Origin of the sequence: Klenkia marina (assembly GCF_900101025.1) — a bacterium.
Lineage (GTDB): Bacteria > Actinomycetota > Actinomycetes > Mycobacteriales > Geodermatophilaceae > Klenkia > Klenkia marina.
The window spans coordinates 456230-513900 of record NZ_FMUH01000002.1 but is presented as its reverse complement, the minus strand read 5'-3'; the positions used below and the strand labels follow the sequence as shown (position 1 = coordinate 513900).

Annotated in this window: 52 protein-coding genes (2 of these 52 running past the window's edge); 24 read left to right on the top strand and 28 right to left on the bottom strand. The window is 74.4% G+C overall.

Features of this window, described 5'->3' with window-relative positions:
• Positions 1–632 carry the beginning of an adenylosuccinate lyase gene (purB, locus tag BLP29_RS07615; protein WP_092802039.1) on the bottom strand. It extends 676 nt beyond the left edge of the window, so 632 of the gene's 1308 nt are visible here — the first part of the coding sequence; its start codon is at positions 630–632; the stop codon falls past the left edge of the window.
• Positions 629–1231 carry a mismatch-specific DNA-glycosylase gene (locus BLP29_RS07610; RefSeq protein WP_092802036.1) on the bottom strand — a complete coding sequence of 201 codons (603 nt, stop codon included), beginning with the start codon at positions 1229–1231 and terminating at the stop codon, positions 629–631. Before BLP29_RS07610 ends, purB begins: the two co-directional genes overlap by 4 nt.
• 119 nt (positions 1232–1350) lie before the next feature.
• Between BLP29_RS07610 and BLP29_RS07605 the strand changes: the two genes are divergently transcribed.
• Positions 1351–2841, top strand: coding sequence for an AI-2E family transporter (locus tag BLP29_RS07605; protein ID WP_243469775.1), 1491 nt, complete (start codon positions 1351–1353; stop codon positions 2839–2841).
• Here the strand turns inward: BLP29_RS07605 and purD are convergent, their stop codons facing one another.
• The gene (gene purD, locus BLP29_RS07600) at positions 2842–4116 is read right to left on the bottom strand and encodes a phosphoribosylamine--glycine ligase (RefSeq protein ID WP_092802033.1); all 1275 of its coding nucleotides are present in this window, start codon (positions 4114–4116) and stop codon (positions 2842–2844) included. It abuts the gene before it with no gap.
• A gap of 11 nt (positions 4117–4127) precedes the next feature.
• Positions 4128–5162, bottom strand: a complete 1035-nt coding sequence (gene rsgA, locus BLP29_RS07595; protein ID WP_092802030.1) for a ribosome small subunit-dependent GTPase A — start codon at positions 5160–5162, stop codon at positions 4128–4130.
• A gap of 179 nt (positions 5163–5341) precedes the next feature.
• On the opposite strand from rsgA, the gene BLP29_RS07590 reads away from it, so the two are divergent.
• Both BLP29_RS07590 and BLP29_RS07585 read left to right on the top strand, forming a co-directional pair.
• Positions 5342–6355 carry a glycerophosphodiester phosphodiesterase family protein gene (locus tag BLP29_RS07590; protein WP_092803101.1) on the top strand — a complete coding sequence of 338 codons (1014 nt, stop codon included), beginning with the start codon at positions 5342–5344 and terminating at the stop codon, positions 6353–6355.
• A gap of 226 nt (positions 6356–6581) precedes the next feature.
• Positions 6582–7373: a DUF559 domain-containing protein gene (locus tag BLP29_RS07585; protein WP_243469774.1), complete on the top strand. Its 792-nt coding sequence runs from the start codon at positions 6582–6584 to the stop codon at positions 7371–7373.
• A 310-nt stretch (positions 7374–7683) separates the two neighbouring features.
• On the opposite strand, the gene BLP29_RS07580 is transcribed toward BLP29_RS07585, so the two are convergent.
• A complete protein-coding gene (locus tag BLP29_RS07580; RefSeq protein WP_092802024.1) occupies positions 7684–8973 on the bottom strand; it encodes an adenylosuccinate synthase in 1290 nt (429 codons plus the stop codon).
• Between the two features lie 65 nt (positions 8974–9038).
• Between BLP29_RS07580 and BLP29_RS07575 the strand changes: the two genes are divergently transcribed.
• Both BLP29_RS07575 and BLP29_RS07570 read left to right on the top strand, forming a co-directional pair.
• Positions 9039–9659: a hypothetical protein gene (locus BLP29_RS07575; protein ID WP_092802020.1), complete on the top strand. Its 621-nt coding sequence runs from the start codon at positions 9039–9041 to the stop codon at positions 9657–9659.
• A gap of 91 nt (positions 9660–9750) precedes the next feature.
• Positions 9751–11853, top strand: coding sequence for a GGDEF domain-containing protein (locus tag BLP29_RS07570; RefSeq protein WP_165839318.1), 2103 nt, complete (start codon positions 9751–9753; stop codon positions 11851–11853).
• Here BLP29_RS07570 and BLP29_RS07565 read toward each other — a convergent pair.
• Positions 11850–13097, bottom strand: coding sequence for an MFS transporter (locus BLP29_RS07565; protein ID WP_165839317.1), 1248 nt, complete (start codon positions 13095–13097; stop codon positions 11850–11852). The two genes, BLP29_RS07570 and BLP29_RS07565, sit on opposite strands and share 4 nt — an antisense overlap.
• Before the next feature lie 104 nt (positions 13098–13201).
• On the opposite strand from BLP29_RS07565, the gene BLP29_RS07560 reads away from it, so the two are divergent.
• The gene (locus BLP29_RS07560; protein ID WP_243469773.1) at positions 13202–14221 is read left to right on the top strand and encodes an ABC transporter permease; all 1020 of its coding nucleotides are present in this window, start codon (positions 13202–13204) and stop codon (positions 14219–14221) included.
• Positions 14218–15060: an ATP-binding cassette domain-containing protein gene (locus BLP29_RS07555; RefSeq protein ID WP_243469772.1), complete on the top strand. Its 843-nt coding sequence runs from the start codon at positions 14218–14220 to the stop codon at positions 15058–15060. The genes BLP29_RS07560 and BLP29_RS07555 overlap by 4 nt, the downstream gene beginning before the upstream one ends.
• Here the strand turns inward: BLP29_RS07555 and ppsA are convergent.
• The 5 genes from ppsA to fbaA form a co-directional block, all read right to left on the bottom strand.
• Positions 15057–17423 carry a phosphoenolpyruvate synthase gene (ppsA, locus tag BLP29_RS07550; RefSeq protein WP_092802011.1) on the bottom strand — a complete coding sequence of 789 codons (2367 nt, stop codon included), beginning with the start codon at positions 17421–17423 and terminating at the stop codon, positions 15057–15059. The genes BLP29_RS07555 and ppsA overlap by 4 nt on opposite strands.
• Positions 17420–18292, bottom strand: a complete 873-nt coding sequence (locus BLP29_RS07545) for a pyruvate, water dikinase regulatory protein (protein WP_092802008.1) — start codon at positions 18290–18292, stop codon at positions 17420–17422. Before BLP29_RS07545 ends, ppsA begins: the two co-directional genes overlap by 4 nt.
• 223 nt (positions 18293–18515) lie before the next feature.
• The gene (locus tag BLP29_RS07540; protein WP_092802005.1) at positions 18516–19517 is read right to left on the bottom strand and encodes a type IV toxin-antitoxin system AbiEi family antitoxin domain-containing protein; all 1002 of its coding nucleotides are present in this window, start codon (positions 19515–19517) and stop codon (positions 18516–18518) included.
• Positions 19518–19685: 168 nt separating this feature from the next.
• A complete protein-coding gene (locus BLP29_RS07535) occupies positions 19686–20105 on the bottom strand; it encodes a DUF3151 domain-containing protein (RefSeq protein ID WP_092802002.1) in 420 nt (139 codons plus the stop codon).
• The gene (gene fbaA / locus BLP29_RS07530) at positions 20102–21133 is read right to left on the bottom strand and encodes a class II fructose-bisphosphate aldolase (RefSeq protein ID WP_092801999.1); all 1032 of its coding nucleotides are present in this window, start codon (positions 21131–21133) and stop codon (positions 20102–20104) included. Before fbaA ends, BLP29_RS07535 begins: the two co-directional genes overlap by 4 nt.
• Before the next feature lie 142 nt (positions 21134–21275).
• Between fbaA and BLP29_RS07525 the strand changes: the two genes are divergently transcribed.
• Positions 21276–21869, top strand: coding sequence for a hypothetical protein (locus tag BLP29_RS07525; protein WP_092801996.1), 594 nt, complete (start codon positions 21276–21278; stop codon positions 21867–21869).
• Here BLP29_RS07525 and BLP29_RS07520 read toward each other — a convergent pair.
• Complete coding sequence (locus BLP29_RS07520) at positions 21847–23205, bottom strand: FAD-dependent oxidoreductase (RefSeq protein ID WP_092801993.1); 1359 nt, start codon at positions 23203–23205, stop codon at positions 21847–21849. The genes BLP29_RS07525 and BLP29_RS07520 overlap by 23 nt on opposite strands.
• 19 nt (positions 23206–23224) lie before the next feature.
• Complete coding sequence (locus BLP29_RS07515; RefSeq protein ID WP_243469771.1) at positions 23225–24646, bottom strand: FAD-binding oxidoreductase; 1422 nt, start codon at positions 24644–24646, stop codon at positions 23225–23227.
• 92 nt (positions 24647–24738) lie between these two features.
• On the opposite strand from BLP29_RS07515, the gene BLP29_RS07510 reads away from it, so the two are divergent.
• Complete coding sequence (locus BLP29_RS07510) at positions 24739–25347, top strand: VTT domain-containing protein (protein ID WP_092801987.1); 609 nt, start codon at positions 24739–24741, stop codon at positions 25345–25347.
• A 52-nt stretch (positions 25348–25399) separates the two neighbouring features.
• Here the strand turns inward: BLP29_RS07510 and pyrE are convergent, their stop codons facing one another.
• Entirely contained in the window at positions 25400–25963 is a 564-nt protein-coding gene (pyrE, locus tag BLP29_RS07505; RefSeq protein ID WP_092803092.1) for an orotate phosphoribosyltransferase, read from the bottom strand.
• Positions 25964–25996: 33 nt separating this feature from the next.
• Between pyrE and BLP29_RS07500 the strand changes: the two genes are divergently transcribed.
• On the top strand, positions 25997–26461 hold the full coding sequence (locus tag BLP29_RS07500; RefSeq protein ID WP_092801984.1) for a TspO/MBR family protein: 465 nt from the start codon (positions 25997–25999) through the stop codon (positions 26459–26461).
• Between the two features lie 9 nt (positions 26462–26470).
• Here the strand turns inward: BLP29_RS07500 and BLP29_RS07495 are convergent, their stop codons facing one another.
• Positions 26471–27136, bottom strand: coding sequence for a fasciclin domain-containing protein (locus BLP29_RS07495; RefSeq protein ID WP_092801981.1), 666 nt, complete (start codon positions 27134–27136; stop codon positions 26471–26473).
• A gap of 104 nt (positions 27137–27240) precedes the next feature.
• Here BLP29_RS07495 and BLP29_RS07490 point away from each other — a divergent pair, with 104 nt between their 5' ends.
• Positions 27241–27678: a hypothetical protein gene (locus tag BLP29_RS07490; protein WP_092801977.1), complete on the top strand. Its 438-nt coding sequence runs from the start codon at positions 27241–27243 to the stop codon at positions 27676–27678.
• A 3-nt stretch (positions 27679–27681) separates the two neighbouring features.
• Here BLP29_RS07490 and BLP29_RS07485 read toward each other — a convergent pair whose 3' ends face one another.
• From BLP29_RS07485 to clpB, 3 genes are all read right to left on the bottom strand, one after another.
• The gene (locus tag BLP29_RS07485) at positions 27682–28332 is read right to left on the bottom strand and encodes a hypothetical protein (RefSeq protein ID WP_092801974.1); all 651 of its coding nucleotides are present in this window, start codon (positions 28330–28332) and stop codon (positions 27682–27684) included.
• Positions 28333–28420: 88 nt separating this feature from the next.
• A complete protein-coding gene (locus tag BLP29_RS21230; RefSeq protein WP_207798365.1) occupies positions 28421–29107 on the bottom strand; it encodes a hypothetical protein in 687 nt (228 codons plus the stop codon).
• Positions 29108–29212: 105 nt separating this feature from the next.
• Positions 29213–31864, bottom strand: a complete 2652-nt coding sequence (gene clpB / locus BLP29_RS07475; RefSeq protein WP_092801971.1) for an ATP-dependent chaperone ClpB — start codon at positions 31862–31864, stop codon at positions 29213–29215.
• A gap of 137 nt (positions 31865–32001) precedes the next feature.
• Between clpB and BLP29_RS07470 the strand changes: the two genes are divergently transcribed.
• Positions 32002–32463: a MarR family winged helix-turn-helix transcriptional regulator gene (locus BLP29_RS07470; protein WP_092801968.1), complete on the top strand. Its 462-nt coding sequence runs from the start codon at positions 32002–32004 to the stop codon at positions 32461–32463.
• Between the two features lie 65 nt (positions 32464–32528).
• On the top strand, positions 32529–32972 hold the full coding sequence (locus BLP29_RS07465) for an OsmC family protein (protein ID WP_092801965.1): 444 nt from the start codon (positions 32529–32531) through the stop codon (positions 32970–32972).
• 73 nt (positions 32973–33045) lie between these two features.
• On the opposite strand, the gene BLP29_RS07460 is transcribed toward BLP29_RS07465, so the two are convergent.
• The 10 genes from BLP29_RS07460 to BLP29_RS07415 form a co-directional block, all read right to left on the bottom strand.
• Entirely contained in the window at positions 33046–34233 is a 1188-nt protein-coding gene (locus BLP29_RS07460) for a glycerate kinase family protein (protein ID WP_092801962.1), read from the bottom strand.
• 15 nt (positions 34234–34248) lie between these two features.
• Complete coding sequence (locus BLP29_RS07455; RefSeq protein WP_207798364.1) at positions 34249–35763, bottom strand: SLC13 family permease; 1515 nt, start codon at positions 35761–35763, stop codon at positions 34249–34251.
• Positions 35764–35908: 145 nt separating this feature from the next.
• On the bottom strand, positions 35909–37651 hold the full coding sequence (locus BLP29_RS07450; RefSeq protein WP_243469770.1) for an MDR family MFS transporter: 1743 nt from the start codon (positions 37649–37651) through the stop codon (positions 35909–35911).
• The gene (locus BLP29_RS07445) at positions 37648–38127 is read right to left on the bottom strand and encodes a MarR family winged helix-turn-helix transcriptional regulator (RefSeq protein ID WP_092801958.1); all 480 of its coding nucleotides are present in this window, start codon (positions 38125–38127) and stop codon (positions 37648–37650) included. Before BLP29_RS07445 ends, BLP29_RS07450 begins: the two co-directional genes overlap by 4 nt.
• Before the next feature lie 143 nt (positions 38128–38270).
• On the bottom strand, positions 38271–38792 hold the full coding sequence (locus tag BLP29_RS07440; RefSeq protein WP_243469769.1) for a MarR family winged helix-turn-helix transcriptional regulator: 522 nt from the start codon (positions 38790–38792) through the stop codon (positions 38271–38273).
• 41 nt (positions 38793–38833) lie between these two features.
• Positions 38834–39262 carry a heat shock protein transcriptional repressor HspR gene (locus BLP29_RS07435; RefSeq protein WP_092801955.1) on the bottom strand — a complete coding sequence of 143 codons (429 nt, stop codon included), beginning with the start codon at positions 39260–39262 and terminating at the stop codon, positions 38834–38836.
• A 1-nt stretch (position 39263) separates the two neighbouring features.
• Positions 39264–40487: a molecular chaperone DnaJ gene (gene dnaJ, locus BLP29_RS07430; RefSeq protein WP_092801952.1), complete on the bottom strand. Its 1224-nt coding sequence runs from the start codon at positions 40485–40487 to the stop codon at positions 39264–39266.
• A 94-nt stretch (positions 40488–40581) separates the two neighbouring features.
• Positions 40582–41307, bottom strand: coding sequence for a nucleotide exchange factor GrpE (gene grpE / locus BLP29_RS07425; protein ID WP_092801949.1), 726 nt, complete (start codon positions 41305–41307; stop codon positions 40582–40584).
• Positions 41304–43178 carry a molecular chaperone DnaK gene (gene dnaK / locus BLP29_RS07420; protein ID WP_092801946.1) on the bottom strand — a complete coding sequence of 625 codons (1875 nt, stop codon included), beginning with the start codon at positions 43176–43178 and terminating at the stop codon, positions 41304–41306. Before dnaK ends, grpE begins: the two co-directional genes overlap by 4 nt.
• A gap of 157 nt (positions 43179–43335) precedes the next feature.
• Entirely contained in the window at positions 43336–44382 is a 1047-nt protein-coding gene (locus tag BLP29_RS07415) for a GGDEF domain-containing protein (RefSeq protein ID WP_092801943.1), read from the bottom strand.
• A 232-nt stretch (positions 44383–44614) separates the two neighbouring features.
• Here BLP29_RS07415 and BLP29_RS07410 point away from each other — a divergent pair, with 232 nt between their 5' ends.
• The 11 genes from BLP29_RS07410 to BLP29_RS07360 all read left to right on the top strand — a co-directional run.
• Positions 44615–46969, top strand: coding sequence for a (Fe-S)-binding protein (locus tag BLP29_RS07410; protein WP_092801941.1), 2355 nt, complete (start codon positions 44615–44617; stop codon positions 46967–46969).
• 157 nt (positions 46970–47126) lie between these two features.
• Positions 47127–47681 (top strand): hypothetical protein, encoded by a 555-nt coding sequence (locus tag BLP29_RS07405; protein ID WP_092801938.1) that lies wholly within the window; start codon positions 47127–47129, stop codon positions 47679–47681.
• Between the two features lie 143 nt (positions 47682–47824).
• A complete protein-coding gene (locus tag BLP29_RS07400) occupies positions 47825–48784 on the top strand; it encodes a DUF389 domain-containing protein (RefSeq protein ID WP_207798363.1) in 960 nt (319 codons plus the stop codon).
• Positions 48785–48822: 38 nt separating this feature from the next.
• Complete coding sequence (locus BLP29_RS07395) at positions 48823–49989, top strand: ROK family protein (protein ID WP_243469768.1); 1167 nt, start codon at positions 48823–48825, stop codon at positions 49987–49989.
• 122 nt (positions 49990–50111) lie between these two features.
• On the top strand, positions 50112–51644 hold the full coding sequence (locus tag BLP29_RS07390) for a sugar ABC transporter ATP-binding protein (RefSeq protein ID WP_243469767.1): 1533 nt from the start codon (positions 50112–50114) through the stop codon (positions 51642–51644).
• Positions 51641–52741, top strand: coding sequence for an ABC transporter permease (locus BLP29_RS07385; RefSeq protein WP_092801933.1), 1101 nt, complete (start codon positions 51641–51643; stop codon positions 52739–52741). Before BLP29_RS07390 ends, BLP29_RS07385 begins: the two co-directional genes overlap by 4 nt.
• Before the next feature lie 70 nt (positions 52742–52811).
• Positions 52812–53828 carry a substrate-binding domain-containing protein gene (locus tag BLP29_RS07380; RefSeq protein WP_243469766.1) on the top strand — a complete coding sequence of 339 codons (1017 nt, stop codon included), beginning with the start codon at positions 52812–52814 and terminating at the stop codon, positions 53826–53828.
• A 65-nt stretch (positions 53829–53893) separates the two neighbouring features.
• Positions 53894–55063 carry a Gfo/Idh/MocA family protein gene (locus tag BLP29_RS07375; RefSeq protein ID WP_092801927.1) on the top strand — a complete coding sequence of 390 codons (1170 nt, stop codon included), beginning with the start codon at positions 53894–53896 and terminating at the stop codon, positions 55061–55063.
• Between the two features lie 13 nt (positions 55064–55076).
• A complete protein-coding gene (locus BLP29_RS07370) occupies positions 55077–56081 on the top strand; it encodes a sugar phosphate isomerase/epimerase family protein (protein WP_092801925.1) in 1005 nt (334 codons plus the stop codon).
• A gap of 44 nt (positions 56082–56125) precedes the next feature.
• Entirely contained in the window at positions 56126–57424 is a 1299-nt protein-coding gene (locus tag BLP29_RS07365) for a CynX/NimT family MFS transporter (RefSeq protein ID WP_092801922.1), read from the top strand.
• Between the two features lie 85 nt (positions 57425–57509).
• Positions 57510–57671, top strand: the 5' portion of a protein-coding gene (locus BLP29_RS07360) for a PAS domain-containing protein (protein WP_092801919.1). Its footprint extends 405 nt past the window's final position; only the first 162 of its 567 coding nucleotides appear in the window; it begins with the start codon at positions 57510–57512; the stop codon falls past the right edge of the window.

Below are 57671 nucleotides of genomic sequence, written 5' to 3'. Positions count from 1 at the left end.
GCGTCGGCAGCGCGCAGGTCGAGGGCCTCGGCGACGATGCGCTCGACCGAGGGGTCGATGAGCGAGTAGGTGCCCACGGCCCCGGAGATGGCGACGACGCCGACGGCGGTGCGCGCGGCGCGCAGCCGGTCGCGCGAGCGGGCCGCGGCGAAGGCGAGGTCGGCGACCCGGTGCCCCCACACGTCGGGCTCGGCGTGCACGCCGTGGGTGCGGCCGACCTTCAGCGTGTGCCGGTGGGCCATGCCGTGGTCGCGCAGCGCGGCCACCAGCCGGTCGGCCTTGGCCAGCAGCACGTCGGTGGCGTCGGTGAGCTGCACCGCGAGCGCGGTGTCCAGCAGGTCGGAGCTGGTCATGCCGTGGTGCACGTAGGCCGCCGCGCTGCGCGGCTCGGTGTTGTCCGCCCACGCCGACAGGAAGGCGATGACGTCGTGCTGGGTGGTGGCCTCGATCTCGGCCACCGCCTCGGGGGTCGGCGGCGGCGCCTGCCGCACCGGCTCGACGACGTCGGCGGGCACGCGCCCGGCCGCGGCGTGGGCTTCCAGCACCAAGGTCTCGACCCGGCACCACAGCTCGTACTTGTGGGCCTCGCTCCAGACCCGGCCCATCTCGGGGAGGGTGTACCGCTCGATCACGCCGGTGATCCTCCCGCACGCCCGGGCAGCCCTGCCGCCCGGGCCGCTTCCCCGTAGGCCGCGGCCAGCGTGTCGACCGTGTCGTGGGCGTTCAGGCCGCTCGGGTTGGGCACCACCCACAGCTGCACGTCCGCCGGCCACCCGGCCGGGACGTCGTCCTGCCGGCCGGTGCGGGCCCGGGGGACGCCGAACGCCTGCCGGTAGGCGGTCACGCCGGCCACCGCGACCACGGCCGGACGCCGCCGGGCCACCAGCTCCACCAGCCGGACGCCGCCCTCGCGCAGCTCCGCCGGGCTCAGCTCGTCGGCGCGGGCGGTGGCGCGGCGGGCCAGGTTGGTGATGCCGATGCCCGCCGCGGTGAACCGGGCGCGGTCGGCGTCGGTCATGCCGGCGGCGGCGTCGACCGGTTCGTCGATGACCCCGGCCCGCAGCAGGGCGGGGTAGAACCGGTTGCCGGGTCGGGCGAAGTGGGTCTGCACGGCCGCCGTCCAGAGGCCGGGGTTGATGCCGACGAACAGCAGCCGGACCGGTCCGCTCGGCAGCAGGTCGGGCACCTCGGTGCCGGCGAACGCCTCCAGCTCCGACCGGGTGAACCGCATCTCAGACCGCCGTCCAGGTGTACCGGGCAACCACGTCGGGCATCCTGCCCTCTGCGCCTCGCGGCGCGGTGCGGGTCCATGCTGGGCGCGCACCCGCCGTCCCGCCCCTGGAGGTCCTCGTGCTCGACCGCACCACCGCACGGGCGACGTCCCTCGTCCGCCGGGCCCGCGAGCGCATCCGGGCCGCCGCCGAGCACGACCCCCACGCCTGGCCCGACGGCACCGTGCTGGTCATGGAGGACGGCTCCCGCGCCGTCGTCGACCACGTCGAGGACGGCGCCGCACCCCGCACCGACCCGGGCCCGCAGGACGCCGACCCCCGCCCCGGGGCCCCCCGACCCACCGACTCGCACCCGGCCGGGTCCCCCGACCCCACCGCCCCGGACGACGAGGTCGCCGAGGGCGTCAGCGGCCCACCCCGCCAGGGCGGCGCACCGCCGGTCCCCCAGCACCGCGACCGCAGCACGGGCAGCCTGCTGGCCAGCGAGCACCCGCTGCCGGCCGCCGACGCCGTGCCCAACGGGCTGCGCATCGCCGCCGCCTGGTCGTGGCGGGTCATCGCCCTCGGTGCGGCGCTGTACCTGGTGCTGCTCGGCCTGGCCTACGTCGCCGTCGTCGCCGTCCCGGTGGTGGTGGCCCTGCTGCTGGCCGCCCTGCTGCAGCCCGGCGCCGCCTTCCTGGTGCGGCACCGCTGGCCGACCTCGCTCGCGGCGCTGGTCATGCTGCTGGTCGGGCTGGGCGTCGTCGCCGGCATCGTGACCCTGGTCATCGAGCAGTTCGCCGCCGGCTACGACGACCTGGCCAGCCAGATCGGCCAGGGCCTGACCCAGATCCAGGACTTCGTCGTCGAGACCTTCCCGGTCACGCAGGGCGACATCAACGACGTGCTGGCCAACGCCAGCAGCAGCATCCAGCAGGCGCTCACCGACAACCGCGAGACCCTCACGGCCGGCGCGCTGACCACCGCCGCGACCCTCGGCGAGGTGCTCACCGGCATCGTGCTGGCGCTGTTCACGCTCTTCTTCTTCCTGATGGACGGTCGCCAGATCTGGCTGTGGATCGTCGGGCTCACCCCGCCGAACTCCCAGGCGTACGTCGACGAGGCCGCCCGCCGGTCGTGGCGCACGCTGATCTCCTACGTGCGGGCCACCGCCGTCGTCGCCGCGTTCGACGCCGTGTTCATCGGCATCGGGCTGACCGTGCTCGGCACCCCGCTGGTGGTGCCGCTGGCCGCCCTGGTGTTCCTCGGCGCGTTCATCCCGATCATCGGGTCGTTCCTGGCCGGTTCGGTGGCCGTGCTGGTCACCCTCGTGGCGGTCGGCCCGATCAAGGCGCTCATCGCGCTGGGCATCATCGTGCTGATCATGCAGCTCGAGGGCCACGTGCTGCAGCCGCTGCTGCTGGGCCGGGCCGTATCGGTGCACCCGCTCGCGGTCGTGCTGGCCATCGCCGCCGGCCTGCTGATCGCCGGCATCTTCGGGGCGCTCATCGCCGTCCCCGTGATCGCGTGCGCGAACGTGGCGGGCACCTACCTGTCGCGCCGCCACCAGGGCCCGCGCCCGCCCACGCCGGACACCCGCCGCGCCCGGGCCGCCGTCCGGGCGCAGTGATCAGGGGAGGGCGATCCTCCCCTCCAGGGCGGCCAGGCCGATGTCGGTGCGCCAGTGGGCGTCGGCCAGCCGCACGCCGGCCACGCGCTCGTAGGCGACCTGGCGGGCGTCGGCCAGGTCGTCGCCCACCGCGGTCACGGCCAGCACCCGGCCGCCGGCGCTGAGCACCCGGCCGTCGTCGGCCAGCCGGGTGCCGGCGTGCAGCACGCCCTCGCCCTCGGCGCCGGTGATCGGTGACCCGGTGCGCGGGGCCTCGGGGTAGCCCGGCGCGGCCACGACGACCGTCACCGCCGCGCCGTCGTGCCACTCCAGCGGCGGGTGGTCGGCCAGCGTGCCTGTCGCCGCGGCGAGCAGCAGACCGGCCAGGGGGGTGCGCATCAGCGGCAGCACGACCTGGGTCTCGGGGTCGCCGAAGCGGGCGTTGAACTCCACCACCCGCACGCCGCGCGAGGTCAGCGCGAGCCCGGCGTAGAGCAGGCCGCTGAACGGCTCGCCGCGGCGGGCCATCTCGTCGACGGTCGGCTGCAGCACGGTGGCCAGCACCTCGTCGACCAACCCGGCCGGCGCCCACGGCAGCGGGGCGTAGGCGCCCATGCCACCGGTGTTGGGCCCGCCGTCGCCGTCGTCGCGACGCTTGTGGTCCTGGGCCGGCACCAGCGGGCGCACCGTCGTCCCGTCGGTGACCGCGAACAACGACACCTCGGGGCCGTCCAGGAACTCCTCGACCAGCACCGCGTGGCCGTCGGCGAGGACGGCCCGCCCGTGGGCCAGCGCCGTGTCGCGGTCGGGGGTGACGACGACGCCCTTGCCGGCGGCCAGGCCGTCGTCCTTGACGACGTAGGGGCTCCCGGGGGCGTTCAGCGCGGCGACCTCGTCGAGCGCGGTGTGCAGCTCGGCCTCGGTGCCGATCGGCCACGACCGGGCCGTGGGGACGCCGGCGGCGGTCATCACGTGCTTGGCGAAGGCCTTGGAGCCCTCGATCTGCGCGGCCTGGGCGCTCGGCCCGAAGCAGGCGACGCCGGCCTCGCGGACGGCGTCGGCGACCCCGGCGACCAGCGGCACCTCGGGCCCCACGACGACGAGGTCGGCGCCCCACCCGGTGGCCAGCGCGGCGACCGCGACGGGGTCGGTGGCGTCGACCGGGTGGGCCTCGGCGACGGCCACCGTCCCGGCGTTGCCGGGGGCACAGGCCAGCGCCTGCACCGCCGGGTCGGCGTGGAGGGCCACGCACAGGGCGTGCTCCCGGGCTCCGGATCCGATCACCAGCACGCGCATGGCAGCGAAGGCTACCGGGGGCGGGGCCGGCTCCCCTGCGCGCGCTGGGCCGTCCGCACGGCGCGGCCCCAGGCCTTCTCCTGCTGCCTGCGCAGGGCCACCCGGTCGGTGCGGCGCAGCGCGGTGCGGGCGGCCTCGGCGCGCAGCGCGAGCCACGCCCGGTGGCGGGCAGGGTCCAGCCGCCCGTCGGCCAGGGCGGCGCCCAGCGCGCAGCCGGGCTCCCCGTCGTGCCCGCAGTCGCGGAACCGGCAGCCCACGAGCAGCTCGACGACGTCGGCGAAGGCGTCGTCCAGCCCCCCGGCGTCGGCCAGCTCCAGCTCGCGCAGGCCCGGGGTGTCGACCAGGAGGGCGCCGCCGGGCAGCACGTGCAGCTGGGCCGCGGTGGTGGTGTGCCGCCCCCGGCCGTCGGCGCGGACCTCGTGGGTGGTCGCCCGGTCACCGCCGGCCAGGGCGTTGAGAAGGGTGGACTTGCCCGCCCCCGAGGGGCCGACGACCGCGCACGTGCTGCCCGGGGTCAGCCGCGCCGAGACGTCGGCCAGCCCCGCCCCGGTGACCGCGCTGACCACCACCACCTCGACGCCCACTGCGTCCGCGGCCACGCGGGCGGCCGCGGCCGGGGCGTCGGCGCACAGGTCGGCCTTGGTCAGCACCAGCAGCGGCGTCGCTCCGCTGCCCCAGGCCATCGCCAGGAACCGCTCCACCCGGCGCACGCGGACGTCGCCGGCCAGGGCGTCGACGACCAGCACGAGGTCCAGGTTCGCCGCCAGCACCTGCACCGCCGAGGTGCGACCGGCCACCGTGCGGGTCAGCGCCGTCCGGCGGGGCAGCACCTCGACGACCCTCCCGTCGACCACCACCACCCAGTCCCCCACCGCCACGACGGCGTCGCCCCCGCGCAGCCGGGCGTCCAGGGCGAGCCGGGCCGAGCCGTCGGCCGTCGCGGCGGTCACCCGTCCCCGGTCGACGCGGACCACGCGGCCCAACCGGGCCGCCGCCGGCGACGGCGGGACGTGGGCGCCCCAGGCGGGCACGTGCGGGACGGTCACGGGGGCATGCTCCCGCCGCCGCCCCTCCTCGTCACCCGGGTTTCCCCCGTCGGCCACCTGGTGAGGCGCGACACATCGCGGTTGAGAACCTGCTGCTGAGGCCGATGTACCTGACCATGACAGGAGATTGTCAGCCGGTGTTCGCCGTCCTGACACCCGACGGGGGTGTGGTGGGTCCCATGCGCGAGACCGGTCTGCAGACCGTCCCCGGCTCCGGTCGGCGGGTCCCCCGCCGCCACCCCGTCGTCATCGGCCACCGCGGCGCCGCCGCGCACCGCCTCGAGCACACCCGCGCCGGCTACGAGCTGGCCGCCGACCTCGGCGCCGACCGCATCGAGCCCGACGTCGTCGTCAGCCGCGACGGCGCCCTGGTGGTGCGCCACGAGGTCGAGCTGTCGCTGTCCACCGACGTCGCCGACCACCCGGAGTTCACCGACCGCCGGCGCACGCAGGAGGTCGCCGGCGCCTGGTGCACCGGCTGGTTCGTGCAGGACTTCACCCTCGCCGAGCTGCGCACGCTGCGCGCCGTCGAGCGCTGGCCGCACCTGCGGCCGGGGAACACCCTGCACACCGGCGAGCTGATGACCCTCGGCGAGGTCGTCGAGCTGGCCCGGGCCCGCGGCGTCGGCGTGCAGGTCGAGCTGAAGGACCCCACCTGGTCGGCCTCGATCGGCCTGCCGCTGGCCGAACTGGTCGCCGCGGAGCTGGGTGCCGCCCCCGACGTCGTGCTGCAGAGCTTCGACGCCGCCGGCGTGCGCGAGCTGCGCGACCGGCTCGGTGCCGCCGCCGGCCTGGTGCAGCTGATCGGCGACGAGGCGGCGTTCGACGGCATGGTCACCCCGGCCGGGCTCCGCGAGATCAGCACCTACGCCGACGGCATCGGGCCCTCCAAGCACCGCATCCTGCTGCGCGACGGGGCCGGCACGCTGGTCGGCGTCTCGGACCTGGTCGCCCAGGCCCACCGCGCCGGGCTGACCGTCGCGCCGTTCACCGTGCGCGCCGAGAACGCCTTCCTGCCCGTGCACCTGCGCCGCGGCACCGACCCGGCCGGGCTGGGGGACGCCGGCACCGAGGCCCGCCTGCTGCTGGCCCTGGGCGTCGACGGCCTCATCACCGACAACCCGGAGATCGCCGTGCGCGAGCGCGCCGCCCTGGCCGCCCCCGCCCTCGCCCCGGTCCGCCCCCGCCCCTGACGCCCCGGGCCGACCCCGGTGCTGCAGGCGGGTTGCGGGGTTCTCGCGCTCTCGGAGCCCGTCGAGGGAGCGAGAACCCCGCACACCGCGTACACCCGGCACTCTGTGGACAAGATCCACACGCCGGCGCCGATCCCGGCACGCTGACCGGGTGATCGCGCCACTCCGTCCACCCCAGCTCGTGGGCCGGGTGTTCCGGGGTTCCGACGCCGTAGCCCGGGGGCTGTTGACGCCCGCACAGCTGCGCTCCTCGGCGTGGCAGCGCCCGCTGCGCGGCGTCTACGCCGACGCCGACCTGCCTGCTGGCACCCTCCTCCAGGTCCGTGCCGCCGCGCTGGTGCTCCCGGCCGGCGCGGCGTTCAGCGGGCGCACGGCGGCCTGGGTGCACGGGGTGGCCACCGCTGTCGACGTCGGCGACCCCGTCGAGGTGTCGGTGCCCGCTCCGGCGCGGTGGGGCCCCGTCGCCGGGCTGGTGGTCCGCCGGGTCTCGCTCGCGCCGCACGAGGTGGTGCTGGTCCGTGGGGTCCGCTGCACCTCGCCGCTGCGCACCGCAGTCGACGTCGCCCGGTCGGGCCCGGCCGAGGTGACCGTGCCGGTGCTGGACCCGCTGCTGGCCCGCACCGGGGTGCTGGTCGGCGACGTGCTCGCCGCCGCGGTGCCGGGGTCGGCCCCCGAGGCGCTCGAGGCGGTCTGCTGGGCCGATCCACGTGCCGAGTCGCCCCCGGAGTCGCTGGTGCGGGTGCAGCTGCGCCGGCGCGGCCTCGTGCCGGTTCCGCAGTTCGTGGTGCGCGATGCCCGGGGCGCATTCGTGGCGCGGGTGGACCTGGCGTTCCCGGCGCACCGGGTCGCGGTCGAGTACGACGGTGCCTGGCACGCCGAGCGCGGACAGTTCGCGAAGGACCGCCGGCGGCTGAACGCCCTGCTGGCGGCCGGATGGCGCGTCGTCCACGTGACGGCGGCCGACCTCCGCTCCCCCGACGCCGTCGCGGCCGGCATCACCGCCGCCCTCGCAGCCTGACGCCTCCGCTGCCCCCGGGCCCGCGCTCCCGGCCCCGGGCTCGGCCCCCGCACTCCCGGCCCCGGGCCCCGAACCCCGGACCCCGGACCCCGGACCCCGGACGATGCCGGTGAAGTGCGGGGTTCTCGCCCCCTCGACACCCATCGAGAGGACGGGAACCCTGCACTCCACGCGCAGAACTCGCCCCGGACCGCGACGCCCGGCCCCGGGAGCCCTCCATTAAAGGTCCCGGCCTCGCGGGGACCGGAGACGGGGGCTCAGCGGCCGTCGGCCACGACGCCGAGCGGCGGTGCGGCCCGGCGGAGCGCGCTCAGTCCAGGAGGTCGTGGATCAGGACGTTCTCGTCGCGGCCGGGGCCGACGCCGATGACGCTGATCCGGGCGCCCGAGAGCTCCTCGAGGCGCTTGACGTAGGCCTGCGCGGCGGCGGGCAGCTCGTCGAAGGTGCGGCAGCCGGTGATGTCCTCGGACCAGCCCGGCATCTCCTCGTACACCGGGGTGGCGTGGTGGAAGTCGGTCTGGGTCATGGGCATCTCGTCGTGCCGCTCGCCGTCGACCTCGTAGGCCACGCAGATCGGCACCGTCTCCAGGCCGCTCAGCACGTCGAGCTTGGTGAGGAAGTAGTCGGTGGTGCCGTTGACCCGCGAGGCGTAGCGGGCGATGACGGCGTCGAACCAGCCGCAGCGGCGGTCGCGGCCGGTGGTCACGCCCACCTCGCCGCCCTTCGTGCGCAGGTAGTCGCCGCTGGCGTCGAACAGCTCGGTCGGGAAGGGGCCCGAGCCCACGCGGGTCGTGTAGGCCTTGAGGATGCCGACCACCCGGGTGATGCGGGTGGGCCCGATGCCCGAGCCGGCCGAGGCGCCGCCCGCGGTCGGGTTGCTCGAGGTGACGAACGGATAGGTGCCGTGGTCGACGTCCAGGAGCGTGCCCTGCGAGCCCTCCAGCAGCACCCACTCGTCGCGGTCGAGGGCGTTGCCCAGCAGCAGGCGGGTGTCGGCGATGCGGTGCTTGAGCACCTCGGCGTACCCGGCGTACTCCTCGACGACCTCGTCGACGTCGATGGCCTTGCGGTTGTAGACCTTCACCAGGATCTGGTTCTTCTCGCGCAGCACCGCCTCGAGCTTCTGCCGGAGGATGCCGAGGTCGAGGAGGTCCTGCGCGCGGATGCCGACGCGGGCCACCTTGTCGCCGTAGCAGGGGCCGATGCCGCGCCCCGTCGTCCCGATCTTGCTCTTGCCGAGGAAGCGCTCGGTGACCCGGTCGAGGGCCCGGTGGTGCGGCATGATCAGGTGCGCGTCGCTGGAGATGACCAGGCGCGAGGTGTCGACCCCGCGCTCCTCGAGACCGGCGAGCTCGCCGATGAGCACCTGCGGGTCGACCACGACGCCGTTGCCGATGACCGGCGTGCAGCCCGGGGTGAGGATGCCCGACGGGATGAGGTGCAGGGCGTACTTCTCGCCGTCCGGGGTGATCACGGTGTGCCCGGCGTTGTTGCCGCCCTGGTAGCGCACGACGTAGGGGACCCGGCCGCCGAGGATGTCGGTGGCCTTCCCCTTGCCCTCGTCGCCCCACTGGGCACCGATCAGCACGACTGCGGGCATCGGGTGGTTCTCCTCATCGCAGCGGTCACCGGGGCCTCCCGGCTGGCAGGTGGCAGGGTATCGCTGTGGACGTCGCCCGGTTCGACCTGCGGGGGCTGGCCCCCGGTCAGGGCCCCTCACGCCGGCACGTGGCCTCGGTGGTCGACGCGGCCGAGGGCACGCTCGTGGTGCAGGGCCCGGTGCAGGCCCTGGCCGCCGTCCTCGCGCGGTTGTGGAAGAGCGACCGGCTGCCCGCGGTGACCGTCGGCTGGGAGCCGGTCGACGGGGACGCCGACTGCCGCGGCCTGGCCCGCGACCTCGGCCTGGGCACCGGCACCCCCCGCGAGCTGTGCCTGGTGCGCGACGACCACGGCGGCGTCCTGCTGCACCACGGGCGCATCGAGTCCGCGGCGCCGGGGCGGGCGCTGGCGGCGCGGTTCGGCGCGCAGGCCCACCACGACGACGCCCGGGTCGCCGACGGCCGCATCACCCGCATCGAGGCGCGACCGCGCTGGGACGTCGCCGACCAGCTGACCGTCGCCGTCGTCACGGTGCCGCTGCGCCGACCCGGCCGGACGACGGGGCGCGCGCTGCAGGTGGCCTGCGACCCCGCCCGCGTCGTGCGCGACGGGGTGCCGCTGGACCGCGAGGTGCAGCGCTGGACCTGGTACGCCGACGACCGGGTGCGCTGGCGCCTGCAGCCCTGAGGCCCCCCGGGAGGGTGAGCACCGCTGGTGCCGGACGTCGGCGGTGCCGAAGCAGTCGGTGCTCCCCTCCCGCACCACCGGAAGGTCCTCCGTGTCCCGCTGCGCCGGCTGCCTCTGCACCACCCCGACCACGCCCTGCTCGACCCGGCGGGTGCTGCTGTCCTCGCGGGTGGCGCACAGCCTGGCGACCGTCCGGTCGATCGCACGCCGGCGCGGCACCCCCCTGACCGCACTGGCCCCCGGCCTGCTCGAGGCCCGGGGCGACGACCTCGAGGCGCTCGTCACCGAGGCCGCCGCGGCGCTGTCGTCGGTGGAGGCCGCCGAGGTCCGCTGCCTGCTCACCGGGGTCGAGGGCACCGGGCCCGACCTGCTGGCCCAGGCGCTCACCGCGCCCAGCCTCGGCTCGGCGGCGGCCCGCCTGCGGCACGCCGACCTGGTGCCGCTGTTCGCCGACGAGCCCGGGCGCTTCCACGCCGAGTACCAGCGCATCGTGCGCCTGGGCGACGGCGGCACCCTGGGCCACGAGGCGCTGCTGCGGGCCACCGCCGTCGACGGGTCGCGGATCATGCCCGACCAGCTGTTCCCCGCCGCCGACGAGGCCGGCTGGACGCACGTGCTGGACCGGGTGGGCCGCACGACCGCGATCCGGGACGCCGGGCCCTGGCTGGCCGACGACCTGCTGTTCATCAACTTCGTGCCCACCTCGATCTACCGCCCCGAGGTGTGCCTGCAGACCACCGAGCGCGCCGCCGCCGAGGCCGGGCTGCGCATGGACCAGCTGGTCTTCGAGGTCACCGAGGGCCACGTCATCGAGGACGTCGACCACCTCGACCGCGTCTTCGCCCACTACCGCGAGCGCGGCTGCCGGGTGGCCCTGGACGACCTGGGGTCGGGGTGGTCGTCGCTGGCCCTGCTGGTGCGGCTGCAGCCCGACATCGTCAAGCTCGAGCGGGCGATCGTGCAGGCCCTGCCCGGTCCGGCCGCGCGCGCCGTCGTGCAGGCGGTCGTGGACATCACCCACTCCTACGGCGGTCTGGTGCTCGCCGAGGGCGTCGAGACCGAGCAGCAGGCCGCGATCGCCCGCGAGCTGGGCTGCGACCTGGGCCAGGGCTGGCTCTGGGGTCGTCCGGTGCGCCCCGAGCTGCCCGCGCCGGCCGGCACCGCCCTGCCGGCGGGCGGGCCCGACCCGTCGTGGCCCGACGCCGCCGTCGCCGTGGATCCGCACGCCGCACCCGAGGCCCCCGAGCCGCCGCCGGTCCCCGAGCCCGGCAGCGGCGCGGCCGAGCTGCTGGTGCGGGCCGTCGGGCTGACCGGCAGCTCGGTGGTCGTGGTCGACGCGACCGCCCCGGACATGCCGATCGTCTACGTCAACGCCGCGTTCACCGAGCAGACCGGCTACTCCGCGGCCGAGTCGCTGGGCCGCAACTGCCGCTTCCTGCAGGGCCCGGGCACCGACCGCGACACCCTCGACGACGTCGCCGACGCGCTGGCGGCCGGGCGGCCGTTCCGGGCGACCCTGCTCAACGCCCGCAAGGACGGCTCCACCTGGTGGAACGAGCTGCACCTGTCGCCCCTGCACGACGCCGCGGGCCGGCTCACCCACTACGTCGGGTTCCAGCACGACGTCAGCGACCGCGTGGTCGCCGAGGAGGCGCTGCGCGAGCGCGCCGGCACCGACCCGCTGACCGGAACGGCGAACCGCACCGCTCTGCTGACCGAGCTCGACCGCCAGGTCCACGTGCCCGGGGTGGGCCCGGTGGTGCTCTTCGTGGACCTCGACGGGTTCAAGGGGGTCAACGACCGGTTCGGGCACGCCGCCGGCGACTCCGTGCTGCGGATCGTGGCCGACCGGCTGCGCCAGGTGGTGCGCAGCCGCGACCTGCTCGCGCGGCTGGGCGGTGACGAGTTCGTCGTCGTCCTGGCCGACGTCGACCAGCCCGCTGACGACGGACCCGCGTCGGCGCTGGCCGCCGGGCTGGCCGCCGCGCACCGGGTGGCCGCCGACGTGCAGCGCGTGCTGGCCGACCCCGTCGAGCTGCTGCCGCACGGCTCGGTGGTGGTCGGCGCCTCGGTGGGCGTGGCCATCCACCCCGCCGACGGGGAGACCGCGCTCGAGCTGCTGCGGGCCGCCGACCTGCAGATGTACCGGGCCAAGGCCCGCCGGGCGCAGGGCCTGTCGGCCACCCCGGGCTAGAGCTCCGGGGCGGCCTCCACCACGCGGGGCGGCACCGGCGGGACGGCGGTCGTCGCCCCGGCGGCGCGCAGCGCGGCCCGTCCTGGGCCGGCGAGCACGAGGCCCAGCAGCAGGCCGCCCGCGCCCAGCACGAGGATGGGGACCCCGCCGCGCAGCGCATCCCCGCTGACCAGCGCCAGCACCGTCGGCACGACGAACCCGGCGTAGACCGGCAGGTAGAACGCGCTGAGCAGGGCTCCGCGCCGGTCCGGCGGGGCCACGCGGTCGCAGACGGCCACGCCCGAGGTCATGCCCAGCCCCTCCCCCAGCCCGATGAGCAGGCAGGCCGGCAGCACCCACGGCCACCCACCGGGCTGCACGGCCAGGTAGCCCAGCCCGCACCCGCAGGCCGCGAGCACCGCGGCCAGCGGGCCCGAGACGGCCGGCCCCAGCTTCGCGGCCAGCGGCGTGACCAGGGCGGCGCTGCCCTGCACCAGCAGCGCCGAGGCGCCCACCAGCGCGAACACCGCGTCGAACCCGGCACCGGCGACCAGCAGGGGGAAGACGGTGAGCGACAGCACCGCGTAGGTGTAGACGGTCAGCCCGACCGGGAGCAGGTACGCCCAGAAGGCCCGCCGGGCCACCGGCGGGACGCCGAGGGCCAACCGGCCCGGACGGCGGTCGGTCATCGTCTCCGGCACGCCCCGCAGCCCGAGCAGCCCGACCAGCAGCAGGACCGCCGAGGGCAGCAGCGAGACCAGCTCCGGTGCCGGGCCCCACTGCACGAGCAGGCCGGCGACCAGCGGACCCACCGCGAACCCGGCGGCCATCGCCGCGCTGGCGACCGCGGCGGCCCGGCGCACCCGGCCCGGGGCACCGTCGTCGTCCCCGCCGGAGAGCTCGCGCAGCCAGACGGTGCCCACGGTGAACACCGCCCCGCTGGCCAGGCCCTGGGCGACCCGCCCGGCGACGAGGAAGGCCACGCCGCCGGCGTCGGCGGCGATCAGCACCAGGGTGCAGGCCAGGGCCGCGACCACCCCGCCCACGACCACCCGGCGTCGTCCGTCCCGGTCCGACAGCGGCCCCGCCAGCAGCAACGAGGGCACCAACCCGACCGCGTAGGCGGCGAAGAACAGGGTGAGCACCAGGGCACCGAGGTCGAGGGCGTCGGTGTAGCGCAGCAGGAGCGGGGACGGCGACTGCGTGCTGACCGCGGTGGCGAACAGCGCGACCAGCAGCCGGCGACGCTGCCGGATCGGGTCCACGGGGGAACCGTAGGCCCCGGCCGGCATTGCGTGGGGGACACTGGGGGCCCCGCTCCCCCAGGAGGCTCCCCCTGCCGAGCACCGCCGCCCCCACGGCCTTCGGCGTGCCCGCGCGCCGGGTGCCCTCGCGGGGCCGACGGCTGCTGACCCGGCCGAGCACCCCCGCGTTCGTCGGCGTGCTCGTCGCGCTCGCGGTGTTCGGGGCCCAGGCACCGCAGCTGCTGGGCACCGGCGGGTGGGCCTCGGTGCTGGACTCGGCGGCCCTGGTGGGCATCGGCGCCGTGGCGGTCACCCTGCTGCTGGTCGCCGGCCAGTTCGACGTCTCCATCGGCGTGCTCGCCGTGGCCAGCAGCGTCGCCGCCGGGCTGCTGGTCACCGAGGCCGGCTGGGGCATCTGGCCCGCGCTGGGCGCCTCGCTGGTCGGCGCGCTCGCGGTGGGCGCGGTCAACGGCGTCCTGGTGGTGCTCACCGGGCTGCCCAGCTTCCTGGTCACGCTGGGCACGTTCCTGGTGCTGCAGGGCGGCACGCTGGTGGTCACCCAGTCGGTGGCCGGCCGCTCGCTGGTCCACGACGTCGACGTCGCCCCGGGGTGGTCGTCGGCGCAGGCCGTGTTCGGGTCGGGCGTGATGGTGGGCGACGGCCGGTTCAAGGTGTCGATCCTGTGGTGGCTGGCCGCCGTCCTGCTCGCCGGGTGGCTGCTGCGGCGCACCCGCTTCGGCAACGCGGTGTACGCCCTGGGCGGGTCGCGCCGGGCGGCGCGCGAGCTCGGCGTCCCCACCGCCGGGACGACGGTCGCGCTGTACCTGGTCACCGCCACCGCGGCCTGGCTGGTGGGCACGCTCGTGCTGGTGCGGCAGGCCGGGGTCCCGGTGGCGCCGGAGTTCGGCGCCGAGATCGAGTACCTGGTGGTCGCGGTCATCGGCGGGTGCCTGCTCAGCGGGGGGTACGGGTCGGCGGTGGGGGCGGCGGCCGGGGCGCTGCTCTACGGCACGGTGCGCACCGGCATCGGCATCGCGGGCTGGTCGCCGTCCACGTTCCAGGTGGTGCTCGGCGTGCTGCTCCTCGTCGCGCTGCTGGCCAACGGCGTCGCCCGCCGCCGACTGATCGCGGTGCCCCGGTCGTGAGCGAGCAGCCGGCCCTGCCGTTCCCGGAGCCCGAGGGCGGTCCGGTGCTGCCCCCGGTGGCGGCCGAGCCGGTGCTCGAGCTGCGCGGGGTCACCGTCCGCTACGGCAGCGTGCCGGCGCTGGACCGGGTCTCGCTGCGGCTGCGCCCGGGCACGGTGACCTGCGTGCTCGGCGAGAACGGCGCGGGCAAGTCGACGCTGGTGCAGGTGGTCTCCGGCGTCCGTCGGCACGACGACGGCGAGCTGCTCGTCGACGGCAAGGCCGTGCGGTTCCGGCGTCCGCGGCAGGCCCGCTCGCGGGGCATCGCCACCATCTGGCAGGACCTCGCCGTCATCCCGCTCATGACGGTGTGGCGCAACTTCTGGCTCGGCGACGAGCCCACCCGCGGGGTGTGGCCCCTCCGGCGCATCGACCTCGACGTCGCCCGCGAGGGCGCGGCGCGGGCGCTGGCCCGGGTCGGGCTGCCCGACGTCAACGTGAACCAGCCCGCCGCCGCCCTGCAGCCGGGGCAGCGGCACAGCCTCGCCGTGGCGCGGGCGATGCACTTCGGCGCCCGCGTGCTCGTGGTCGACGAGCCTGCCGCCCCGCTGACGGTCGCCCAGCACGCGCTGGTGCTGCGCACCGTGGTCGCCGCGCGCGACGCCGGGCTCGGGGTGCTCTACGTGACCTCGATGCCCGGCTACGCGCACCTCGTCGGCGACCGGTTCGTGCTGCTGGCCGGCGGCCGGGTGGCCGCCGACCTGACCCGCGAGGACGTCGACGTCGACGGCCTTACCCGGCTGATGAGCGGTGGCGAGGCCCTCGCCACCCTCACCGCCGAGCTGCGCCGCGCGACCTAGCTCCCCTTCTTGGCGATGGCCAGCCAGGTGTCCACGACGGTGTCGGGGTTCAGCGACATCGACTCGATGCCCTGCTCCACCAGCCACTGGGCCAGGTCGGGGTGGTCCGAGGGCCCCTGACCGCAGATGCCCACGTACTTGCCGCGGGCCAGGCAGGCGCTGATCGCCATCTCGAGCATCTTCAGGACGGCGGGGTTGCGCTCGTCGAACGTGGCCGCCACCAGCGAGCTGTCGCGGTCCAGGCCCAGGGTCAGCTGGGTCATGTCGTTGGAGCCGATGGAGAACCCGTCGACGTGGTCGAGGAACTCATCGGCCAGCAGCGCGTTGGAGGGCAGCTCGCACATCATCACGACCGAGAGGCCGTTCTCCCCGCGGACCAGCCCGTGGCTGGCCAGCAGCTCGACGACGCCCTCGATCTCGGCGACGGTGCGCACGAACGGGATCATGATCTTGACGTTGGTCAGGCCCATCTCGTCGCGCACGTGCTTGAGCGCCGCGCACTCCATCGCGAAGCACTCCGCGAAGTCCGCCGACAGGTACCGGGAAGCGCCCCGGTAGCCGATCATCGGGTTCTCCTCGTGCGGCTCGTAGGCCTCGCCGCCCAGCAGGTTGGCGTACTCGTTGCTCTTGAAGTCGCTCATCCGCACGATCACCGGCTCGGGCGCGAAGGCCGCGGCGATCATCGAGATCCCCTCGGCCACCCGCTGCACGAAGTAGTCGCGCGGGCTGGGGTAGGCCGCGATCTGCTCGGCCACCTGCTCCTTGAGCCGGCCCCCGAGGGTGTCGAAGTCCAGCAGGGCGCGGGGGTGGATGCCGATCTGCCGGTTGATGATGAACTCCAGCCGCGCCAGCCCCACGCCCTTGTGCGGCAACCGCGAGAACGCGAAGGCCTGCTCCGGCGTCCCGACGTTCATCATGATCTTGGTCGGGATCTCCGGCATCGCGTCCAGCCGGGTCTCCGAGACGTCGAAGTCGACCAGGCCCTCGTACACGTTGCCGACGTCGCCCTCGGCGCAGGACACGGTGACCTCCTGCCCGTCGGTCAGGGTGCGGGTCGCGTCGCCGGTGCCGACCACGGCGGGGATGCCCAGCTCCCGGGCGATGATCGCGGCGTGGCAGGTGCGCCCACCCCGGTTGGTGACGATCGCCGAGGCGCGCTTCATGATCGGCTCCCAGTCGGGGTCGGTCATGTCCGCGACGAGGACGTCGCCCCGGGCGAAGTCGGCCATCTGCTCGATGTCGCTGAGCACCTTGACCGCGCCGGCGCCGATCTTCTGCCCGATCGCCCGGCCCTCGACGACCACCGTGCCGGTCCCGGTGAGCTTGTAGCGCTCCAGGGTGCTGCCGGCGCGCGAGACCACCGTCTCGGGGCGGGCCTGCAGCACGTACAGCTCGCCGTCCAGGCCGTCCTTGCCCCACTCGATGTCCATCGGGCGGCCGTAGTGCTCCTCGATGGTCACCGCGTACCGGGCGAGGGTGAGCACCTCGTCGTCGGTGAGGCTGAGCGTGCGGCGCTCGGCGTCGTCGACGTCCACGAACTCCGTCGTCCGGCCCACGGTGGCGTCGGACGTGTAGACCATCTTGGTCGCCTTGGCGCCCACGCCCCGCTTGAGGACGGCGGCCTTCCCGGCCTTCAGCGCGGGCTTGTAGACGTAGAACTCGTCCGGGTTCACCGCGCCCTGCACGACGCCCTCGCCGAGGCCGAACGCGCTGGTGATGAACACGGCGTCGGGGAAGCCGGACTCGGTGTCCATCGTGAACATGACGCCGCTGGAGCCGATGTCCGAGCGCACCATGCGCTGCACGCCGGCGCTCAGGGCCACCGCGTCGTGGTCGAAGCCGTGGTGCACCCGGTAGGCGATGGCCCGGTCGTTGTAGAGGCTGGCGTACACCTCGCGGATCGCGGTCAGGACCGACTCGATCCCCCGCACGTTCAGGAAGGTCTCCTGCTGGCCGGCGAAGCTGGCGTCGGGGAGGTCCTCGGCGGTGGCGCTGGAGCGCACCGCGAAGCTGAGCTCCTCGTCGGTGGCCAGCTGCTCGTACGCCGCCCGGATGTCGGCCTCGAGCTGCTCGGGGAAGGGCTGGTCGACCATCCAGCCGCGGATCTCCGTGCCCGCCGCCGAGAGCGCCCGGACGTCGTCGACGTCCAGGGCGGCCAGCTTCTCCGTGATCCGCTCGGCCAGCCCGGTGTCGCCCAGGAAGGAGCGGTAGGCGCTCGACGTCGTCGCGAAGCCGTCGGGCACCTTGACCCCGGCGTCGGCCAGGTTGGAGATCATCTCGCCCAGCGAGGAGTTCTTGCCCCCGACCTCCTCCAGGTCACCCATGCCCAGGTCGGCGAACCAGCGGACGTTCTCGGTGCTCATCGGGTTCCTCTCCTCGGGCCCGCCGCACGGCGGAGCCGGGCCAGTGTCTGCAGGACGACGGCGGCGATCTCCTCGACGGAGGCCGCCGAGGTGTCCACCGTCGGGAGCTCGTGCCGGTCGTACATCGCGATCGCCTGCCGCAGCTCGTAGCGGCACTGCTCGTCGGAGGCGTACCGGGAGTTGGGCCGGCGCTCCTGCCGCACCCGGGCGAGCCGGGTCGCCGTGGTGGTCAACCCGAAGCACTTGTCCGCGTGCTCGCGCACGGGGCGGGGCAGGTCGGTGGTCTCGAGGTCCTCGTCGACCAGCGGGTAGTTGGCCACGAAGAGCCCGTGCTGGAGCGCCAGGTACATCGCGGTCGGGGTCTTGCCGCAGCGCGAGGGCGCCAGCAGGATCACGTCGGCCCGCTCGATCGCCCGGAAGGTCTGGCCGTCGTCGTGCTCGATGGCGAACTCGACCGCCGCCATGCGGTCGTTGTACCGCCGGACGTCGCCCACCCCGTGCAGCCGGCGCGCCTCGCGGACGCCGGGGGTGCCCAGCAGCTCCTCGACCCGGTCCATGTGCATGCCGAAGAAGTCGATGATCGGCACCCGGCTGGTCAGCAGCACCTCGCGCACCTCGGTGGCCGCGGCGGTGGTGAACGCCAGCGGCATCACCGGGCCCTCGGCGGCCTCGTCGAGCTTGGCCACCACCTCGCGGGCCGCCTCGACGCTGGCGATGAACGGGATGAGCTCGGTCTCGAACACCAGGTCGGGGAACTGCAGCAGCAGCGCACGACCCATCAGCTCGGCGCTGATGCCGGTGCTGTCGGACAGGAAGAAGACGGGCACGACGGGGTGCCCGTCACCCGGGGGTTGAGCGGCGCTGCTCATCCGCGGATCGTGCCACGCGCCGCGCCCCCTCGCGGAGTGACCACGCTCGCACCCCGCCCCGCGCCCGTTCCACCCCCGCTGCGCCGCGGCGTGGTCTCCACGACCCCACCACCGGCGCACTCCCGCCGTCCAGGCATTCTGCGGCCCTGCAGGGCGAGAGGATCCCTGCAGGGTCACAGCTTGAGGTCGGCGAGCCGTCGGCGCGGGCGGGGCGTCGGGGGCGTCAGGCGGCCCGCCGGGTGCGGCGCGTCTCGCGGGTGACGGTGAAGCGGCGGGGGCCGGGCAGCGGGTGGGCGAGCATCGCGCGCAGCCGGGCCAGCGCGGCCGACCAGGCGGCCTCGCTGCGCAGGTCCTCGTCGGCCACCCGCCAGAAGCGCACCCCTGCCGCACCGGCGACCTCGGCGCGGCGCTTCTCCTGCCAGTGCTTCTGCTCGGTGGTCAGGCCGCCCCAGGGGTCGCGGTACTTGACCCGGCCGTCGCACTCCATGACAACCGCCGCGGCGTCCCACCACCCGTCCGCCTCCACGACCCGACCCTCGGCCCGGATGGTGACGAGCAGCTCGGGCTCGGCCACCCCGGCCTCGAGCAACCGCAGCCGCACCCGGGTCTCCAGCGGCGACTCCACCCCGGCCCGGCACAGGTCGGCCACGCACCGGGCGGCGGCCGCTCCCCGCCAGCCCCGCATGCCCTCGACCACCGCGGTGAGGTCGGCCTGGGTGAGCCGGTCGTCCCAGCGGGCGGCGTCGGCCAGGACGAGGGCCACCTCCAGGTCCTCGAACCGGGCGCAGTCCGCGACGGTCCGGGCCAGGGTCGTCACACGCAGGTCGAGGTGGGTCGTCGTCGATCCCGGGGGCAGCGGGGTCATGAGCACACGCAGGCCGGTGCTCCGCAGGCTCTGCGCGGGGTCGAGCAGCACGACGTCGCGGTCCGGCGCCGTGGGGACGGGCAGGCCCCAGACGGCTGCGGCGCTGAGTCCGCCGACCACGGCCCCTGCCCGGCCGAGGGTCAGCAGAGCCGCACTGCAGGCTATGACGTGCCGGCGGCGCTGGGTGCTGGCCGCCGCGAGCACCTCGGCGGCGACGTACGCCCCACGGCGCAGGCGCACCCACTCGCCGCGGGCCACCCGGGTGCGCATCTCCTGGTCACCGACCCCGGCGCGCTGCAGGTCGCGGCGGGTGACGACACCGTGCTGGCGAGCAGCGGCGGCGCGGACGAGAGGGTGCATGCCCAGGATGGTGGCCCGCGGCGCACCACAGCCCCAGCCCGAGTCCCGGTGCTGTGGACAACTGCCCGCAGACACCCGCCGTCCAGGGATCCTGTGCCCCTGCAGGGCAGGACCATCCCTGGACGGCGTGAGTCTGCGGTGGGCCGAGCCCGGCCCGGGGGGCGATGGCTACGGGGCGAGGGTGGGGTCGCAGTCGCGGAGGAGGTCGGTCAGGCGTGTGGTCTCGGCGGTCTCGCCGATGGCCTCGCTGGCCTTCGCCAGTTCGATGACGCAGCGCAGGAAGCCACGGTTCGGCTCGTGGCGCCACGGCACCGGGCCGTAGCCCTTCCAGCCGTTGCGGCGCAGGGCGTCGAGGCCGCGGTGGTAGCCGGTGCGCCCGTAGGCGTAGGCCTCGATCACCCGGCCACCGGCCAGGGCGTCCTCGGCGAGGGCGGCCCAGGCGGCGCTGACCGTCGGGTGCGCGGCTGCCACCTCGGCCGGCGGCGTGCCCCCGGCCAGGGCGGCGTCGGCCTCGGGGTGGGCCGGCAGCAGGGTCTCCGGCGGCGGGCCCAGCAGGTCGCGGTGCGCCCCACCGAGGTGACCGGTCACTTCTGCGACGTCCCGGCCGACAGCAGGTCCTCGCAGGCCTGGGTGACGCGGGCGGCCATGTTGACCTCGGCGGCCTTCATGTAGGTGCGCGGGTCGTAGGTCTTCTTGTTGCCGACCTCGCCGTCGATCTTGAGCACGCCGTCGTAGTTGCTGAACATGTGCCCGGCGATCGGCCGGGTGAAGGCGTACTGGGTGTCGGTGTCGACGTTCATCTTGATCGTGCCGTACGAGAGCGCCTCGCGGATCTCCTCCTGCGAAGACCCCGATCCGCCGTGGAACACGAAGTTGAACGGCTTCGAGCCGGCCTCCAGGCCCAGCTCGGCGACGACGACCTCCTGGCCCTCCTTGAGCACCTCGGGGCGCAGCTTCACGTTGCCCGGCTTGTAGACGCCGTGCACGTTGCCGAAGGTCGCGGCCAGCAGGTAGATGCCCTTCTCGCCCAGGCCCAGGGCCTTCGCGGTCTGCACGAAGTCGCCGGGGGCGGTGTAGAGCTTGTCGTTGATGTCGTGCGAGACGCCGTCCTCCTCGCCGCCGACGACGCCGATCTCGAGCTCCAGCACGATCTTGGCGGCGGAGGTCTTCTCGATCAGCTCCTGGGCGATCGAGAGGTTCTCGTCGAGGTCGATGGCCGAGCCGTCCCACATGTGCGACTGGAACAGCGGGTTGCCGCCGCGGTCGACCCGCTCCTGCGACAGCGCGATGAGCGGGCGCACGTAGGTGTTCAGCTTGTCCTTGGGGCAGTGGTCGGTGTGCAGCGCGACGTTGACCGGGTAGTGCTGCGCAGCCACGTGCGTGTACTCGGCCAGCGCGGTGGCGCCCACGACCATGTCCTTGACCCGGGTGCCGGAGATGAACTCCGCGCCGCCGGTGGAGAACTGGATGATGCCGTCGGACCCGGCGTCGGCGAACCCGCGCAGCGCGGCGTTGACCGTCTCCGACGAGGTGCAGTTGATGGCCGGGTAGGCGAAGCCGTTCTCCTTCGCCCGGCTGATCATGTCGGCGTAGACCTCGGGGGTCGCGATGGGCACGGTGACGCTCCTGTCGAAGAGAGGACGAGCTGCTCGCGGGCCAGTATCCCGCGCCGGGTCGGGACGACGACAGCGGGCGAGCACCGACCCGGCAGGATGGCTGGTCGTGACCGCACCACGGAGGACCCCGCCTCGAGAGCTGATGCCCCTGGTGGGGTGGTCGGTGGTGCTGGCGGCGGCGCTGCTGTCGGTCCTGCTGACCGACGACAGCGTCTGGGGCCGCGGCGTGCTGGCCGACGGTGGGGAGATCACCGCCACCCAGGGCGTGCTGGTGGGCCTGCCCGACTACCAGGCGACGATCATCCTGACCTTCGCGGGCCTGGGCACGGCCGTCTTCTTCGGGCTGGCCGCCGTCCCCGGGTCCCGGGCGTCCCGCCGGGCCGTGGCTGCGCTCGTCGTCGTGCTGGCCGCCGCCGGGGTCGTGGCGACGCTGGCCGTGGACGACGGCGGCACCCCCGAGGAGAAGGTCGGCGGCGCGGTCATCAGCCTGGTCCCGGCGGCCCTCCTCCTGGTCCTGGTCCTGCGGAGGGTGCGGCGCACCAGCGCAGCCATCGCCTGCGGCGCGGTGACCGTGGCGCTCGTGGCCCACGTCGTCACCCTGGCGCGACTGCTCGGGTCCGACGGTTCCCCCGCGCTCGGCGCCTGGCTGATGGCCGTGCTGCTGCTCCTCGGGCTCGCCGGGTCCCTGGTGGTGCTGCGTTCGGTGTCCCGGCTCAGCCCCGTTCGGCCCGGCTGACCACCCGCGCCGCGACCGCGACCGGGTCGTAGGTCGGCGAGAACGGAGGGGCGTAGGACAGGTCGGACTCCGACAGCTCCTCGGCGGTCATCCGGCCCCAGATCGCCGTCGCGAGGACGTCGACGCGCTTGCCCGCGCCCTGCCCGCCGACGACCTGACCGCCCAGCAACCGACCCGAACCGGCCTCGGTCACCAGCTTGACCGCGATGTCCTCGGCGCCGGGGTAGTAGCCGGCCCGCGTCGTGGCCTCGACGACGTCGGTGCGGAAGTCGAACCCGGCCTGCTCGGCCTGCGTGGTGCACAGCCCCGTGCGGCCGATCTCGGTGTCGCCGACCTTGGTGATCGCCGTCCCGAGCACGCCGGCGAAGCGGGCCGGGCGGCCGGCGATGACCGACCCCGCGACCCGGCCCTGCTTGTTGGCGTGGGTGCCGAGCGCGACGTGCGCCGGCTCGCCGGTGAGGTGGTGGTAGGTCTGCACGCAGTCGCCGGCGGCGAACACGTTCTCGTGCGTGCGGCTGCGCATGGTGGCGTCGACGTCGATGCCGCCGGTGACGCCGATGCCCAGCCCGGCCGCCTCGGCCAGCCGCGCCTCGGGCCCCATGCCGAGCCCGAGGACGACGAGGTCGGCGTCGAACGTGGCGTCGTCGGTGCGCACCCCGCACGCCCGGCCGTCGGCCCCGGTCAGGACGGCGGTGACCCGGGCGTCGGTGTGCACCCCCATGCCCATGGACCGCATCGCGTCGCACACGCGCTCGCCCATGTCGGCGTCCAGCAGACCCATCGGCAGCGGGTCGGCCAGCACGACGTCGACGTCCAGGCCGCGCAGCTGCAGCACCTCGGCCATCTCGAGGCCGATGTAGCCGCCCCCGAGGACGACGGCCTTGCGCGGCCGGTCGCGCGGCAGCTCGTCGATCGCCGACCGGATGGCGGCGCCGTCGTCCAGGCGGTGCACCCCGAAGACCCCGGGGGCGTCCAGGCCCTCGATGGGCGGCCGGGTGGGCCGGCCGCCGGTGGCCAGCAGGAGGGTGTCGTAGTCGAAGGTGCGGCCGTCGGCGGCGCTCACCCGGCAGGCGTCGAGGTCGACGGCCTCGGCGCGGGTGCCGGTGTGCACGGTGAGGCCGCGCCGGCGGTGCTCCTCGGGGGTGCGGGCCACGAGGTCGTCGCGGCTGCCCACCAGGTCGCCCACCCAGTAGGGGATGCCGCAGGCGGAGAACGAGGTGTCGTGCCCCTGCTCGAGCACCACCACCTCGATCGAGTCGTCGATGCGGTGGGCCTGCGCGGCCGCGGACATGCCGCCCGCGTCGCCCCCGATGACCAGCAGCCGGTGTCTCGACACGGCACCGGGGTGCCCCGACTCAGCCCGCGCTGAACATCTTGCCGGGGTTGAGCAGCCCCGCCGGGTCCAGCGCCCGCTTGATCGAGCGGTGCACGTCGAGCGACACCGGGCCGATCTCGCGCTCGAGCCACTCGCTCTTGAGGTTGCCGACGCCGTGCTCGCCGGTGATCGTGCCGCCCATCGACAGGCCCAGCTCGAGGATGTCGTCGAAGGCCCGGTGCGCGCGCTCGGCCTGCTCGGTGTCGGCAGGGTCGAAGCAGATGGTCGGGTGCATGTTGCCGTCGCCGGCGTGCCCCACCACGCCGATGACCAGGCCGCGCTCACCGGCGACGGCGTCGCAGCCATCGAGGAACGCGGCGATGCGCGAGCGCGGGACGGCGACGTCGTCGATGAGCGTGGTGCCCAGCTGCTCGAGCGCGGGCAGGGCCATGCGGCGGGCGGCCAGCAGCAGGTCACCCTCGGCGGCGTCGTCGGTGACGTGCACCAGCTCGCAGCCGGCGTCGCGGCACAGCTGCGCCAGCACCTCCATCTCGGCGACCGCTGCCTCGCCGCCGGCGTCGGACTGGGCGACCAGCAGGGCGTGGGCATCGCGGTCGAGGTCGGCCTTGAGCAGGTCGTCGACGGCCCGGATGCAGGTGCGGTCCATGACCTCGAACAGGCTGGGGACGACGCCGCAGCTCACCGCGGCCTCCACGACCTGGCCGGTCTGCGCGGTGCTGGAGAACGTGGCCACCAGCGTGACCGGCTTCTGCGGAGCCGGGCGCAGCGACAGGGTGGCCTCGGTGATGACGCCGAGCGTGCCCTCGGACCCGACGAACAGCTTGGGCAGGTCGTAGCCGGCGACGCCCTTGACCGTGCGCCGGCCGGTGCGCAGCACTCGCCCGTCGGCGAGGACGACCTCGAGGCCGAGCACGTAGTCGGTGGTGACGCCGTACTTCACGCAGCACAGGCCGCCGGAGTTGTTGGCCAGGTTGCCGCCGATCGTGCACCAGTCGTAGGACGACGGGTCCGGCGGGTAGAACAGCCCGTGCTGCGCCACCTCGTCGCGCAGCGCCTTGTTCACCACGCCGGGCTGGACGACGGCCAGCCGGTCGGCGGTGGAGACCTCGAGGACGGTGTCCATCCGGGTCATCACCAGCGTGATCGCGCCGTCCACGGCGTTCGCGGCACCCGCCAGGCCCGAACCCGCTCCGCGCGGCACGACCGGCACCCCGTGCGCGTGGGCGATCCGCATGGTCGCCGAGACGTCCGCGGTGGTGCGCGGCAGCACCACCGCGGCCGGCAGCCCGGCCGGGGCGAGCATGGCCTGGTCACGGGCGTAGGCGGCGGTGACGTCGGGGTCGGTGAGCACGCTGTCGCGCCCCAGCGCGGCGGTGAGCTCGTCGAGCCACGCGGGGGTGGCGGCACCTGCGGACGTCGGCGTCACTGTGGTGGCGGTCACGTCGGCCACGGTACGTGGCGCGCGGGGCGGACGGGGCACGCTGGGCGAGCTCCCAGGTGACTCCCAGACTCCGCCCCTACCGTCGTCTCCCCGTGAGCTCCTTCCTCGATCCCGAGCACCTGGTCAACACCTTCGGCCTCATCGGGCTCGTGGTCATCCTGTTCGCCGAGTGCGGACTGCTGGTCGGGTTCTTCCTCCCGGGTGACTCGCTGCTGTTCACCGCCGGCCTGCTGGTGGCCAGCCAGGTGTTCACCGTGCCGCTGTGGGTGCTGCTCGTCGTGCTCCCGCTGGCGGCGATCGCCGGCAACCTGGTCGGCTACTGGATCGGGCGCCGGGTCGGGCCGGCGGTCTTCAGCCGGCCCGACAGCCGCTTGTTCAAGGCCGAGTACGTGCACAAGTCGCAGGCGTTCTTCGACCGCAACGGCAACCGCACGATCCTGCTGGCCCGGTTCGTCCCGATCGTGCGCACCTTCGCCACCGTGATGGCCGGGGCCTCGCTCATGGACTTCCGCCGCTACGCCGTCTGGTCGGTCATCGGGGGCGTGCTGTGGGCCGGTGGCGTGACCGCCCTGGGCTACTGGCTGGGCCAGGTCGCCGTGGTGCGCGCCCACGTCGAGCTGTTCATCCTCGGCATCGTCGCGCTGTCGCTGGTCCCCGTGGTGGTCGAGGTCGTGCGCAGCCGCCAGGGCCGCGCGGCCTAGTCCTCCCAGCCGCCGCCCAGCGGCCGCGCACGGCGGCTCGCCGGCAGGGGGGCTAGGCCAGGCCGAGGTCCTCGAGGGAGAAGGCGGCGCGGTACTCGTGGCCGGCGGCCTCGACGGCCGCACGGGCCCCGCGGTCGACGACGACGGCCACCGCGACCACCTCGGCACCGGCCTCCACCAGCGCCTCGGCGGCGGTGAGCGGGCTGCCGCCGGTGGTGGAGACGTCCTCGACGACCAGCACGCGCCGGCCCGCGACGTCCGGGCCCTCGATGCGGCGCTGCAGGCCGTGCGCCTTGCCCTGCTTGCGCACCACGCAGGCGTCGAGGAAGCCGGCGCCGTCCCCCGCGGCGTGCAGCATGGCCGCGGCGACCGGGTCGGCGCCCAGCGTGAGACCGCCGACCACGTCGTAGTGCAGGTCGGCGGTGAGCTGCCGCATGACGCGGCCCACCAGGGGCGCGCCCTCGTGGTGCAGGGTCAGCCGACGCATGTCGATGTACCAGTCGGCCTCGCGGCCCGAGGAGAGGGTGACCTTGCCGTGCACGACGGCGAGGTCGGTGATGAGCTCGAGCAGGCGGGTCCGGTCGGGGTGGTGCCGGGGGTCAGGCGCAGCCGTCATGCGGCGACCGTAGGCGAGAGCGATCATCGCGGCATGAGCCGCACCTCCGACCGCGTCGCCGCGGCCGCCCTCGCCGTCGGCTCGGCCGTCGTCGGCGGGCTGGCCACCGACCCGTCCAGCCGCTGGTTCGCCCAGCTGGACAAGCCCTCGTTCTACCCGCCGCCGCAGGCCTTCGGCATCGTCTGGACGGCGCTGTACACCGGCATCGCCTGGGCCGGCGGCGAGGTGCTCGCGAAGGGCGACGCGCAGCAGCGCCACGACTTCGGTCAGGCCTACGCGGTGAACCTGGCGCTCAACACAGCCTGGACGCCGATCTTCTTCCGCGCCCACCGCCCGTGGCTGGCCACGCTCGAGTCCGCCGCGTTGACCGCCTCGACGGTCGACCTCGTGCGCCGGGCCGACCAGGTCAGCCGGCCGGCGGCCGCCGCCCTGGTGCCCTACGCGGCCTGGACGGCGTTCGCCACGGTGCTGTCCGGCGCCATCGCCCGCCGCAACTGAGCCCGCCGGTCAGGCCTCGGGCGCCAGCACCTGGTCGATGACGTAGACGGTCGCGTTGGCCGTGGGCAGGTTGCCGCAGACCAAGGTGGCGTCGGCGGCGCCGAGCAGGGTCTGGTCGGCGGCGACGACCGGCGCGTCGGCGGTGCCGGTGACCGTCACGGTGTCGCCGAGCAGCGTGGTGTGCTCGCCGACGAGGTCCTCGGGGGACAGTCGACCGGGGATCGCGTGGTGCTGCAGCACCGAGGTGAGCCGGGGCAGGTCGGCCACGAGCGCGTTGAGCTGATCGGCCGGGACGGCGTCGAAGGCCGCGTTGGCCGGGGCGAGCACCGTGATGCCCGACTGCGCGTCGAGCGCGGCGGTCAGGTTGGCCTGGCCGACCACCGACGCCAGGGTCGACAGCGGGGGCAGGGCGGACGCGGCGGTGCCCACCGGCTGGGTGGCGGCGGCCTGCAGCGCGGCGACCACCGCGGGGTCGGCGGTGAGCTGGGCGCAGCCGGCGCCGACCGGCTCGGTCGAGGCGCTGGTGGGGGCGGCCGAGCTGCTGGCGGTCGACGAGCTCGGGGCCGCGTCGGCGGCGCCGTCGTCGTCGGAGGAGCAGCCGGTGAGCGCCCCGCCGGTCACGAGGGCCACGGCGGCCGCGATCAGGGCGCCGCGGGTGAGGCGGGTGCTGGTCATGGGGACCAGTGTCGGGCATCGGGCCCCCGAGGCCCCCGGGGCCCGCCGAGGCCGGATCCGCAGGGCCTGCCGAGACCGGCGCCGGCACGTGCCAGGCTGGTGCGATGACCGCACCCGTGGCCACTCCCCCGTCGGTCCGCGTGGCCGCCGGGACCCTGCTGGCGCTCGGCGTGCTGCTGGTGGCGAGCGCGACCCTCACCCTGGTCGGCCAGGACGCCGTGGTCGACCGCTTCGTCGCCGCGCAGCCCGACCTGGACCGGGCGGCCACCACCCGGGCCCTGGTGCTCGGCCAGGCGCTCTACCTCGTGCTGGGTGCCGCGGCGGCGGTCGGCGGGGTCGCGCTGCTGCGCCGGCGGCCGTGGGGCCGGTGGCTGGGGCTCACCGCGGCGCTGTTCCTGGGTCTGCGCACCGTGCTGTCCACCGTCACGTCCGGGGGCACCACGGTGTTCTCGTTGCTCGTGCTCGTGCTCTGCGTCGCCGCGGCGACCAGCCTGCTGGCCCGCACGACCCGCGGCTGGCTGGTCGGGCAGGCGGGGAGCTGACGCTCAGCGCAGCCCGGCCGTCCGGCGCTGGCCGCTGACGCGGTACCAGTCGTTGGCTGCCGGCAGCGCCAGCACGGTGGCGGCGGCGACCAGCAGCACGACCTGCAGGACGCCGAGCACGGTGATCACCGCGAGCGGCGCCCGCACCGCGCCGACCAGGCCGACCAGGCCGAGCCCGGCGAACACCCACAGCACGATGCGTGCCCAGTTGTGGCCCTGCCAGGCGAAGGCGGCCATGGTGGCGTAGAGCGCGACGCCGATGAGCGCGAAGACCGCGCCGGCGGTGGTGGCCGCCGTGCTCACGCTGCCGACGAAGGCGTCGGTGAACCCGTTCTCCAGCTCGGTGCCGCTGAACCCCAGGTCGCGGAGTGCCTGCTCGACGTAGGCCTCGCGGTTGGCCAGCACCACCACGGAGCTGACCAGACCCACCACGGCGGCGAGGGCGAACCCCAGGACACCGGCCGTCGCGGTCGCCGGGCGGGCCATGGGCGGCGGCACCGGCCGCGGCGGGCCGTAGCCGAACCCGGGCGCGTAGCCGGGCCCGCCGTAGCCGGTCGGGGGCCCGTACCCGGGCGGGCCGTAGCCGGGCGGGGGCCCGTACCCGGGCGGGCCGTAGCCGAGCGGGGGGCCGTACCCGGGCGGCGGCTGCGTCATCGTGGCCCTCCGGGGCGACGGGTGGGACGGCGGGTGGGACGACGAGGGCCCGCCGGCACCAGGCCGGCGGGCCCCCTGCGCACCGGGGTCAGCGACCCTTCATGGCGGCGTACCACTGGCTCGAGGCCTTCTGCGCCAGGAAGAAGATGCCGACCGCGATGAGCACCAGCTGGATGATGCTGGTGATCGTGATGAGCGCGACGCCGGTGCCGGCGATGTTGAACACCGACAGCAGGCTGAGCCCACCGAGCACGAACAGCACGATGCGCGCCCAGTTCTTGCCCTGCCAGGCGAACCAGATGACGGCGCAGTAGGCGGCGAAGAAGATCAGCCCGAACACCGCGGCGCCGGTGGCCGCGCCGGTGCCGATGCCCGAGAGCGACGCGTCGACCGAGTCGGGGTCGATCCCGGCGTCGCGGTAGGCGTTGTCGAGGATCGCGTCCATGTTGGCGAACGTGACGATCGAGCTGATGAGCCCCACCACGGTGGCCGCCACGAAGGCGTAGATGCCGTTCACCACGGTCTGCGGGCGGGTGGGGGCCGGACCGACGGGGCCACCGAAGCCGGCGTTCGGGGCGGCGGGGTAGGCGCCCTGGCCGTGCCCGGGCTGCTGCCCGTAGCCCTGGGGCTGCTGCCCGTAGCCCTGGGGCTGCTGCCCGTAGCCCTGGGGCTGCTGGCCGTAGCCCTGGGGCTGCTGCCCGTACCCCTGCGGCTGGCCGGGGCCCTGGCCGGGCTGCCCCCACTCGCCGCCGGGCTGTCCCTGTCCTGCGGTCATGCGTCCTCCTCGGTCGGGTCCGGCGCACGCCGGGCGGGAAGATCATGACGGGGATCCGGCCCCGTGGCGAGCCGGAGCGCCGGCCAGGGCAGCCCGGCGCCGCGGTCAGGCGGTCAGGGCGCGCACCTCGCCGCCGTCGTCCCCGCCGTCGCCGGTGCGGTCGTCCGCGGGGGACGCCGCACCGGCTCGGCGCACGGTCAACCCGGCGTCGAGGTCACCGGCGAGGTCGACCTGCACGTCGTCGCCGTCCCGGATGTCGCCGGCCAGCAGCGCCCGGGCCAGCTGGTCGCCGATGGCGGACTGCACGAGCCGGCGCAGCGGCCGGGCGCCGTAGACCGGGTCGAACCCGTTCATCGCCAGCCACTCGCGGGCGGCGTCGGACACCTGCAGGCCCAGTCGGCGCGCCGCCAGGCGGCGGGCGAGGACGGCGACCTGGATGTCGACGATGCCGGTGAGCTCGTCGGTCCCCAGCGGCCGGAACACCACCACGTCGTCGAGGCGGTTGAGGAACTCGGGCTTGAAGTGCGCCCGCACCACCTCGTCGACGGCCCGGCGCTTGGCGTCGGCGGGGATCGACTGGTCGGCGATGACCTGCGAGCCCAGGTTCGACGTCAGCACCAGGATGGTGTTGCGGAAGTCGACCGTGCGGCCCTGGCCGTCGGTGAGCCGGCCGTCGTCGAGCACCTGCAGCAGCACGTCGAAGACGTCGGGGTGGGCCTTCTCGACCTCGTCGAGCAGCACGATCGTGTACGGACGACGCCGCACCGCCTCGGTCAGCTGGCCGCCGGCCTCGTACCCGACGTAGCCGGGGGGCGCCCCGACCAGGCGGGAGACCGAGTGCTTCTCGGAGTACTCGCTCATGTCGATGCGGACCATCGCCCGCTCGTCGTCGAACAGGAACTCCGCCAGCGCCTTGGCCAGCTCGGTCTTGCCCACACCGGTGGGGCCCAGGAAGAGGAACGAGCCGGTGGGGCGGTCGGGGTCAGCGACGCCGGACCGGGCCCGGCGCACCGCGTCGGCGACGGCGCGCACAGCCTCGGGCTGACCCACGACACGTCCGGCGAGGACGTCCTCCATGCGCAGCAGCTTGGCGGTCTCGCCCTCCAGCAGCCGGCCGGCCGGGATGCCGGTCCAGGACTGCACGACCTCGGCGATGTCGTCGGGGCCGACCTCCTCCTTGAGCATGGAGGCGTCGGCCGTGGCGCCCGAGGCCTCGGCCAGGGCCTTCTCCAGCGCCGGCAGCTGCCCGTAGCGCAGCTCGGCGACGCGGGCGAGGTCGCCGTCGCGCTCGGCCCGCTCGGCCTCGGAGCGGACGGCCTCCAGCCGCTCCTTGGTCTCGCGGATGCGGTCGATGGCGCCCTTGTCCTGCTGCCAGCGGGCGGTCAGCTCGTCGAGCAGCTCGCGCCGGTCGGCGAGGTCCTCGCGCAGCGCGACCAGCCGGGCCTGCGACCCCTCGTCGTCCTCCTTGGCCAGCGCCATCTCCTCGATCTCCAGGCGCCGCACGACCCGCTCGACCTCGTCGACCTCGACCGGGCGGCTGTCGATCTCCATGCGCAGCCGGCTGGCGGCCTCGTCGACCAGGTCGATGGCCTTGTCGGGCAGGAACCGGGCGGTGACGTAGCGGTCGGACAGGGTGGCGGCCGAGACGATCGCGGCGTCGGTGATGCGCACGCCGTGGTGCACCTCGTAGCGCTCCTTGAGCCCGCGGAGGATGCCGATGGTGTCCTCGACGGTGGGCTCGCCGACGAACACCTGCTGGAACCGCCGCTCGAGCGCCGGGTCCTTCTCGATGTGCTCGCGGAACTCGTCGAGGGTGGTGGCGCCGACCATGCGCAGCTCGCCGCGGGCCAGCATCGGCTTGATCATGTTGCCGGCGTCCATGGCCGAGTCGCCGCTCGCGCCGGCGCCCACGATGGTGTGCAGCTCGTCGATGAAGGTGACGACCTCCCCGTCGCTCTCGGTGATCTCCTGGAGCACGGCCTTGAGCCGCTCCTCGAACTCACCGCGGAACTTGGCGCCGGCCACCATGGCCGAGAGGTCCAGCGACATCAGCCGCTTGCCCTTGAGGCTCTCGGGGACGTCGCCGGCGACCATGCGCTGGGCCAGGCCCTCGACGATGGCCGTCTTGCCGACGCCGGGCTCGCCGATGAGCACCGGGTTGTTCTTGGTGCGGCGGGAGAGCACCTGCACGACCCGGCGGATCTCGGTGTCGCGCCCGATGACCGGGTCCATCTTGCCCTCGCGGGCCCGCTCGGTGAGGTCGACGGCGTACTTCTCCAGAGCCTTGTAGGTGCCCTCCGGGTCCTCCGAGGTGACCTTGCGGTTGCCGCGCACCGTGCGGAAGGCGGCGAGGAGGGCGTCGTCGGTGGCCCCGGCCCCCGTGAGGACGGCGCCGGCCTCACCGCCCACGCTGGCCAGGCCGACGAGCAGGTGCTCGGTCGAGACGAACTCGTCGCCGAGCGCGGTGGCCTGCTCACCCGCGGCGTTGACCACGCGGAGGAAGTCGCGGGACGGCGCGGGGGCGGCGACCGTCGAGCCGGACACGCTGGGCATGCGGCGCACGGCGGCGTCGGCCGCCGCCCGCACCTGGCCGGGCTGGGCGCCCGCGGCCTGCAGCAGCGGGCCGGTGATGCCGTCGGTCTGGTCGAGCAGCGCGAGCAGCAGGTGCAGCGGCTCGAGCGCCGCCTGGCCGCGGTCGACCGCCAGCCGCTGGGCCGCGGCGATGGCCTCCTGCGAACGGGTGGTCAACTTGTCCATGGTCGAGGGGTACCTCTCTCGGTCGGGGTGTCACCGGACCCAACGATCGCAGGGTTGAGTCTGTTCCGCTCAACTTGTCACGAGGATGCGAGACCGCCCGGCTCACATCGTTGGCCCGCGCCCCCTAGGCTGGGAGGATGCCGGACACGCCGCCGCCCAGTGTGGAACTCGACGACCAGCTCTGCTTCGCGCTCTACGCGGCCTCGCGTGCGGTCACCGCCCGGTACCGCCCCATGCTGGACAAGATGGGGCTCACCTACCCCCAGTACCTGGTCATGATGCTGCTCTGGGAGACCGACGGGCAGACCGTCGGCCAGCTCGGCAGCCGGCTGGCGCTCGACTCCGGCACGCTCTCGCCGCTGCTCAAGCGGCTGACCGCAGCCGGCCTGGTCACCCGCCACCGCCGGGTCGACGACGAGCGCTCGGTGTCCATCGTGCTCACCGAGGCCGGACGGGCGCTGGAGTCCCAGGCGCTCGATGTGTCGTCGGAGATGATCGGGGCACTGGGTCTGACGATCGCGGAGTTCGACCACCTCAAGACCGAGCTGCGGGCCCTGACCGACAAGGTCTCCACGAACGGGAACACCGCACCGGCCTGATCGGTTGTGCGCGATCGAAAGGTCCGCCGGTCGGCGGTGGACCGGACGAGCACGAAGGAGCACCGATGCCCACCCGTACCGCACGCACCGCCTGGAACGGCACCCTCGAGGAGGGCTCGGGCCAGGTCGAGCTCACCAGCTCCCAGGTCGGCACCTACGACGTGTCGTTCCCCAAGCGCGCAGCCGACGACGCCGGCGGCACCACCTCCCCCGAGGAGCTCATCGCCGCGGCCCACTCGGCCTGCTACGCGATGCAGTTCTCGGCCCTGATCGCGCAGGCCGGCGGCACCCCGGAGAGCCTCGAGGTGTCCGCCGACGTCTCCCTCGGCCCGGACTCCGCCAACGGCGGCTTCAAGCTCACCGGCATCAAGCTCACCGTCCGCGGTGAGGTCTCGGGCCTCGACGAGGCCGGCTTCAAGCAGGCCGCCGAGGACGCCAAGGCCGGCTGCCCCGTGAGCAAGGCCCTCACCGGCGTGGACATCACCCTGGACGCCGCGCTCGTCTCCTGATCCACCCCACCTGGTCCACGCAGCAGGGCCCGTCCCCTCCCCGGGGGCGGGCCCTGCCGCGTCCGGCGGGCGCTCACGCCGCCCGCCGGCCGCCGGTCTGCACGTCGAACCCGACCAGCACCGCCCGCACCAGCGACTCCGCTGCCGCGCTCACCAGGGGTGCCGCATCGGCCATCGCCCGGCGCAGCGACATCGGGCCGGTCACGATGCTGCTCACCGCGGCGACCCCCATTCCGTGCACGGACTCCCAGCCCTCCCCGAGCGTGCCGGCCAGAGCCACCACCGGCACCCCGGCGGCGCGGCAGCGGCGCGCGACCTCGGCGGGCACCTTGCCGTGCGGCGTCTGCGCGTCCAGCTGGCCCTCGGCGGTGATGACCAGGTCGGCCGCGGCGATGAGCTCGTCGAGGGACTGCCCGGTGAGCGCGTCGTCGAGGAAGACGTCGAACCGGCAGGCGATGGTGGCCCCCACGGCGACCAGCCCGGCGCCCAGCCCACCGGAGGCACCCGCGCCCGGCAGCACCGCCACCTCGGTGCCGCAGGCCCGCTCCACGACCCGGGCCCACCGGTCCATGGCGGTGACCAGCAGCTCGACCTGCTCGGGGGTGGCGCCCTTCTGCGGGCCGAACACCCGGGCGACGCCGTGCGGACCGGTCAGCAGGTTGGTGGTGTTGCCGGCGACCACCAGCTCGACGTCGGCCAGCCGGGGGTCCACCCCGGACAGGTCCAGCTCCACCACGTCGGCCAGTGCGGCGGCGCCGCGACCGAGCTCGCGGCCGTGCGGGCCGACCAGCCGGGCGCCGAGGGCCTGCAGCGCACCGGCGCCGCCGTCGCTGGTCCCGGAGTCCCCGCAGCCCACCACGATCCGCCGGCACCCCGTGTCCAGCGCGGCCAGCAGCAGCTCGCCCACGCCGGCGGTCGTCGTCCGGGTGGGGTCGCGGCGGTCGGCCGGCACCAGCGACAGCCCGGCCGCCGAGGCCATGTCGACCACCGCCGTGCCTGCGGCGGAGCCGCCCAGCAGGGCTACGTGGGCCCGCACCGGGTCACCCACGGGCCCGGTGACCTCGACGGGCACGACGGAGCCGCCCGTGGCGGCAGCCAGCGCGGCCGCCGAGCCCTCCCCGCCGTCCACGAGCGGCATCCGGTCGACGACGGCGTCGGGCACGGCGCGGTGGACGCCGCGGGCGATCGCCGCGGCGACCTCCGTGGTGTCCAGGCACTCCTTGAAACCGCTGGGGGCGACGAGCACGCGGGTCAGCGTCATGACGGACCTTCTTCCTCAGGAGGGGAGGTACGGCAGGCCGAGGACCGGCCAGCCGACGAGCACGAAGAGCAGGACGAGGGCGGCGGTCATCGGCCCGAGCGGGAGCGCGAGGCGGCGCAGGTCACGGGCGTCGTAGGTGGGCACGCCCTCGACCCGGGCGAAGATGGCCACGGGCTTGGCGGAGGCCGGCAGGGTGTGGCAGAAGCCGGCGGCCGCGGTGGAGGCCAGCGCCGCAGCGACGGGGTCGACCCCGGCGGCCGGCGACAGCGCCACCACCAGGGGCACCAGCACCGCCGAGCGCGCCGAGCGCGACGCGATGACCAGGTGCGCGGCCGTCGAGACCACCACCACCGCCACGAGGAAGGCCACCGGCGACCCGGTCAGCGGTCCGACGGCCAGCGCGGCGAGGGCCTGGGCGGCCCCCGACTCCAGCAGCGCGGTGCCCAGCGCGAGGGTGGCGGCCAGGAAGAGCAGCAGCGACCAGGGCACCTGGGCCAGCGCCCGGCCCAGCGAGGTGCCGGTGACACCCGGTGCGGTGGCCACCAGCGCCGCGCCGAGGGCGACCACTGCCGGGTCGACCCCGTGCAGGCCCTCGGAGCACCACAGGACGACGACCACCACCAGCAGCCCGAGCACCCGACGCTCGGCCGGGCGCAGCCGACGGGGCGTGCCGGTGCCGGCGGCGAGGGCCGCCCCGTCCACGACCAGCGGACGACGGCGCTCGGCCCGGTCGGCGGTCTGCCGCAGCACCAGCTCCGCCGCGGTGTGCGAGCTGACCAGGGCCAGCGGGAGGCCGAGCACCAGCCACCGCAGGAAGGACACACCGTCCCCGGTGGCCTCCTCGAGCACCGCGCTGGTGACCAGGTGCGCGCCGGCGCCGAGCAGCGACCCGACCGCCGACAGCAGGACGACGGTGGGCACGAGCAGGGCCAGCCCGCGCACCAGCTGCGGCCGGTCGGCCAGCACCCGGGCCAGGACGAGGAAGACCGGGAGGGCCAGGGCGGCCCGACCCGAGGTCGAGGGCACCGCGAAGGTCGTGCCGACCAGCGCGAGGGTGGTCAGCTGGAACAGGCCCCGCGGGCTGCGCGCCCGGGCGAGCAGGTGGCCCGCGGCCCGGTCGGCGAGGCCGGAGCCGGCCACCGCCACCCCGAGCACGAAGGCGGCGACCAGCAGCCACACGACCTCGTCGCCCAGGCCGCCGAAGAGGACGTCGGTGTCCAGCGCGCCGGTGACGGCCAGCAGCAGCGCCGCGGCCAGCGCGACGGCCGTGTCGTCGAGGTCGGTGGCCACCCAGGCCCAGGTGGCCAGGGCGAACACCGCGAGCGTCCAGGCCGCCGTGGGCGGCAGTCCGCCGAGCAGCCCGGCCAGTGCCGTGGCCAGCAGCGCCGCGGCCAGGACGGCCAGGCCGACCAGCCCGGCCGCACCCGTGCAGCCGATCCGCGTCGCGAGCGCGTGCCGCAGCCGCCCGGCCCGGCCCGGGCGCGGGGCGACCAGGTGCGTGACCCGGTCGGGCGTCGTGGAGGTGAGCACGAGGAGAACGGTGGTCGTCGCCGGGGTGAGGACCGTGAGACGGCGATGGCAGGTCTCTCACGCGACGCCGAGGGGCGCCCGTCGCGGACGGGCGCCCCTCGGGTGGTGCCGATCAGCAGGTGTGCCGGTCAGCAGGTGGTGCCGGTCAGCGGATGGCGGACACCGGCTCGGGCGCCTCGTGCCGGCCGTGCTGGTCCTCGTCCTCGCCCAGGATGCTGTCGACCCGCACCGGCTCGGCGGGCGCCTGCGTGCCGCCCACCGCGTGCCGGCCGGCCAGCAGCTGGTCGACGTCCGCGGTGCTGCCGGTGGCGGCGGGGGCCGCACCGTCGCGCTCCTGGCTGGCCCGCTCGTCACCGCTCTCGGTGCGCAGCGCGACCTCGCGGATGAGGAGCACGGAGACGACGGTGATGACCGACAGCAGCGCGGCGATGAGGAAGATCCGCCCGGTCGCGTCGCCGTAGGAGACCCGGATGAGGCTCTGGATCGCCGGCGGGGCGTCGGCCAGGGAGGCCAGCCCGACGTCGCCGCCCCCGGCCTGGGCGGCCGCACCGGCCGGGAGCCCGTCGGTGATCAACGTGGTGACCCGGGCGCTGAGCACCGCACCCAGCACCGAGACGCCGATGGTGCCGCCGAGGCTGCGGAAGAAGGCCACCGCCGAGCTGGCCGCACCGAGGTCGGTGGCCGCGACGGTGTTCTGCACCGCCAGCACGAGGTTCTGCATCGTCATGCCGATGCCCAGGCCCAGGACGGCGAGGAACCCGCCGAGCAGCACCATGTTCGTGGCGTGGTCGATGGTGGAGAGCAGGCCGAACCCGATGGCCACCAGCACCGAGCCGGTGACCAGGTAGGCCTTCCAGCGGCCGTAGCGGGAGATCAGGATCCCGGACACGGTCGAGGAGACCAGCAGGCCGCCGACCATCGGGATCGTGAGCAGCCCGGCCGCGGTCGGCGAGTAACCGCGGGAGATCTGCAGGTACTGGCCGAGGAACACGGTCGAGCCGAACAGGGCCACGCCGACGGCGACCGAGGCGATGATGGCCAGCGTCGTCGTCCGGTCGCGGAACAGCCGCAGCGGGACGATGGGCTCCTTGGCCCGCATCTCGGTGACGACGAACGCGACCACCGCGAGCACGCCGCCGCCGACCATGAGCAGGGTCTCCAGCGAGAGCCAGGCGAAGGTGTCGCCGGCCAGGGTGACCCAGATGAGCAGCAGGGAGACACCGGCGGTCAGGAACGCCGCACCCAGGTAGTCGATGCTCACGTCGCGCTTGACGGTGGGCAGGTGCAGCGTGCGCTGCAGCAGCACCAGGGCGACGACGGCGAACGGGACGCCGACGAAGAAGCACCAGCGCCAGCCCAGCCAGCTCGTGTCGACCAGCAGGCCACCGATGAGCGGGCCGCCGACGGTCGCCACGGCCATCACGCCGCCGAGCAGACCGGAGTACCGGCCACGCTCGCGGGGGCTGATCATCGCGGCCATCGCGATCTGCACCAGCGCCTGCAGGCCACCCAGGCCCAGGCCCTGCAGCACGCGCCAGCCGATCAGCGTGGGCACCGACTGGGCGAGCCCGGCCAGCATCGAGCCGACCACGAACACCACGATGGCGATCTGCACGAGCAGCTTCTTGCTCATGAGGTCGGCCAGCTTGCCCCAGATGGGCGTCGAGGCGGTGCTGGCCAGCAGGGTCGCGGTGACCACCCAGGTGTACTGGCTCTGGCTGCCGCGCAGGTCGGTGATGATCGTCGGCAGGGCGTTCGAGACGACGGTCGAGGACAGGAAGGCGACGAACAGGGCGAGCAGCAGGCCGGAGAGCGCCTCCAGGATCTGCCGGTGGGTCATCCGGCCCTGCTGCTGCGCCGGGGCGACCTCGGCGGTGGGGCTGGTCATGCGGGGATCTCCTGCGGGTGGGAGGTGGGGGCGAGCTCGGGGAGCAGGTCGGCCACGAGCCGGTCCAGGAGGTGGCAGAGGGTCTCGGCCTCCTCCTGGGTCCAGTCGGCGAGCGCGGCGGTCGTCCAGGAGGCGCGCACCTCGCGGGTGCGCGCCAGGGCGGCCGAGCCCGCCTCGCTCAGGCCGATGAGGCTGGCCCGCCCGTCGAGGGGGTCCGGACGCCGGACGACGTAGCCGGCGCGCTCGAGGGCGGCCACCTGACGGCTGACGACGGAGCCGTCCACGCCGACCGCGGCGGCCAGGGCACTGCAGCGCTGCTCGCCGTCCCTCTCGAGCGGGACCAGCAGCGCCCAGCCGAAGCTGGGTAGGTCGCCGTACAGCTCGTGCGCGGCGCGCTGGGACAGGTGGCGGCCGGCCCGGACGAGCTGCCCCAGACCGGAGGTGAGCCGGTCGGCGGTGTGCGCGGCGATCTGCACGGGACCCTCCAGGTTTGCTTGTAGACCTCAACCATCTTCACGCAGATGGTTGTTGTCTGCAACCTAGAGACCGGAGACCTGCCTCACGGACGACGACGGCCGCGCCCCGGATGGGGCGCGGCCGTCGTCGAGGAGCGGTGCGGTCAGGCCTCGTCGCCGCCGGTGGCCTGGGCCTCGCGGGCCTCGCCGAGCCGGTTCAGCCGGCCGAGCAGGGTGCCGAGGGTGGCGACGTCCGCAGTCGGCCAGTGGGCCAGGTCGGCCTCCCAGCGGGCCCGGCGGGCGTCGCGGATCTCCGAGAGCCGGCGATGGCCCTCCTCGGAGGTGCTCAGCACCTGCGCGCGGCCGTCGTCGGGGTCGGCGACCCGGTCGACCAAGCCGGCCTCGACCAGCGAGGCGACCTGCCGGCTGACCGTCGACTTGTCCAGACCCAGCCGCACGACGACGTCGCTGGCGCGCAGCGGGCCGGCGTCGTCGAGCAGCACGAGCAGCCCGTAGGCGGCGCCGTCGAGACCGCGGTGCAGCTCACCGGCCAGCCGGCCCTGGATCGCCCGCGCACGGCGCAGCAGCAGGGCGATCTCGCGCTCGAGGGCGACGTGCGCCTCGTGGGCGGCGGGGTCGATGACGGGGGCGATGTCAGCGGCGTCGACGGGGGCTGCGGTGCTCACACCCTGCTCCACGAGCACGGGCCGCTCCGGGTTCCCGCTGGTCACCGGGAACTCCGCGGGCCACGGGGCCGCCAGACCACCAGCGCGGTGCCCGGGGACGGGTGGCCGAAGTCGGACCGGAACCCGGCGGCGGCCGCCTCGGCGCTCAGGGCACGGTGCCGGGTGTCGTCGAGCTCGGCCAGCAGCTCGCGGACCCGGTCCTGCAGCGCCTCGACCTGCGACTCGAGCTCGATGATCCGCTTGATGCCCGCGAGGTTGACGCCGTCCTCCTGGGACAGCCGCTGCACCTCGCGCAGCAGGGCGACGTCGCGCGGGCTGTACCGCCGCCCACCGCCGGCCGTGCGGCCGGGGCTGACGAGTCCGAGGCGGTCGTACTGGCGCAGCGTCTGCGCGTGCATCCCGGCCAACTGGGCCGCCACCGAGATCACGAAGACCGGGGCGTCGTCGGCCACCGACCTGGGCTCGCTCACCTCATGCACCCCCTCCGGCCCGCACCGCGGCGGTCACGTCGGGGCGCGGGTCGTCGTCGAGCTGACCGGCCAACGCCTCGACGGCGGCGCGCGCCTCGGGGGTCAGCGACCCGGGCACGGCGATGCTCACGGTGACCAGCAGGTCACCGGTGCGCGACTTGCCGGGCACCCCGCGCCCGCGCACCCGGAAGGTGCGCCCGCCGGACGTGCCCGGCGGGACCTTGAGGGAGACCGTGCCGTCGAGGGTGGGCACGGTCAGGGTGGTCCCGAGGGCGGCCTCGGCGAAGCTGATGGGGACGTCGAGGGTCAGGTCGTCGCCGCTGCGGCCGAACAGCTCGCTGCCGGTGACGTGGACGACGACGAACAGGTCGCCCGCCGGCCCGCCGCGCCGACCCGGGGCACCCTTGCCGGCCAGCCGGATGCGCTGGCCGTCCTTCACCCCGGCCGGGATGCGCACGGTGATGGTGCGCACCTGGTCGGTGATCCCACTGCCCTTGCAGGTGGCGCAGGGGTCGTCGACGACCGACCCGCTGCCGCGGCACTCGCGGCAGGGCTCGGAGAAGGCGAAGGCACCCTGGCTGCGGCTGGTGACGCCGGCACCGTTGCAGACCGGACAGGTGTGCGGGGCGGTGCCGGGCTTGGCGCCGCTGCCGTGGCAGGTCGGGCACGAGCCCGGGCTCTGCATGCGCAGCGGCACGGTCACGCCGAGCACGGCCTCGTCGAAGGCCAGCGTGGCCTCGGTCTCGACGTCCTGCCCGCGGGCCGGGCCGGACGCGGCCTGCTGCCGGCTGCGGGTGCTGCCGGCACCTGCCCCGCCACCGCCGAACAGACCGCCGAACAGGTCCCCGAGGCCACCGCCGCGGGCGCCGGCGCCCTGCCCCGCGGCACCGAACAGGTCGCCGAGGTCGAAGGGCTGACCGGCGCCGGCCTGCCCGTAGCCCCCGGCCGACGGGAACCCGCCACCGGCGCCGGGGCGGAACCCCCCGCCGGTGAACAGCCGGCGGGCGTCGTCGTACTCCTTGCGCTTCTGGACGTCGGACAGGACCCCGTAGGCCTCCGACGCCTCCTTGAACTTGGCCTCGGCCTGCGCGTTGCCCGGGTTCTTGTCCGGGTGCAGGTCACGGGCCAGCGCACGGTAGGCCTTCTTGATCGTGGCCGCGTCGGCGTCCTTGGCGACGCCCAGCGCGGCGTAGTAGTCCTTCTCAATGAAGTCCCGGGTGCTCATCGGGCGCCCCCCTCCTGCTCGGTGTGCGTCCGGCGGCCGGACGGGATGGTCGGGTGCGGGCGGGGCGAGCTGTGCTCACCCCGCCCGCGCGGGGCTACCCGGCCGGGGTCTCCCCCGCCGGCGCCTCGGACGCCGGAGCAGGGTTCTCGGGGTCGCTGACGCCCACCATGGCGGTGCGCAGCACCCGCTCGCCGCGCCGGAAGCCCGGACGCAGCACGGTGGTCGCCGTCGGCACCTGCACCTCGGCCGAGGTGTCGTGCAGCACGGCCTCGTGCAGGGCCGGGTCGAACGGGTCACCGGGCGCACCGAAGGTGCTCACGCCCAGGCCGTCCAGCAGGCCCAGCACCCGGTCAGCGACGACCTTGAACGCGCCGGTCAGGTCGCCGTGCTCGCGGGCGCGCTCGATGTCGTCGACGACCGGGATCAGCTGCAGGGCGAACTTCTCCGCCGCCTGGTCGACCACCGCGACCCGGTCGCGGTCGACCCGCCGCCGGTAGTTGGCGTACTCGGCGGTGACCCGCTGGAGGTCCTCGGTGCGCTCGGCCAGCTGCCGGGCGGTGTCGTCGTCGGCCAGCTCGGCCGGGGTGTCGGGGACCTCGGGGGTCACCTCGTCGGGCTGGTCGGCCGCGGGGGCCGGACCGGTGTTCTCGCTCATCTGCTCCCCTGGGGTGGCTGTCGACCCTGCGTGACCTGCGGTGCCGCCCGGGGAGACCGTGGTCTCCCCGGGCGGCACCCGCACCTGGCCGCTGGTCGGGTCGATCCTGCGCTTGTCACGGATGACGACGCGCGGGGTCTCCTCGTCCTGCGGTCGGTCGGTCACTTCTTGTCGGTGTCCTCGTCCACGATCTCGGCGTCGACGACGTCGTCGTCGGCACCGGCGGTCGCGCCCGCGGCCCCGGCGGCACCGGCGCCGGCGGCACCCGGCTGGCCCTCGGCCCCGGCGTTCTCCGCCTGCTGGGCGTAGAGGGCGCCGCCGACCTCCTGCGAGATGCGGGCGACGTTCTCCTGCGCGGTCTTGATCGCCGCGATGTCCGAGCCACCCAGGGCCGAGCGCAGGTCGGTCAGCGCCGCACCGAGCTCGTCCTTCTTGTCCTCGGGGATCTTGTCGCCGTTCTCCGCCAGGAACTTCTCGGTCTGGTACTGGAGGGACTCGGCCAGGTTGCGGGTCTCGGCCTCGTCGCGGCGCTTCTTGTCCTCCTCGGCGTGGGCCTCGGCGTCCTTCATCATCCGCTCGATGTCGTCCTTGGGCAGCGCCGAGCCGCCGGTGATCGTCATCGACTGCTCCTTGCCCGTGCCGAGGTCCTTGGCGTGGACGTGCACGATGCCGTTGGCGTCGATGTCGAAGGCGACCTCGATCTGCGGCACCCCGCGGGGGGCCGGCGGCAGCCCGGTGAGCTCGAACATCCCGAGCTTCTTGTTGTAGGCGGCCATCTCGCGCTCGCCCTGGAAGACCTGGATCTGCACGGAGGGCTGGTTGTCGTCGGCCGTCGTGAAGATCTCCGAGCGCTTGGTCGGGATCGTGGTGTTGCGCTCGATGAGCTTGGTCATGATCCCGCCCTTGGTCTCGATGCCCAGGGACAGCGGGGTCACGTCGAGCAGCAGGACGTCCTTGACCTCGCCGCGGAGCACGCCGGCCTGCAGCGCGGCACCGATGGCGACGACCTCGTCGGGGTTGACGCCCTTGTTGGGCTCCTGGCCACCGGTCAGCTCGCGGACCAGCTCGGACACGGCCGGCATGCGGGTGGACCCACCCACGAGGACGACGTGGTCGATCTGGCCGACGGAGATGCCGGCGTCGCGGACGGCCTGGTTGAACGGGGCCTTGGTGCGGTCGAGCAGCGACTGGGTCAGCCGCTGGAACTCCGCGCGGGTGATGGTGACGTCCAGGTGCAGCGGGCCGTCGGCACCGGCGGTGATGTAGGGCAGGTTCACGTTCGTGGACTGCGCGCCCGACAGCTCGATCTTGGCCTTCTCGGCCGCCTCGCGCAGGCGCTGCATGGCCAGCTTGTCCTTGGACAGGTCGATGCCGTTGGCGGCGTTGAACTGCTTCACCAGGTGGTCCATGACGGCCTGGTCCCAGTCGTCACCACCGAGCTGGTTGTCACCGGCGGTGGCCTTGACCTCGATGACGCCGTCGCCGATCTCGAGCAGGCTGACGTCGAAGGTGCCGCCGCCGAGGTCGAAGACCAGGATGGTCTGCTCGGTCTCGCCCTTGTCCAGGCCGTAGGCCAGGGCCGCGGCGGTGGGCTCGTTGACGATGCGCAGGACGTTCAGGCCCGCGATCTCGCCGGCCTCCTTGGTCGCCTGGCGCTGGGCGTCCTCGAAGTAGGCGGGGACCGTGATGACGGCCTCGGTGACCGGCTCGCCCAGGTAGGTCTCGGCGTCGCGCTTGAGCTTCTGCAGCACGCGGGCGCTGATCTCCTGCGGGGTGTACTGCTTGCCGTCGATGTCGGCGGTCTTCCAGTCGGTGCCCATGTGGCGCTTGACCGAGCGGATGGTGCGGTCGACGTTGGTGACGGCCTGGTTCTTGGCGGACTGGCCGACCAGCACCTCGCCGTTCTTGGCGAAGGCGACGACCGACGGGGTGGTGCGGGAGCCCTCGGAGTTGGCGATGACGGTGGGCTCGCCACCCTCCAGGACGGTGACGACGGAGTTCGTGGTGCCGAGGTCGATGCCGACAGCTCGTGCCATGGGGAGTTGGCCCTTCTCGTGCGGTGTCAGGTGCGGTGCAGGTCCGGTGGGTCTCGCGGGGGCGGCGGCAGCGATGCCTTGCGCGCCCGTCGCTCAACTTTCCTGCCCACCGTAACGGCAAACCTCCCGCAGGTGTTCCCGAGGGGGCGGACGGCGATCAGCGACGGGGCAGGCGGGTGACGACGAGGTCGCGGCCGCTGTCCTTGGCGACGTAGAGCAGCCGGTCGGCCCTCAGCAGCACGGCGTCGACGGAGTCCCCGTCGGCGACCGCGCTGACGCCGAAGCTGGCCGTCATCGACAACCCGCCGGAGAACGGGTGGGAGGAGATGGCCGTGCGCAACCGCTCGGCGACCGCCGCACCGTCGTCCAGCCCGGCCTGCGGGACGACGACCAGGAACTCCTCACCGCCCCAGCGGCCGAACACCGCGTCGGGGCGCAGGGAGGCCAGCACGACGTCGGTGACCTCCTGCAGCACGAGGTCCCCGACGTCGTGGCCGTAGCGGTCGTTGACGCCCTTGAAGTGGTCGAGGTCGAACAGCACGACCGCGGTGCGCCCGTCGGCGCGACGGTCCTGCACCGCCACGTGCAGCGCCTCCATCAGGCGACGGCGGTTGGGCAGCCCGGTGAGGACGTCGGTGTGCGCCAGCTCGCGCAGCCGCGACGCCTCGGCCCTGCTGCGGGCCAGGGCCTCCTTGCTGCGCGCCATGAGGAACGCCAGCATCGCCAGGACGGCCACGTAGCCGATGGCGCCGACGAGGTCGACGGCGTACCCGGGGTCGTCGGGCAGGAACCGGACCAGGCCCACCGCCAGGGCCAGCGCCGGGGCCAGCAGCGACGCGACCAGCGCCCACCGCGCGTCGAACCACAGGTGCGCCAGCACCACCAGCAGGCACAGGTTCGCGAACGGCCCCGGGAACAGCGTGAGCCAGGCGTCCGCGGCGTCCGGGGTGCGCGCCAGCTGCACCGCCGCGGTGGTCAGCCACACCGTGCCCAGCACGACGAAGCCGACGACCTCGATCCAGCGGATGCGGGCCGGGAACCAGACCAGCAGCGCCACGGCGGCCAGCAGGAACGCGGCCAGCAGGGGGAAGGTGAACACCCGCTCGACCTCGGGGGCGCGTCCGCGGGCGATCTGCCAGGCGCACCCGGCCAGCCCCAGGCCGGCGATGGCCAGGTAGACGCGGCGTCGGACCTGCCCGCGCACGTGTTCTCCCCCCGGGCCGGTCGGTGCGGACCGGCGGCCGCTCCTGGTGTCGGTCGGTCGGTGCCGATCAGTACCCACCGAGCCGGAGCCAGAGGGTGACACGGCCTCCTGGCACCGGCAACGCAGCGCGCCCCGTCCGGTTGTCGTTACCCGTCAGTAGCCTGTGCCTGCACGGGCTATCGTCCGGGCAGGTCACCGCGGTCGTCGTCGACCGTCGGGGAGAGGGAGTTCCGTGGGCCCGTTGCAGGTCGTCCTGGGCACGCTGTGCGTGCTGCTGCTCGTCGTCGCCGTGGTCCTCGCGACCCAGGCGGTGCGCAAGATGCTCGCCGTCATCAAGACCGGCCAGCCCGACGGCACCCGGTTCGGGCCGGTGGGCCCGAGGCTGAAGAACCTCGCGGTCGAGTCGCTCGGCCACACCCGCATGCTCAAGTGGTCGACCATCGGTGCCGCGCACTGGTTCGTGATGGTGGGCTTCTACGGCCTGTTCCTCACCCTGGTCGAGGCCTTCGGCGAGGTGTTCTCCCCCTCGTTCCACCTGCCGCTCATCGGCACCTGGGGCATCTGGAACCTGTTCGTCGACGTCATCGGCCTGGGCACCGTGCTCGGCATCCTGGTGCTGATCGTCATCCGGCAGAAGGACCACCCCCGCCGCACCGGCCGCAACGGCCGCTTCACCGGGTCCAACGAGGGCCGCGGCTACTTCGTCGAGGCCGTCGTCCTGGTCATCGGCATCTGCATCCTGTCGATCCGGGCGGCGAAGATCGCCTCGGGCCTGGACGACGCCCCCGGCTGGTCGCACCCGGTCAGCTCGGCGCTGTCGAACCTGTTCCCGGACAACGCCGACCTGGTCAGCGTCATCGCGTTCGTGAAGATCGTCGTCAGCCTGGTCTGGCTGATCGTGATCGCCCGCAACCTCACGATGGGCGTGGCCTGGCACCGGTTCAGCGCGTTCTTCAACATCTACTTCAAGCGCGAGGACGACGGCGCGGTCGCCCTGGGCCCGCTGCAGCCGATGACGTCGGGTGGCGTGCCGATCGACTTCGAGGACCCCGACGAGGACGCCGTCTTCGGCCGCGGCAAGATCGAGGACTTCACCTGGAAGGGGATGCTGGACTTCACCACCTGCACCGAGTGCGGGCGGTGCCAGAGCCAGTGCCCGGCCTGGAACACCGGCAAGCCCCTGTCGCCGAAGATGGTGATCATGGACCTGCGGGACCACCTGTACGCGAAGGCGCCGTACCTGGTGGGAGCCCGCGAGGTGGGCGACGGCAAGGGCGAGTCCGCGGGCGGCGAGTCGGTGATGACGCCCGAGGCGCCGTCGATGGAGCAGACCTGGTACTCCGGGTTCGCCCGCATCGAGGGCACCAACGACGCCCAGGCCGAGCGGCCGCTGGTCGGCACGCTGGAGGAGGGCGGGGTCATCGACCCCGACGTGCTGTGGAGCTGCACCAGCTGCGGCGCCTGCGTCGAGCAGTGCCCGGTGGACATCGAGCACGTCGACCACATCATGGACATGCGCCGCTACCAGACGCTGATCGAGTCCAGCTTCCCCTCCGAGGCCGGCGTGATGCTGCGCAACCTGGAGAACCGCGGCAACCCGTGGGGCGTCAGCCCGTCCACCCGCGACGAGTGGATGAAGGACATGCCCTTCCCCGTCCGCCAGGTCGAGGGGGCCATCGACGACGACGTCGAGTACCTGTTCTGGGTCGGCTGCGCCGGCGCGATCGACGACCGCGCCAAGAAGGTCACCAAGGCCGTCGCCGAGCTGCTGCACACCGCCGGCGTCGAGTTCGCCGTCCTGGGGTCGGGCGAGACCTGCACCGGTGACCCGGCCCGCCGCATGGGCAACGAGTTCGTCTTCCAGCAGCTGGCGGCCGAGAACGTCGAGACGCTCAACACGGTCTTCGAGGGCCGCGAGGCCGGCCGGCGCAAGATCGTGGCCACCTGCCCGCACTGCTTCAACTCGATCAACCGCGAGTACCCGCAGCTGGGCGGCGACTACGACGTCGTGCACCACACGCAGCTGCTGGGTCAGCTGGTCGAGGAGGGTCGGCTGGTGCCGGTCACCCCGATCGACCGCAAGGTGACCTACCACGACCCGTGCTTCCTGGGTCGGCACAACAAGGTCTACACGCCCCCGCGCGAGATCCTCGACAGCGTCCAGGGCCTGCGCACGCAGGAGATGCACCGCTGCAAGGACCGCGGCTTCTGCTGCGGTGCGGGCGGCGCACGCATGTGGATGGAGGAGAAGATCGGCACGCGGATCAACATGAACCGCACCGAGGAGGCGCTCGAGCTCGAGCCCGACGTCATCTCCACCGCGTGCCCGTTCTGCATCACGATGCTCAGCGACGCCGTGAACTCCAAGAAGGAGAAGGGCGAGGCCGCCGAGCACGTCGAGGTGCTCGACGTCAGCCAGATCCTGCTCCGCTCGATGGCCCCGGTCGGTGCCGCCGCCGCCGGCACCGCCTCGGGCCCGACGCCGGGCTCCGAGGGCCCGACCGATCGCGGCACCGCCCCGCAGGGCACCGAGCACGGCGAGACCCAGCAGGGCCAGTCCGGCCCGGGAGCCGCCCCCGCGGAGTGACCCGTACTACCCCGCACCACCCGCACGGCCCCGCACCACCCGCACGGCCCCGCAGCCGGTCACCCGGCGGGCACCCGGTCACCGCACACCGCGACCGGGTACCCGCACGGTGACCGGCTGCGGCGCGTCCGGGGGTCGTCCGGGGACACTGGGCGGCGTGAGCTTCATCTTCGGCGGGGTGCGCGGACGGGAGGACCCCGAGCTGGCGGCCGGCAACCGGCGCAGCGCGGCGCACTTCGCCCGGGACATCGGGGACGACCGCGCGCTGGCCGACGACCGCCCCACCATCCGGCGCGGCAACCACTGGGCCTGGTTGGCCGCGGCGGTCGTCGTCCTGGCGGTGCTGGGCTTCACGTCCTCGCGCGGGGCCGACGAGGTCGAGCTGGCGGCGAACTGCACGACCCCGGCCGTCGCGGTCTCCAGCAGCCAGCTCACCCGCGGCCAGACCTTCTACGTGCGGCTCGCCGGGCCCGACGGCACCGACTACGTCGTGACCGTGGACGGCGAGCCCGTGCGCGGGTCGGCCGGCAGCACCGTCACCTACACCGAGACGCCGGCCGGCCCCGCGCTGCGGCTCACGCAGTGCCTGTCCCCCGGTCTCGCGCTGGCCGCCCCCGCGGGCGAGGGGCCGCACCGGGTCGCGGTGCTCGAGCTCGCCCTCGACGGCACGACCACCGAGGTCGCCGCCACCACGGTCCAGGTCACGGACTGACCCGGGCGCCCCAGCGCGGGCCATCACCGCCACCGGTGGTGCGCGCCCACGCGGGCGTCGTCGGCCCCTCACCCGCGCCCGGCGGGTGCGCGTCCGGGTGGCTGGTGCGCCGACGGAGGGGTGCGAACCGGTACACATCACCTGTGCTGCTGCATCTGAGGATCACCGTGCCCGGCGACCGGGCCGACGAGGTGCACGCCCTGCTCGACGAGCACGTCGGGGTGACCCACCTGGTGCACCTGCGCGGCGTGGTCACCCGACCGCAGGGCGACCTCGTGATGTGCGACGTGGCCCGCGAGTCGGTGGACCACCTGGTCGACGAGCTCCAGCGGCACGGGGTCGACCGCGACGGCGGCATCGCCATCGAGTCGGTGGACACCTCGCTGTCGCACGCCTCCGAGCAGGCCGAGCAGGCGGCCCCCGGGGACGGCGCGGACGCCGTGGTCTGGGACCAGGTGGTGGCCACCGCCGACGAAGAATCCCGGCTGACCCTCACGTTCTGCGCCTTCCTGACCATCGCGACGCTGCTGGCCGCCCTGGCGATCGTCACCGACTCGGCCGTGCTGCTGATCGGCGGCATGGTCATGGGCCCGGAGTTCAGCCCGCTGGCCGGCATCGCGCTGGGCGTGGTGCACCGGCACCGCGGGATCATCCGGCACTCGCTGCGGTCGCTGGCCGTGGGCTTCGCCGTCGCCACCGTGCTGACCGTCGGCTTCGCGCTGCTGCTGCGCTGGTGGGGCTGGGCCGACGTCGGCGACCTGCTGGCCGAGCGACCGGCGACCGGCTTCATCACCCGCCCCGACCGGTGGTCCTTCCCGGTGGCCTTCATCGCCGGGGTCGCCGGCATGCTGGCGCTGACCAGCTCGAAGTCGGCCAGCCTGGTCGGCGTCTTCATCTCGGTGACCACGGTGCCGGCGGTCGCGGCATTCAGCCTGGGCGTGGCGTTCGGCGACTGGGCCGACTCCGCCCGCTCGGTGCTGCAGCTGGGCATCAACGTCGCGGGCATCCTGCTGGCCGCCGTCCTCACCCTCCTCGTGCTCAAGGCGGTGTGGCGGCGCGCCCCGCGCACGCTGCCTCGCCGCCTCACCGACGCCCCCCGCTGAACCGGCCCGCTCCGGGACGCCGTGCCACCATGTCGGCCGTGGTCGTCCCGGCGCAGGTCTCCGCCTCGCCGGCCGCGCTGCTGCAGCACGTGCGCACCGGCCGGGCCAGCAGCCGCGCCGAGCTGGTGGCGCTGACCGGTGCCTCGCGCAACACCATCAGCAGCCGGGTCGACCAGCTGATCGGTGCCGACCTGCTGCTCGAGGGCGGGCGGGGCGACAGCACCGGGGGGCGGCCGCCCACGCTGCTGCGGTTCAACGGCGGCGCCGGCTGCGTGCTGGCCGTCGACCTGGGGGTGACCAGCGTCGACGTCGCCGTGACCGACCTCTCGGCCCGCGTGCTGGCCACCGCAGGCCACCCCATCGACATCGCCGAGGGCCCGCAGGCCGTGCTCGCCGAGGCGGTGCGCCTGGGCCGTGCAGTGCTGGCCGAGGCGGGGCTGGCCGACGCCGACGTGCGGGCGGTCGGGGTGGGCGTGCCCGGGCCGGTGGAGTTCTCCACCGGCCGGCCCTCGCACCCGCCGATCATGCCCGGCTGGCACGACCACCCCATCCCCGAGGCGTTCGGGCGCTGGCCGGTGCCCGTCGTGGTGGACAACGACGTCAACGTGATGGCCCTGGGCGAGATGGGCGTCGGCGGCAGCGACCAGGACGTGCTGGTGGTCAAGGTCGGCACCGGGGTCGGCTGCGGGGTCGTCGTCGGCGGCCGGGTGTACCGCGGCGCGCAAGGCTCTGCCGGCGACATCGGGCACATCCACGTGCCGCAGGACGACGGGCGCAGCGTGCTGTGCCGGTGCGGCAACACCAACTGCCTGGAGGCGCTGGCCAGCGGCGCCTCGCTGCTGCGCGACGCGCTCGCCGCCGGCTTGCCGGTGACCAGCACCCACGACGTGGTCGCGCTGGCCGCGCACGGCGACGGCCCGGCCCTGGAGCTGGTGCGCGAGGCCGGCCGCACCATCGGCACCGTGCTGGCCGCGCTGGTGAACTTCTTCAACCCGCACCGCATCGTGGTCACCGGCGGCATCGCGCAGGCCGGGCTCCCGCTGCTGTCGGGCATCCGCGAGTCGGTCTACGCCCGGGCGATGCCGCTGGCCGCCCGCACGCTGGACATCACCGTCAGCGATGCACCCGAGCTGTCCGGGCGGGTCGGGGCCGCGCTCATGGCCGTCGAGGGGTACCTCGCGCAGGTGCGCGCGACCTTCGGCTGACCACCCGATCTCGTTTCGGTAACGCTTCACCGCGAGCTGGGTCACACGCGCCCGGCTGCCACATAGGTTCACGTCTCGACGCACTAATGCTCATTGGTGAGCATAAGTCGAGAGGCGGTGGGATGAGCGGCGCGCTGCTCGAGATGCAGGGGATCGTCAAGACGTTCCCCGGGGTCCGCGCCCTGGGCGGGGTCGACCTCGACGTCCGGGCCGGCGAGGTGCACTGCCTGCTGGGCCAGAACGGCGCGGGCAAGTCCACGCTCATCAAGGTCCTGGCCGGGGCGCACCAGCCCGACGAGGGCGAGATCCGCTGGCAGGGCGAGACCGTGCGGCTCACCGACCCGCAGGCCGCCATGCGGCTGGGGATCGCCACGATTTACCAGGAGCTCGACCTCGTCGCCGGCCTCTCGGTCGCCGACAACGTCTTCCTCGGCCGCGAGCGCTCGCGCTTCGGGCTCAGCCGCCCGGCCGCCGCGCAGCGGGCCACCGCCGACCTGCTCGCCCGGCTGGGCCACCCCGAGATCCGCCCGGGCACCGAGGTCGGGGCCCTGTCGGCGGCCAGCCAGCAGATGGTCAGCATGGCCCGCGCCCTGTCCCAGGACGCCCGGCTCATCGTCATGGACGAGCCCTCGGCGGTGCTGGACAACGAGGAGGTCGAGCGGCTGTTCCACGTCGTCCGCGACCTCACCGCCGACGGCGTCGCCGTGGTCTACATCTCCCACCGGCTCGAGGAGATCCGCCAGGTCGGCGACCGGATCACCGTCATCAAGGACGGCCGCACGGTCGCCACCGGCCTGCCCGCCCGCGAGACCGCCACCCGCGAGGTCATCGCGCTGATGACCGGCCGCACCATCGAGTACGTCTTCCCGCAGCGCACCGAGCGGGCGGCGACCACGGCGGCCCCGCTGCTCGAGGTCGACCACGTCACCGTTCCCGGCCACGTCGAGGACGTCTCCTTCACCGTCGCGCCCGGGGAGATCCTCGGCCTGGCCGGGCTGGTCGGCTCGGGCCGCTCCGAGGTGCTCGAGGCCGTCTACGGCGCCCGCCGGCCCACCACCGGTGAGGTGCGGGTGGACGGCAAGCGGCTGCGCCCCGGGGACGTCGCCTCCGCGGTGGCCGCCGGCGTGGGCCTGGCCCCCGAGGAGCGCAAGAGCCAGGCACTGCTGCTCGGCGACCCGATCTACCGCAACATCACCCTCTCCAGCCTGGGCCGGTTCGCCCGCGGCGGGTTCCTCTCCGTGCGCGGGGAGAAGGCCGCCGCCCGCGAGCAGACCGAGGCGCTGGACCTGCGCCCGGTCGACGTCGACCGCGAGGTGCGCACCCTCTCGGGCGGCAACCAGCAGAAGGTCGTGCTGGCCCGCTGGCTGCTGCGCGAGTGCCGGGTGCTGCTGCTCGACGAGCCCACCCGCGGCGTCGACGTCGGCGCCCGCTCGGAGATCTACGCGCTGATCCGCGCACTGGCCGACCGCGGCGTCGCCGTCGTCGTGGTCAGCAGCGAGATCCCCGAGGTGCTCGGGCTCGCCGACCGCGTGCTCGTGCTCGCCGAGGGCCGCGTGCTGGCCGACCGACCGGCCGGCGCACTGGACGAGCACCAGGTCCTCGACCTGGTCATGCAGGGCACCACCACCCCCACCAGCGAGGACGACGCGGCATGAGCACCCCGACCACCCAGGCACCCCCGGCCGCCGACGCCGCCCCGCGGCGCGGCACCGCCAGCGGCTTCCTGTCCGGCCCCGCCGGGCGCAACGCCGGCCTGGTCATCGCCCTGGTCATCCTGTGCGTCGTCGGGATCGCCACCGCCGGCGACCGGTTCGCCAGCACCGACAACCTGCTCACGATCCTGCGGCTGGCCGCCGTCACCGGCGTGGTCAGCGTGGGCATGACCTTCGTGATCATCGGCGGCGGCATCGACCTGTCGGTCGGTGCGCTGGTCGCGCTCTCCTCGGTCTGGGCCACCACCCTGGCCACCCAGGCGCTCGCCGAGGACACCCACTGGATCCTCATGGCCGGCACCGCCCTGCTGGTCGGCGGCGTCGCGGGGCTGGTCAACGGCGTGGTGATCGCCTACGGCAAGCTCGTCGCCTTCATCGCCACCCTGGCCATGCTCGCCGCCGCCCGCGGCCTGGCCGAGATCATCGCCAACCGGCGCACCCAGATCGTGCAGGACCAGGACTTCCTGCGGTTCTTCTCCGGCTCGCCGCTGGGCGTCCCGACGCTGGTGTGGATCTTCGCGCTCGTCGCCGTCCTGGGGTGGGTGCTGCTCAACCGGACGACGTTCGGCCGGCGCACGTTCGCCGTCGGCGGCAACGCCGAGGCCGCGCGGCTGGCCGGCATCCGGGTGCAGCGGCACACCGTCGCCCTCTACGTGCTCTCCGGCGTCACCTGCGGCATCGCCGCCGTGATGCTCATGGCCCGCACCACCACCGGCAGCTCGACCCACGGCACGCTGCTCGAGCTCGACGCGATCGCCGCGGTGGTCATCGGCGGCACGCTGCTCATCGGTGGCCGCGGCACGATCGTCGGCACCGTCCTCGGCGTCCTGATCTTCACGGCGCTGAGCAACGTGTTCACGCTGAACAACCTCTCCAGCTCCGCCCAGGCCGTCGCCAAGGGCGTGATCATCGTCGCTGCCGTCCTGCTCCAGCAGCGGGTCGCCGCCGGCCGCCGGCAGCGCCGCTCGCCCAAGGCCGTACCGCCGACCGCCGCCGAGGGCGGCCCCGCCGGGGCCAGCCCCGGCGTCCCCGCTCCCTGACCCCCCTCCCCACCGCTCCACCCACCCCCTCCCGAGGAGTACCCGCATGTCCGCACGGCACCGTCGCCTGTTGACCACCACCGTCGCCGTCGTCGGCGCCGCTGCCCTGGTCACCGGCTGCACCGGCAACACCCCCGAGGCCACCTCGTCCGCGGGCGGCAACGACGCGGCCAGCTCGAACGACGAGACCGGCGACACCGTCGTCATCGGCTTCTCGGCACCGGCCGCCGACCACGGCTGGATGGCCCAGATCACCGCGGCCGCGCAGGCCGAGGCCGACCGCTACGAGGACATCGAGCTGCGGGTCGCCGAGGGCACCAACGACGTCAGCGCCCAGATCGCCCAGGTCGAGACCTTCATCAACGACGGTGTCGACGCGATCGTGCTGCTGCCCTTCGACGGCGACGCGATGACGCCGATCGCCCTGGAGGCCATGCAGGCCGGCATCCCGGTCATCAACGTCGACCGCGAGTTCAGCGACCCCAACGCCGCCCGGGTGACCGTGCTGGGCGACAACTACGGCATGGGCATCTCGGCCGGGCAGTACGTCTGCTCGCAGCTGGCCGACAAGCCCGACGCCGTCGTCGCCGAGGTGGCCGGCATCGACTCCCTGCCGCTGACCCAGGAGCGCAGCCAGGGCTTCTCCGACGCACTCTCCGAGTGCGGTCTGGACGTCGACAACCGGGTCGCCGCGGAGTTCACCGTCGAGTCCGGCGAGGAGGTCACGGCCAACCTGCTGCAGGCCGCCCCGCAGATCGACGCGATCTGGAACCACGACGACGACCAGGGCATCGGCGTCCTGGCCGCGATCACCAACGCCGGCCGCGACGAGTTCTTCATGGTCGGCGGCGCCGGCTCGGCCAACGCGATGCGCAGCATCCAGGCCGGTGACTCGGTCCTGCAGGCGACCGTGATCTACCCGGCCAGCCAGGCCGCCGACGGCGTGCGCCTGGCCCGCCTGCTCGCCCAGGACAAGGGCCTGTCGGACCTGACCGACGTCGAGGTGCCCCGCCAGATCACCCTGTCCGCCCCGGTCGTGACGAAGGACAACGTCGACTCCTACATCGACAGCGCGTTCGAGTCCTGATCGCCCGGCGCCGGTGCGCGGGTCCTCCCCGCGCACCGGCGCCACCCACCCGAGAGGACCGACGCATGACCACCCCCCTCAGGGTCGCGATGATCGGGCACGCCTTCATGGGCGCCGCCCACTCGCACGCCTGGCGCACCGCCCCCCGCTTCTTCGACCTCCCGCTATCCCCCGAGATGGCCGTCGTGGTCGGCCGGGACGCCGACCGCACCGCCGCGGCCGCCCAGAAGCTCGGGTGGGCCGAGGCCGCCACCGACTGGCGCGAGGTCATCACCCGGGACGACGTCGACCTGGTCGACGTCTGCACCCCCGGGGACACCCACGCCGAGATCGCGATCGCCGCGCTCGAGGCCGGCAAGCACGTGCTGTGCGAGAAGCCGCTGGCCAACTCGGTCGCCGAGGCCGAGGCCATGACCGCCGCGGCCGCCGCGGCCGCCGAGCGCGGCGTGTTCGCGATGGTGGGCTTCACCTACCGCCGGGTGCCGGCCATCGCCCTGGCCCGCCAGCTGGTCGCCGAGGGCCGCATCGGCGAGGTGCGGCACGTGCGCGCGGCCTACCTGCAGGACTGGATCGCCGACCCGCAGGCCCCCATGTCCTGGCGGCTGGAGGCCGAGAAGGCCGGGTCGGGCGCGCTCGGCGACATCGGCGCGCACGTCGTCGACCTGACGCAGTTCATCACCGGCGAGACCGTCACCGGGGTGTCCGCGGCGCTGGAGACCTTCGTGAAGGAGCGGCCGCTGCCGGCCAGTGCCGGGTCGTTGTCGGGCACCGCAGGCGAGGGCACCGGCACGGTCACCGTGGACGACGCCGCGGTGTTCCTGGCCCGGTTCTCTGGCGGGGGGCTGGCCACCTTCGAGGCCACCCGCTTCGCCCTCGGCCGCAAGAACGCCATCCGCATCGAGGTCAACGGGTCGGCCGGCAGCCTGGCCTTCGACTTCGAGGACATGAACACCCTGCACCTGTTCGACGGCGCCGACCCCGACGAGACCGCCGGCTTCCGGCGCATCGTCGTCACCGAGCCCGGGCACCCCTACGTCGGCGCGTGGTGGCCGGCCGGGCACGGGCTGGGCTACGAGCACGGCTTCACCCACCAGGTCGTCGACCTGGTCGGTGCGCTGGCCGCCGGGCAGCAGCCCACGCCGTCCTTCCGCGACGGGCTGGGCGTGCAGCGGGTGCTGGACGCCGTCCAGCACAGCGCCGCGGCCGAGTCCGTGTGGACCCCCGTCCCCCTGTAGAGAGGTTCCCCCGATGCCCCGCCCCGTCACCCTGTTCACCGGCCAGTGGGCCGACCTGCCCTTCGCCGAGGTGTGCGAGCTCGCCTCCGGCTGGGGGTACGACGGCCTGGAGATCGCCTGCTGGGGCGACCACCTCGACGTCGTGCGCGCCACCGAGGACGAGGCGTACCTGCGCGGCAAGAAGGACCTGCTCGAGCAGCACGGCCTGCAGGTCTTCGCCATCTCCAACCACCTCAACGGCCAGGCCGTCTGCGACGACCCGATCGACGAGCGGCACGCCAACATGGTCGACCCGCGCGTCTGGGGCGACGGCGACCCCGAGGGCGTGCGCCGCCGCGCCGCCGAGGAGATGAAGGCCACCGCCCGCGCCGCGCAGGCCCTGGGCGTGCAGACCGTCGTCGGGTTCACCGGCTCCTCGATCTGGAAGACCGTCGCGATGTTCCCGCCGGTGCCCGAGTCGATGGTGGACGCCGGCTACCAGGACTTCGCCGACCGTTGGAACCCCGTCCTCGACGAGTTCGACGCCGCCGGCGTGCGGTTCGCGCACGAGGTGCACCCCAGCGAGATCGCCTACGACTACTGGACGACGGTCCGCGCCCTGGAGGCCATCGGCCACCGCGAGGCGTTCGGGCTGAACTGGGACCCGTCGCACTTCGTGTGGCAGGACCTGGACCCGGTCGGGTTCCTCTGGGACTTCAAGGACCGGATCTACCACGTGGACTGCAAGGACGCGAAGAAGCAGGTCGGCAACGGCCGCAACGGCCGCATGGGCTCGCACCTGCCCTGGGCCGACCCGCGCCGCGGCTGGGACTTCGTGTCCACCGGGCACGGCGACGTCCCGTGGGAGGCCTGCTTCCGCATGCTGAACACGATCGGCTACGACGGCCCGATCTCGGTCGAGTGGGAGGACGCCGGCATGGACCGCCTGGTCGGCGCCCCCGAGGCGCTGGAGTTCGTGCGGAAGCTGGCGTTCGACCCGCCGTCCGCGGCCTTCGACGCCGCCTTCTCGCGCAGCTGACCCGGTCCGCCGTGGCCCCGCGCACAGGGGGACCATGGCGTTCCGTGACCACCGCAGCACCAGCCCCCGCCGGATCCACCCGCCGGGGGCTGGTGCTCGTCGCGGTGGCGATCGTGCTCACCGGCTTCAACCTGCGGACGGCAGTCAACGGCGTCGGTCCCGTGCTGCAGGAGATCGAGACCGGCCTGGGCATCTCCTCGGGCGCGGCCGGGCTGATCACCACGATGCCGCTGCTGTGCTTCGCGGCCATCGGGTTCGCCGGGCCGCCGCTGGCCGCCCGGTTCCGCGACGGCCACGTGCTGGCCGCGGCGCTGCTGGTGATGGCGGTGGGCGTGGTGGGCCGGGCGGTCGCCCCGTCGTTCTGGCTGTTCCTGCTCGGCACCGTGGCGACGATGGTCGGCGGGGCGCTGGGCAACGTGCTGCTGCCGGGCATCGTCAAGCACTGGTTCCCGCACCGCACCGGCCTGATGGTCGGCGCCTACAGCACCACGATGGCCATCGGCGGGGCGGTGGCCAGCACGGCGACCGCCCCCATCGCGGCCTCCGTCGGCGCCGACGGGTGGCGGTGGGCGCTGGGCGTGTGGGCGGTGTTCGCCGTCCTGGCCGTGGCGCCCTGGCTGCTGGTGCCCCGGCGCGCGGGCGGGACCTCCGGGCCGGCCCCGGCCGTGCGGCTGCGGGCCCTGGTGCGGTCGTCGCTGGCCTGGCAGCTGGCGATCTTCTTCGGGCTGCAGGCGATGCAGGCCTACGTGATCGTCGGCTGGACCGCGCAGTACCTGCGCGACGAGGGCATGTCGGCCGCCGCGGCCGGTGTGCTGGTCGGGGTGAACGCGCTCATCGTCATCCCGCTCAACGCGTTGGTGCCCTCCGGGGCGGTGCGGCAGTCGTGGCAGCGACCCATGCTGGTCGGGTTCATGGCCTGCTACCTGGCGGGCTGGACCGGGCTGCTGCTGGCCCCGCTCACCCTGACCTGGCTGTGGATGTCGCTGCTGGGCGTCGGCATGGGCACCTTCGCGATGGTGCTGTCGCTGCTGGGGCTGCGGGCCCGCACGCCCGAGACGGTCAACGCGCTGTCGACGGTGGTGCAGGGCTGGGGCTACGCGATCGCGGCCGCCGGCCCGGTGCTGGTCGGCCTGCTGCGCGGGCTGACCGGCGGCTACACCGGCATGTTCGTGCTGGTCTACGCCGGGGTCGCCGGGTTGTTCGTCACCGGCTGGCTGGTCTGCGCCGACCGTCAGGTCGACGACGAGGTGCCGGGGCTGCAGGGCCCGGACGGCGCCCGCGGGACCCAGGTGGAGGCCGCCGGTGTCGAGGCCCCGGTCGTGGTGGACACCACCCGCGGCTGAGTCGAGCCGGACCCGATTCCGGCTCAACCCGGAACGCACTCATCCGAAAGTGGTGCGTCCCGCCCCGTCGTCGGAAGCAAGCCAGATGACCGCTCTCCAGTCCCCACCCCGCGGACGCACCGCCGTCCGCCCGACCGGTGTCGAGCGCAGCTTCGGCGCCGACGAGCTGATCGTCTCCAAGACCGACCGGCGCGGGGTTATCACCTACGCCAACGACGTGTTCTGCCGGGTGGGCGCCTACGCCCTC

Bases quoted from the DNA above. Each gene is read 5' to 3' on its own strand.
- BLP29_RS07610 (WP_092802036.1), bottom strand. From the start codon at position 1,231: ATGCGGTTCACCCGGTCGGAGCTGGAGGCGTTCGCCGGCACCGAGGTG.
- purD (WP_092802033.1), bottom strand. From the start codon at position 4,116: ATGCGCGTGCTGGTGATCGGATCCGGAGCCCGGGAGCACGCCCTGTGC.
- BLP29_RS07590 (WP_092803101.1), top strand. From the start codon at position 5,342: ATGCGCGAGACCGGTCTGCAGACCGTCCCCGGCTCCGGTCGGCGGGTC.
- BLP29_RS07580 (WP_092802024.1), bottom strand. From the start codon at position 8,973: ATGCCCGCAGTCGTGCTGATCGGTGCCCAGTGGGGCGACGAGGGCAAG.
- ppsA (WP_092802011.1), bottom strand. From the start codon at position 17,423: ATGAGCACCGAGAACGTCCGCTGGTTCGCCGACCTGGGCATGGGTGAC.
- BLP29_RS07545 (WP_092802008.1), bottom strand. From the start codon at position 18,292: ATGAGCAGCGCCGCTCAACCCCCGGGTGACGGGCACCCCGTCGTGCCC.
- BLP29_RS07540 (WP_092802005.1), bottom strand. From the start codon at position 19,517: ATGCACCCTCTCGTCCGCGCCGCCGCTGCTCGCCAGCACGGTGTCGTC.
- BLP29_RS07525 (WP_092801996.1), top strand. From the start codon at position 21,276: ATGCCCCTGGTGGGGTGGTCGGTGGTGCTGGCGGCGGCGCTGCTGTCG.
- pyrE (WP_092803092.1), bottom strand. From the start codon at position 25,963: ATGACGGCTGCGCCTGACCCCCGGCACCACCCCGACCGGACCCGCCTG.
- BLP29_RS07500 (WP_092801984.1), top strand. From the start codon at position 25,997: ATGAGCCGCACCTCCGACCGCGTCGCCGCGGCCGCCCTCGCCGTCGGC.
- BLP29_RS07495 (WP_092801981.1), bottom strand. From the start codon at position 27,136: ATGACCAGCACCCGCCTCACCCGCGGCGCCCTGATCGCGGCCGCCGTG.
- BLP29_RS07490 (WP_092801977.1), top strand. From the start codon at position 27,241: ATGACCGCACCCGTGGCCACTCCCCCGTCGGTCCGCGTGGCCGCCGGG.
- BLP29_RS07485 (WP_092801974.1), bottom strand. From the start codon at position 28,332: ATGACGCAGCCGCCGCCCGGGTACGGCCCCCCGCTCGGCTACGGCCCG.
- BLP29_RS21230 (WP_207798365.1), bottom strand. From the start codon at position 29,107: ATGACCGCAGGACAGGGACAGCCCGGCGGCGAGTGGGGGCAGCCCGGC.
- clpB (WP_092801971.1), bottom strand. From the start codon at position 31,864: ATGGACAAGTTGACCACCCGTTCGCAGGAGGCCATCGCCGCGGCCCAG.
- BLP29_RS07470 (WP_092801968.1), top strand. From the start codon at position 32,002: ATGCCGGACACGCCGCCGCCCAGTGTGGAACTCGACGACCAGCTCTGC.
- BLP29_RS07465 (WP_092801965.1), top strand. From the start codon at position 32,529: ATGCCCACCCGTACCGCACGCACCGCCTGGAACGGCACCCTCGAGGAG.
- BLP29_RS07460 (WP_092801962.1), bottom strand. From the start codon at position 34,233: ATGACGCTGACCCGCGTGCTCGTCGCCCCCAGCGGTTTCAAGGAGTGC.
- BLP29_RS07450 (WP_243469770.1), bottom strand. From the start codon at position 37,651: ATGACCAGCCCCACCGCCGAGGTCGCCCCGGCGCAGCAGCAGGGCCGG.
- dnaJ (WP_092801952.1), bottom strand. From the start codon at position 40,487: ATGAGCACCCGGGACTTCATTGAGAAGGACTACTACGCCGCGCTGGGC.
- dnaK (WP_092801946.1), bottom strand. From the start codon at position 43,178: ATGGCACGAGCTGTCGGCATCGACCTCGGCACCACGAACTCCGTCGTC.
- BLP29_RS07390 (WP_243469767.1), top strand. From the start codon at position 50,112: ATGAGCGGCGCGCTGCTCGAGATGCAGGGGATCGTCAAGACGTTCCCC.
- BLP29_RS07385 (WP_092801933.1), top strand. From the start codon at position 51,641: ATGAGCACCCCGACCACCCAGGCACCCCCGGCCGCCGACGCCGCCCCG.
- BLP29_RS07375 (WP_092801927.1), top strand. From the start codon at position 53,894: ATGACCACCCCCCTCAGGGTCGCGATGATCGGGCACGCCTTCATGGGC.
- BLP29_RS07370 (WP_092801925.1), top strand. From the start codon at position 55,077: ATGCCCCGCCCCGTCACCCTGTTCACCGGCCAGTGGGCCGACCTGCCC.